The following is a 56097-nucleotide window of genomic DNA, read 5'->3' as shown; positions in this document are numbered from 1 at the left end:
CCTTGCCGTTCGCGCCGTTCTTGCCGCCCTTGGCGGCCTTGCCGTCCGCGCCCTCGGTGACCTTGGCGCCCTTGGGCGGGGTGAAGGCGAAGGAGTCGGCGGCCGGCTTGCCGAAGTCCACCTGGGTGAAGCCGGCTTCGACGATCGGCTTGCCGCCCTGGCTCGACAGCAGCTGGACCCGCAGCGGCACGCCGTTCTTGGCGTCGACCGCGATCTGGACGGACCCGACCGTCGAGCCGCTCTGCTTGGGCTTCAGCACCAGCTGGTAGGCGTCGCGCCCGGCGATCTGGGCGGTCTCGCCCACGCTGATGTCGGTGGTCGGGCCGGCGTTCTTCAGGATCTCCTGGGCGGCCTGCTGCGGTGAGGCCGCGAGCCGGTCGGCCGTCTTGTGGTCCTGGCCGGAGCGGTCGGCCTTGTCGTGGAAGGCCTCGTTGGACTTGCTGTCGTAGCCCCAGACGTCGGTGCCGTTGTGGACGAGGGTGTACTCGTCCTTGCCGTCCAGGAACGTGAGCTTCTGGCGGTCCGGGCCGTCGGCCGCGACGCGCAGGGTGTGCGTGCCGTTGGCCAGCTGCGCGATCTTGTCCTCCGGGTTGGCGGAGCCGCCCGTCACCCCGGCGCCGCCCAGCAGCCCGGAGGCCAGGGTGGGCAGGCCCAGGTCGGTGGTGATCCGCGCGCTGCCGGAGAGCTGCTGCACGTCGGAGGCCGCGACCTTCTCGATCAGCTGCTGCGCCGTCACCTTGGGAAGGTCCGGACCGCCGGCGTTGGCGAAGGCCGGGACCATGGCGGCGGTCGCCGCGGCGACCCCCGCCACCGCGACCGGTACGGCGTACCGCGCGGCCTTGCGCGAGGTCTTCGTGTTCGCTGCCATCTCTGAGCCCTGCCCTCTTGTCCAGGGCGGCGACCGTTGTCGCCGCACTCACCCGATCCGGTGGGGTTTCGATGGATCCATCTCACCAAAACGGCGGCCCGGGGGCGTCAGTCCCCGGGATCAACTCCGCGTACGACCGTGGGATGACACGGGAAGGGCCCCTCCGCCCCGACCCGTAGGGGTCGCGGGGGCAGAGGGGCCCGTTCCACACGGCGTGGCGCCGGAGGTCAGCCCGCGCGGTGGACCACCGCGTCGCACAGCTCCTCCAGGGCCGACTTCGCGAAGCAGTCGGGCAGCGGGGCCAGCATGGCGCGCGCGTCCTGGGCGTACTGGATCGTGTCGCGGCGGGCCTGCTCCAGCGCGGGGTGCACCCGCAGCCGGGCGAGCACCTCGGCGTGCCGGGCGTCGTCCGTGAGGTCCCCGTCCAGCAGGCGCACCAGCTCCAGGTCCTCCGCGCGGCCCTCGCGCTCGGCCGCCTCCCGCAGCCGCAGCACGGGCAGCGTCGGGATGCCCTCGCGCAGGTCGGTTCCCGGGGTCTTGCCCGACTCGTGCGAGTCGGAGGCGATGTCGAGGACGTCGTCGGCCAGCTGGAAGGCGGTGCCGAGGCGCTCGCCGTACTGGGTCAGGATGTCCACCACCGACTCGTCGGCCCCGGACATCAGCGCGCCGAAGCGGCCGGACACGGCGATCAGCGAGCCGGTCTTGCCGGCGATGACGTCCAGGTAGTGGGCGACGGGGTCGCGGCCGTCGCGCGGACCGGCCGTCTCCAGGATCTGGCCCGTCACCAGCCGCTCGAAGGCCTCCGCCTGGATGCGCACGGCCTCCGGCCCGAGGTCCGCGAGGATGTGCGACGCACGGGCGAACAGGAAGTCACCCGTCAGGACGGCCACGGAGTTGCCCCAGCGGGCGTTCGCGCTCTCGACCCCGCGGCGCACGTCCGCCTCGTCCATGACGTCGTCGTGGTAGAGCGTGGCCAGGTGCGTCAGCTCCACGACCACCGCGGAGGGCACGATGCCGGGCGCGTAGGGGTCACCGAACTGCGCCGCCAGCATCACCAGCAGCGGCCGGAACCGCTTGCCCCCGGCGCGCACCAGGTGCTGCGCGGCCTCGGTGATGAAGGGGACTTCGCTCTTGGTGGCCTCCAGCAGACCCGCTTCGACAGCGGCCAGTCCGGCCTGGACATCGGCCTCAAGAGCCTGGTCCCGCACGCTCAGTCCGAACGGCCCGACGACGGTCACGAGGGGTACTCCTGTCTGCTGACGATCCGATGACGATCACATGGATTGTCAATGTGTCGCTGCCATCACTCAAGCCAGCGTATCGGGTCTGTTTTCGATCACGCAGAGCACCTGCCCGGCAGCCGCCCGGAGGTCCTCCGGCGGACGCGCGCGCACCGCCCGATGCACACCGGTATGTTCGGTGAGAGCCGAAACAACCGGAGAATCTGTTTTGTCCAGAATGACGACCGCCATAGACCAGCCGAGGCAACCGGAGGCCGCCCCGTCCCCGCCGGCACCACCCGCGGGCGACCACGGCTTCCTCGGCCACCCCCGCGGCCTGGCCACGCTCTCCGGACTGGAGGTCTGGGAGCGGTTCTCCTTCCTGGGCATGCAGGCCATCCTGGTCCTCTATTTCGCGGACGCGGTGGCGCACGGCGGCCTGGGCATGGACCCGGGCACCGCCGCCTCCGTCGCGGCGGCCTACGGGACCATGGTCTACCTCGTCTCCGTGGCCGGCGGCTGGCTCGCCGACCGGATCCTCGGCTCCTACCGCGCCGTCCTGTGGGGCGGCGTCCTCATCGCCTGCGGCCACTACGCCATGGCCGTGCCGGCCACCGCCGCGACCTGGACGGGCCTCGGCCTGATCAGCGCCGGCACCGGCCTGCTCAAACCCAACGTGGCCAGCATGGTCGGCCGGCTGTACCGGGGCGACGACGAGCGGCGCGACGCCGGGTTCGCCCTCTACTACACGGCCATCAACATCGGCGCCTTCGCCGGCCCCCTGATCGCCGGCTGGCTCGGCGAGCACCAGGGCTGGCACCGGGGCTTCTCCGCCGCCGCCGTCGGCATGACCGCGGGCCTCGCCCAGTACGTCCTCGGACGCCGCCGGCTGCCCGGCCGCGGCCCCTCCGCCGCGTACGCCCTGGCGCCCGCCGCGCGCCGCACGGCCGTACGGCGGATCGCCGCCGCGGGTCTCGCCGCCGCCGCGCTCGCCACCCTTCTGGCGGCCATCGGCTGGTTGACGACGCCCCGTTTCGTGGACCTGCTCACCCTCGCCTCGGTGATCGCCCCCGTCGTCTACTTCACCGTCATGTTCCGCAGCCCGCGCGTGAGCGCCGCGGAGCGCGGGCGGCTGCGCCCGTACGCGGTGCTCTTCCTGGCCTCGGTCGCCTTCAACTTCATCCTCTTCCAGGCCTACTCGACGATGATGCTGCTGGCCTCGTCCCACGCCCGGACCGAGATCCTCGGCTTCCACTTCCCCGCGAGCTGGTACGCCTCGGCGCTCGGCGCCTTCGAAGTGGCGCTGGCGCCGCTCGTCGCCGGGCTGTGGGTGCGGATGGGCCGGCGCCAGCCGCACGCCTCCCACAAGATCGCCATCGGGGTGGTCCTCGGCGGCCTGTCCTTCCTCCTCATGGCCCTCCCGACGGCCGGGCACGGCGCCGACGACGGGTTCCGGACGGCCGCCTGGTGGATCATCGGCTCGTACCTGCTGCTCGGACTGGGCGACGTGCTGCTGGAGACCTCCGGCATGTCGGCCGCCACCCGGCTCGCCCCCTCGGCGTACGCCGGCCAGACCATGGCCCTCTGGTTCCTCTCCCTGGCCCTCGCCAACGGCATCCAGGCCCAGGTGGTCAAGGCCTACGGCCACGTCTCCACCCCCGTCTACTTCGGCGTGAACGGCGCCCTCGCGGTCGCGGCGGGCCTGGCCGTGTTCGCGGCGGCGCCCTGGCTGCGCCGCACGATGACCGCGCCCACCGAGGGCGTCCACTGAGGGAGCGTGACCGAACCCCCATGATCATCCGCACCGAGTTCCCCTACGCGACCGCCCACGAGGATGTCCGGATCCCGATGCCCGACGGGGTGGAGCTGTACGCCCGGATCTGGCGCCCGGTGACCGACGCGCCCGTCCCGGCCCTGCTGGAGTACCTCCCCTACCGCCTGACCGACTGGACCGCCCCGCGCGACCGGCAGCGCCACCCCTGGTACGCCGGGCACGGCTACGCCTCCGTACGGGTGGACGTGCGCGGCCACGGGTGCAGCGGGGGCCGCCCCGGCGACGAGTACGACGCGCGCGAGCTGGCCGACGGGGTCGCGGTGGTGGAATGGCTGGCGGCGCAGCCGTGGTGCACCGGCTCCGTCGGCATGTTCGGCATCTCCTGGGGCGGCTTCAACAGCCTCCAGATCGCCGCCCTCGCACCGGAGGCCCTCAAGGCCGTGGTCACCGTCTGCTCCACGGACGACCGCTTCGACAACGACGTGCACTACTCGGGCGGCTCGGTCCTGGCCGTGGACATGCACGCCTGGTCGGCGGCCATGCTCGCCTTCGCCGCCCGCCCGCCGGACCCCCTGTACGCCGGGGACGGCTGGCGGGCTCAGTGGCTGGACCGGCTGGAGGGCCTGGAACCGCTGGTCCACACCTGGCTCGCGCACCAGACCCGCGACGCCTACTGGCGCCACGGCAGCGTCTGCGAGGACTACGGGGCGGTCCGCGCGGCGGTCCTCGCCGTGGGCGGCTGGCACGACCCCTACCGGGACACCGTGCTGCGGCTGGCCTCCGCCCTGCCCGCGGGCCGGGTCCGGGGCCTGATCGGGCCCTGGTCGCACCAGTACCCGGACCGCGGCCTGCCGCCGGGCCCGGCGATCGGCTTCCTCCAGGAGACCCTGCGCTGGTGGGACCACTGGCTCAAGGGCGCGGACACCGGCGTCATGGACGAGCCCCTCCTGCGCGCCTGGATCAGCGACTCGCACCCCCCGGCCACCACGTACGAGGAGCTCCCGGGCCGCTGGGTCGGCGAGAGGACCTGGCCGTCGCCCTCGATCGTGCCCGTCTCGTACGGCCTCCAGGGCGCGCCGGTGACCGTCGCCTCCCCGCAGCACACCGGGCTGGACGCCGGGCGCTTCTTCCCCTTCGGCAACGACGCCGACCTGCCGCCGGACCAGCGGGAGGAGGACGCCAAGTCGGCCTGCTTCGAGTTCCCGGTGGCGTCCGAGCCGGTGGAGGTCCTGGGCCGCCCGTCGGTCACCCTGCGGCTGCGGATGGACGTCCCGTACGGCCAGGTCGCGGCCCGCCTGTGCGACGTGGCCCCGGACGGGGCCTCGACGCTGGTCACGCGGGGCACGCTGAACCTCTCCTCCCGCCGCGGACGGGCGCACGCGGTGCCGTGGCCCTCCGGCGCCTGGGAGGACGTCACCTTCGAGCTGAACGGCATCGGCCACCGCTTCCCGCCGGGACACCGGATCCGCCTCTCCCTCTCCTCGGCGTACTGGCCGTGGATCTGGCCGCGGGCCGGCTCGGAGGCCGGCTGGACCCTCGACCCGGCGGGCAGCACCCTGGAACTCCCGGTCCGCGCCTCCTCCCCCGCCCCGGAGGGGATCGTCTTCGAAGCCCCGGAACAGGCGGAGCCCCTGGGCGTCTCCTACCCCGCCACGCTGGACGACCCCCGCCCGGAGCGCCTCGTGGTCCGGGACGTCGCCCGCGGGACCTGGCGGCTGGAGGTGGACCCCCGCTACGGGGGCACGCGGGTGTACCCGGACGGGCTGGAGTACGAGGAGGACGCGCGGGAGGTCTACGAGATCCAGCAGTCGGACCCCCTCTCCGCCCGCACCCGCTCCGACTGGCGCATCCGGCTCCACCGCCCGGAACCGGGCTGGGACGTACGGATCGAGACCCGCTCCGAGATCTCGTGCGACGAGGGCGGCTTCGTCACGTCGAACGAGGTGGTGTGCCGGGAGGCCGACGACGTCCTCTACCACCGCACCTGGCAGCGCCGCCTCCCACGGGCGGCGGGCTGATCCCGGCGGGGCGGGGACGGGGCGAGGGGGCGGGGGACCGGTCCCCCCACCCCGCTCCCTCACCCGTACAGCCGCTCCAGCACCACCGCGATGCCGTCCGCCTCGTTCGACAGCGTCACCTCGTCCGCGACGGCGAACAGCTCGCGGTGCGCGTTCGCCATGGCCACCCCGTGCGCCGCCCACGCGAACATCGGCACGTCGTTCGGCATGTCGCCGAAGGCGATCGTCGACGCGGCCGCCACGCCCAGGGCCTCCGCGGCCCGGGCCAGGCCGCTCGCCTTGTCGATGCCCGGCGGCTGGAGCTCCACCGTGTGCTCGCCCGCCATCGTGACGTTGACCAGGTCCCCGACCACCGACCGCGCCACCCGCGTCAGCTCGTCGTCGTCCAGCCGCGGGTGCTGGAGCAGCACCTTCGTGATCGGGGCCGACCACAGGTCCTCCCGCTGGGGCACGCGGACCGTCGGCAGGTGCGGGTGCCACATCCGGTAGCCCGGCCCTATCAGCATCTCCGCGTCCAGGCCCTCCTGGTTGACCGCCGTGTACACCTCGCCGATCTCCGCCTCGATCTTGCCGAGGGCCATCTCGGCCAGGCCCCGGTCCATGGAGACGGAGTGCAAGAGGAGTCCGCGCGCCGCGTCGTACACCTGCGCGCCCTGCCCGCACACCGCGAGCCCCGTGTACCCAAGGTCGTCCAGGACGTGCCGGATCTGGGGGACCGGGCGTCCGGTGACGACGATGTGGCGGGCGCCGGCCGCGCGCGCCGTCGCGAGCGCCGCGCACGAGCGGGCGGAGACGGTGTCACCGGCGCGCAGCAGAGTCCCGTCCAGGTCGGTGGCGATCAAGGCATAGGGGAGGGCGGAAGTCACGGCGCCAAGGATACGGACCCCCTTGGACAAGTCCTACAAATAGCGCCCGAATCCGGCCTCCCACAGACCCCACGCGCCACGTAACGTGTCAGCCAGCCCCCGGGACACCCCCGGACCGCGTCGAAAGCGAGGCAGTACCCCATGCCCCAGCAGAGCCCCCTCGATGTCCCCGAGGGCGACCCGTTCGGGCCGCACAACCTCCCGTACGGCGTCTTCTCCACCCCGCAGGAGCCGCAGCGCCGCCGGGTCGGCGTGCGGATCGGCGGGTACGTGCTCGACGCGGGGGCCGTGGCCGTCGCGCTCGGGTCCCCGTACGCCGGGCTGCTCGCCCAGGGTTCCCTCAACCCGCTGCTCGCCGCCGGCCGCACCGCCTGGCGCGACGTGCGCCGCGCGCTGACCGCCTGGGTCACCGACCCCGGCCACCGCGGGACGGTCGAGCCGCACCTGCTGCCGCTGGACGGGGTCGAGCTGCACCTGCCGTACGAGGTCGCGGACTACGTCGACTTCTACGCCAGCGAGCACCACGCCACCAACGTCGGCCGCATCTTCCGGCCCGACGGCGACGCGCTCACCCCCAACTGGAAGCACCTGCCGATCGGTTACCACGGCCGCTCGGGCACGATCGTCGTCTCCGGCACCGACGTCGCGCGCCCCTCCGGCCAGCGGAAGGCGCCCACCGACCCGGCCCCCGTCTTCGGCCCGTCGGTGAAGCTGGACATCGAGGCCGAGGTCGGCTTCGTCGTCGGCGCCCCGTCGGAACTGGGCAGCCCGGTCGCCCTGGCCGACTTCGAGGAGCACGTCTTCGGCCTGTTCCTCCTCAACGACTGGTCGGCCCGCGACATCCAGGCCTGGGAGTACGTGCCGCTCGGCCCCTTCCTCGGCAAGTCCTTCGCCACCTCCGTCTCCGCCTGGGTGACCCCCCTGGAGGCCCTGGACGCGGCCCGCGTGGCCCCGCCCGCCCGGGACTTCCCGCTGCTGCCCTACCTCGACGACTCCGCCACCGACCGCCCCGGCGGCTTCGACCTGCACATCACCGTGTCCATCAACGGGCAGGAGGTGGCCCGGCCGCCGTTCGCCTCCATGTACTGGACCGCCGCCCAGCAGCTGGCCCACATGACCGTCAACGGCGCCTCCCTGCGCACCGGCGACGTGTTCGGCTCCGGCACCGTCAGCGGTCCGGAGGTCGACCAGCGCGGCTCGCTGCTGGAGCTCACCTGGAACGGCCGCGACGCCGTCGAGCTCGCCGACGGCAAGCGCACCTTCCTGGAGGACGGCGACACCGTCACCCTCACCGCCTGGGCCCCCGGCCCGGACGGCACCCGCGTCGGCCTCGGCGAGGTCACCGGCCGCATCGTCGCCGGACGCTAGCCGCCCCCGGCCGCCACGCGATCGGCGGGGTGGCGGGCCCTCCCGCCACCCCGCCGCACCACCCCGGCGGATCCGCAGGTCGCGGGCCTGCCGCCACCCCCGCGGACCACGCGGCGGCGCCCCCGCCCCGCGAGGGGCCGGCGTACGCCGCCCGCGCCGCCTGAGTGGCGGCCCCCCGGCGGTGAGGTGACGCTGCCTGCATGTCCCCTCGTACCGGCAGAATCGCCCCCCTCGCCCTCGCGGCGGCCGCGACCCTGGCGGCCGCGCCGTCGGCTCCCGCGGCCGCCGCGCCCGCCCCCCGACTGACACCCTCCGCCCAACTGGCCCTGGCCTACCGGGCGACCGCCAAGTACCACCGCCACAGCGCCGGCGTCGAGGCCGGCTACGTGCCCGACCAGTACTGCGTCGTGGACCCGAACGGCGGCCCCGGGGCGCTGGGTTACCCGCACTTCAACCACGCCTACGACGGCTCCGTGGACCCGAGGAAGCCCACCGCCCTGCTCTACGAGGGCGACGGCAAGGGCCACTGGAACCTGGTGGGACTCGAATGGATGGTCGTCGACAAGGACGGCCGGACGGACACCGACGACGACCGGCCCAGCCTCTTCGGCGAGCCGTTCCGCGGTCCCCTGCCCGCCCGCTACAAGGGGCAGAAGGTGCACTACTCGCTGCACCTGTGGCTGTGGAAGGACAACCCGGCCGGGCGCTTCGAGCCGTTCAACCCGCGCGTCGTCTGCCGCCCCGGCACCACCCGCCCCCGCCCGGTCGCCCCGGCCGCCACCCCCTCCCCCGCGGCCACCTCCCCGTAGCGGCCCCCGTTCGGCGGCCCCCGTTCGGCGGCCCGCCGCGTGCACGGCCCGCGCACCGCCGGGATGGTGGAACGACAGCCCCTCCGGGACCCCCGAGCACCAGGAGCTCCCATGCCCGTAGCCCGCGGCCTCAAGGCCCTGTCCGCATGTGCCGTCGCCGGGGCGTCCGTCGTCCTGGCCGCCCTCCCCCCGGCCCACGCCGTGGACGGTCCGGCGCCCGACCCGCACGACGTGAAGGCGATGCGCGACATGGCCACGGCCATGGCGGTGACGGCCAAGTACGTGGACGAGCGGGAGGCGATCAAGGACGGATACGTCCCGCACGGCCAGGAGTGCATGACCAACCCCTTCGGCGCGGGCTCCATGGGCTACCACTACGTCAAGGAGGCCAACTGGGGTTCGACGGACCCCGCCAGGCCGACCGCGCTCCTCTACAGCACCGAGAAGGACCGCAACGGCCGGCGCAGGCTCCAGACCGTGGAGTGGATGGTCCGCGACGGGGACCAGGACCTGACGACCAAGGACGACCGCCCGTCGATGTTCGGCCTGCCCTTCGACGGGCCGATGCCCGGTCACTGGGCGGGCATGCCCAAGCACTACGACCTGCACATGTGGGCGTACAAGGACAACCCGGCGGGCCGCTTCCACAACTGGAACACGGCCCTCAAATGTCCCGCGTCCACCGCCTCCACCCCCGTCGACCCGGCCCACGCCCACCACGGCTAGGCGGTCCGGACGCACACGGGCCCGGCTCCCCGAGGGGGAGCCGGGCCCGTGGTCCGCGCGGGGTCAGCGCACGAAGGTGCTCGCGTGTCCGGCCAGCTCCAGGAAGTACTGCGGCGCCAGGCCCAGCACCAGGGTGACGGCGACGCCGACCGCGATGGTGGTCATCGTCAGCGGCGAGGGCACCGCCACCGTCGGCCCGTCGGCCTTCGGCTCGCTGAAGAACATCAGGACGATCACCCGGATGTAGAAGAACGCGGCGATCGCCGACGAGATGACACCGACGACGACCAGCGCCCCGGCACCGCCCTCGGCGGCCGCCTTGAACACGGCGAACTTCCCGGCGAAGCCCGAGGTCAGCGGGATGCCGGCGAAGGCCAGCAGGAACACCGCGAAGACGGCCGCGGTGAGCGGCGAACGCCGTCCCAGCCCCGCCCACTTCGACAGGTGCGTGGCCTCGCCGCCCGCGTCGCGCACCAGCGTGACCACCGCGAACGCGCCGATCGTCACGAAGGAGTAGGCGCCCAGGTAGAAGAGGACGGACTGGACGCCCTGCGCCGACGTGGCGATCACACCGGCCAGGATGAACCCGGCGTGCGCGATCGAGGAGTACGCCAGGAGCCGCTTGACGTCGGTCTGGGTCACGGCGATCACCGCACCCGCGAGCATCGTGACGATCGCGACGCCCCACATCACCGGCCGCCAGTCCCAGCGCAGCCCGGGCAGGACCACGTAGAGCAGGCGCAGCAGGGCGCCGAAGGCGGCCACCTTGGTCGCGGCGGCCATGAAGCCGGTCACGGGGGTGGGGGCGCCCTGGTAGACGTCCGGGGTCCACATGTGGAAGGGAACCGCGCCGACCTTGAAGAGCAGGCCCATGAGGATCAGCGCGCCGCCGATCAGCAGCAGCGCGTCGTTGCCCATGGTGGAGGCCAGCGCCGGGTCGACGGTGGCGACGGTGCCGTCCACGACGTCGGCGATGACCGCGTACGAGACGGAGCCCGCGTAGCCGTAGAGCAGGGCGATCCCGAAGAGCAGGAACGCCGAGGAGAAGGCGCCGAGCAGGAAGTACTTGACGGCCGCCTCCTGCGACATCAGCCGCTGGCGGCGGGCGACGGCGCAGAGCAGGTACAGCGGGAGGGAGAAGACCTCCAGGGCGACGAACAGGGTCAGCAGGTCGTCGGCGGCCGGGAAGATGAGCATCCCGGCGATGGCGAACAGGGCGAGCGGGAACACCTCGGTGGTGGTGAACCCGGCCTTGACCGCGGCCTTCTCGCTGTCGCTGCCCGGTACGGACGCGGCCTGGGCGGCGAAGGAGTCCACCCGGTTGCCGTGCGCCTTCGGGTCGAGGCGGCGCTCGGCGAAGGTGAACACGGCCACGATCGAGGCCAGCAGGATGGTGCCCTGGAGGAACAGCGCCGGGCCGTCGACGGCGATGGCGCCCATGGCCGCGATGTGGGCCTTGGTGTTCCCGTACCCGCCGGCCGCGAGGCCGACGACCGCCGCGAAGGCCGCGGCCAGCGCGGCGACGGAGAGGAACACCTGGAGGTGGTAGCGGGACCTGCGCGGGACGAAGGCCTCGACGAGGACGCCGAGGACGGCCGCGCCCACCACGATCAGCGTGGGCGCGAGCTGCGCGTACTCGATGTGCGGGGCCGGGATCCTGTCGGCCGGGCCGTTGGCCGCCAGTGTCAGCAGGCCCTGGGCAGCAGTCGCGGTGCTCACTTCGCCGCCGCCTCCTTCTCGGTGTGCTGGGCTTCGACGGCGACCTCGGGCTTGGGGTCCGTCTTCTTCACGTCCGACAGCGAGTACCGCACCGCCGGGTTGACGATGTCCGTCAGCACCTTCGGGTAGACGCCCAGTCCGATCAGCAGCACGATCAGCGGGGCGACCACGAGGAGCTCCCGCGCACGCAGGTCGGGCAGGGTGCGGACCTCCGGCTTCACGGGGCCGGTCATGGTCCGCTGGTAGAGGACCAGGGTGTACAGCGCGGCCAGCACGATGCCGATGGTGGCGATGATGCCGACGGCCGGGTACCGGGCGAAGGTGCCGACCAGGACCAGGAACTCGCTGACGAAGGGGGCCAGCCCGGGCAGGGACAGGGTGGCGAGGCCGCCGACCAGGAAGGTCCCGGCGAGGACCGGGGCCACCTTCTGGACGCCGCCGTAGTCGGCGATGAGCCGCGAGCCGCGCCGGGAGATCAGGAAGCCGGCGACCAGCATCAGCGCCGCCGTCGAGAGGCCGTGGTTGACCATGTACAGCGTCGCGCCCGACTGGCCCTGGGAGGTCATCGCGAAGATGCCCAGGATGATGAAGCCGAAGTGCGAGATGGACGCGTACGCGACCAGCCGCTTGATGTCGCGCTGTCCGACCGCGAGCAGCGCGCCGTAGACGATGCTGATCAGGGCCAGGACCAGGATCACCGGGGTGGCCCACTCGCTGGCCTCCGGGAAGAGCCCGAGGCAGAAGCGGAGCATCGCGAAGGTGCCGACCTTGTCGACGACCGCGGTGATCAGCACGGCGACCGGGGCGGTGGCCTCGCCCATGGCGTTCGGCAGCCAGGTGTGCAGCGGCCACAGCGGGGCCTTCACCGCGAAGGCGAAGAAGAAGCCGAGGAAGAGCAGCCGCTCGGTGTTGGTCGCCATGTCCAGGGTGCCCGCGGCGCGGGCGGCGGTGATCTCCTGGAGCGAGAAGTTCCCGGCGACCACGTACAGCCCGATGACGGCGGCGAGCATGATCAGGCCGCCGACCAGGTTGTAGAGGAGGAACTTGACCGCGGCGTAGGAGCGCTGGGCGGCGGCGTTCTCGTCGGTGCCCGCGTGGGCCCGGTCCCCGAAGCCGCCGATGAGGAAGTACATCGGGATGAGCATGGCTTCGAAGAAGATGTAGAAGAGGAAGACGTCGGTGGCCTCGAAGGAGATCACCACCATCGCCTCGACCATGAGGATCAGGGCGAAGAAGCCCTGGGTGGGGCGCCAGCGGGACGAGTTCGTCTCCAGGGGGTCGGCGTCGTTCCAGCCGGCCCCGATCACGAACGGGATCAGCAGCGCGGTGAGCGCGATGAGCGCCACCCCGATGCCGTCCACGCCCAGTTCGTAGCGGACGCCGAAGTCGGGGATCCAGGCGTGGGACTCGGTGAGCTGGTAGCGCGCGCCGCCGGGTTCGAAGCGGACCGCGACGAGCACGGCCAGGGCCAGGGTCGCCAGTGAGAAGAGCAGCGCGAGCCACTTGGCGGCGGTCCGCTGCTTGGCCGGGACGGCGGCGGTGAGGACCGCGCCGACCGCGGGGACCGCGGCCGTCACCGTCAGAAGCGGGAAGGTCATGTCACACCGCCCTCATCAGCAGGGTCGCGGCGATCAGGATCGCCGTTCCCCCGAACATCGAGACCGCGTAGCTGCGGGCGTAGCCGTTCTGCAGCTTGCGCAGCCGGCCCGAGAGCCCGCCGACCGAGGCGGCCGTCCCGTTGACCACTCCGTCGACCAGGCTGTGGTCGACGTACACGAGGGAGCGGGTCAGGTGCTCCCCGCCGCGCACGAGCACGACGTGGTTGAAGTCGTCCTGGTACAGGTCCCGGCGGGCCGCCCTGGTGGCGAAGGAGCCGCGCGGGGCGGTCACGGGGACGGGCCGGCGGCCGTACATCGCCCAGGCGATGGCGACGCCGACGACGAGGGCCACCATCGTGGCCGCCGTCACCGTGAGGGCGCTGACGGGCGAGTTGCCGTGCGCGTACCCGGTGACGGGCTCCAGCCAGTCCACGAAGCGGTCGCCGATCACGAAGAAGGCGCCGGCGAAGACCGAGCCGAAGGCCAGCACGATCATCGGGAAGGTCATGGACTTCGGGGACTCGTGCGGGTGGGGCAGCTCGCCGGCGTGGTGCCCGGCGGCGGGCTCGGCACCCGTCTCCGGGTCCGTGGCGGGGGCGGGCTGCCAGCGCTTCTCACCGAAGAAGGTCATGATCATGACGCGGGTCATGTAGAAGGCGGTGATGGCCGCGCCCAGCAGGGCGGTGGCGCCGAGGATCCAGCCCTCGGTGCCTCCCTTCGCGAAGGCCGCCTCGATGATCTTGTCCTTGGAGAAGAAGCCCGACAGGCCCGGGAAGCCGATGATGGCGAGGTAGCCCAGGCCGAACGTGACGAAGGTGATCGGCATGTAGGTGCGCAGGCCGCCGTACTTGCGCATGTCCACCTCGTCGTTCATCCCGTGCATGACGGAACCCGCGCCGAGGAAGAGGCCGGCCTTGAAGAAGCCGTGCGTCACCAGGTGCATGATGGCGAAGGCGTAGCCGATCGGGCCCAGGCCCGCGGCGAGGACCATGTAGCCGATCTGCGACATCGTCGACCCGGCGAGGGCCTTCTTGATGTCGTCCTTCGCGCAACCGACGATCGCACCGAAGAGCAGCGTGACCGCGCCGACGACGGCGACCACCAGCTGGGCGTCGGGCGCCCCGTTGAAGACGGCGCCGGAGCGGACGATCAGGTACACGCCCGCCGTCACCATGGTCGCCGCGTGGATCAGGGCCGAGACCGGGGTCGGGCCCTCCATCGCGTCACCGAGCCAGGACTGCAGCGGCACCTGCGCCGACTTGCCGCAGGCCGCCAGAAGCAGCATCAGGCCGATCGCCGTCAACATGCCCTCGGAGGCCTTGCCGGTGTTGGCGAAGACCGGCCCGAAGGCGAAGGTCCCGAAGGTGGTGAACATCAGCATGATGGCGATCGACAGGCCCATGTCGCCGACCCGGTTGACCAGGAAGGCCTTCTTCGCGGCGGTGGCCGCGCTGGGCTTGTGCTGCCAGAACCCGATCAGGAGGTACGAGGCGAGGCCGACGCCCTCCCAGCCGAAGTACAGCAGCAGGTAGTTGTCGGCGAGGACGAGCAGGAGCATCGCCGCGAGGAACAGGTTGAGGTAGCCGAAGAAGCGCCGGCGGCGCTCGTCGTGCTCCATGTACCCGATCGAGTACACGTGGATGAGCGTGCCCACCCCGGAGATCAGCAGGACGAAGGTCATCGACAGCTGGTCGAGCCGGAAGGCCATGTCCGCCTGGAAGCCCTCCACCGGCACCCAGGTGTAAAGGAACTGGTGCAGCGTGCGGTCGTCGGCGCCGCGGCCCAGCATGTCGACGAAGAGGACCACGGCGATGACGAAGGCGGCCGCCGCGAACAGGGTCCCCAGCCAGTGGCCGGCCTTGTCCAGGCGCCGGCCGCCGCACAGCAGCACCGCCGCTCCGAACAGGGGCGCCGCCACCAGCAGCGCAATCAGATTCTCCACGGTGAAGGCCCCTTACAGCTTCATCAGGCTGGCGTCGTCGACCGAGGCCGAGTGGCGGGTACGGAACAGCGACACGATGATCGCGAGGCCCACCACGACCTCCGCGGCGGCGACGACCATCGTGAAGAAGGCGATGATCTGGCCGTCGAGGTTGCCGTGCATCCGGGAGAAGGCCACGAACGCGAGGTTGCAGGCGTTGAGCATGAGCTCGATGCACATGAACAGCACGATCGCGTTCCGCCGGATGAGCACGCCGACCGCGCCGATGGTGAACAGCAGGGCGGCCAGGTACAGGTAGTTGACCGGATTCACTTCGAGGCCTCCTCACGGGAGTCGCGGCCCAGTCGCTCCGCGGAGCGCTGCTCCAGCGCCTTGAGGTCGTCCAGGGCCTGGCTGGACACGTCGCGGATCTGGCCGCGGGCGCGCAGCGTCTTGCTGACGGTCAGCTCGGACGAGGAGCCGTCCGGGAGCAGGCCGGCGATGTCCACGGCGTTGTGCCGGGCGTAGACGCCGGGGGCCGGCAGCGGCGGGACCTGGACGCCCTCGCGCACGCGCTGCTCGGAGAGCTCGCGCTGGGTGGCGGCCCGCTCGGTGCGCTCGCGGTGGGTGAGGACCATCGCGCCGACGGCCGCCGTGATCAGCAGGGCGCCGGTGATCTCGAAGGCGAAGATGTAGCGGGTGAAGATCAGCTGGGCCAGGCCCTCGACGTGCCCCGCGGAGTTGACCCGTCCGAGGCCGTTGAAGTGGGTCAGCCCGGCGTTGGCGAGGCCGGCGATCAGCAGGGTGCCGAAGCCGAGCCCGCACAGGGCGGCCATCCAGCGCTGCCCCTTGATGGTCTCCTTCAGCGAGTCCGCCGCCGTGACGCCGACGAGCATGACCACGAAGAGGAACAGCATCATGATGGCGCCGGTGTAGACGATCACCTGGACCACGCCCAGGAAGTACGCCCCGTTGGCGAGGTAGAAGACCGCCAGGACGATCATCGTCCCCGCCAGGCACAGGGCGCTGTGCACGGCCTTCCTCATCAGGATGGTGCACAGCGCGCCCACGACGGCGACGGTGCCCAGCACCCAGAACTGGACGGCCTCGCCCGTCGACGTCGTGGTGGCGGAGGCCGCGGTGGTCAGGAGGGCGCTCATCGGCCGGCCGCCTTCTCGGAAGCGGGTCCGGAGGCGGCGGACTCCGGCGGGACCTCGCCCTTGGAGACCGCCACCTGCCGCTCGGTCCCGGGCGCCGCGCCCGTCACCAGACCCCGGTAGTAGTCCTGCTCGTCCATGCCCGGGAAGATCGAGTGAGGGCTGTCGACCATGCCCTCGGTCAGCCCGGCGAGGAGCTGCTCCTTGGTGTAGATCAGCGACTCACGGCTGGCGTCGGCCAGTTCGAACTCGTTCGTCATGGTCAGCGCCCGGGTCGGGCACGCCTCGATGCAGAGCCCGCACAGGATGCAGCGGGCGTAGTTGATCTGGTAGACCCGCCCGTACCGCTCGCCCGGGGAGTAGCGCTCCTCGTCGGTGTTGTCCGCGCCCTCCACGTAGATCGCGTCGGCGGGACAGGCCCAGGCGCACAGCTCGCACCCGATGCACTTCTCCAGACCGTCGGGGTGCCGGTTGAGCTGGTGCCGTCCGTGGAACCGCGGGGCAGTGGTCTTCTCCTGCTCCGGGTACTGCTCGGTGAGGCGCTTCTTGAACATGGCCTTGAAGGTCACGCCGAAGCCGGCCACCGGGTTCTGCCACTTCTCGGACTTCTCGTCAGACACGTCTCAACCCTCCTCTCGGTCACTGTCGGTCTGCGTCCCGCCGCTGGCGATCAGCTCCCGCTCTCCGCGGGGCCGCCTGCGCGGTACGGGTGCCAGGTGCTGGCCCGGCTTGGGCGGTACGGGGAACCCGCCCGCCATCGGGTCGAAGGGCTCGGCGGCCGCGGCCTTCCCGGCCCGCTCGGCCGCCGTCCTCTCCCTCTTGTCGCGGAAGTGGTCGGCGACCGAGGTCAGCAGCAGGATCGCCACCACGGCCCCGCCGACGTAGAGCACGATCTCCGAGAAGTCGTAGCGCTCGTTGCGCAGCGCCCGGACGGTGGCGACCAGCATCAGCCAGACCACGGAGACCGGGATCAGCACCTTCCAGCCGAGCTTCATCAGCTGGTCGTAGCGCACGCGCGGCAGCGTGCCGCGCAGCCAGATGAAGAAGAACAGCAGCAGCTGCACCTTGATGACGAACCAGAGCATCGGCCACCAGCCGTGGTTCGCGCCCTCCCAGTACGTGGAGATCGGCGCCGGGGCCCGCCAGCCGCCCAGGAAGAGGGTGACCGAGACCGCCGAGACGGTGACCATGTTGACGTACTCGGCCAGCATGAACAGCGCGAACTTGATGGAGGAGTACTCGGTGTTGAAGCCGCCGACCAGGTCGCCCTCGGACTCCGGCATGTCGAAGGGGGCGCGGTTGGTCTCGCCGACCATCGTGATCACGTAGATGATGAAGGACACCGGCAGCAGCAGGATGTACCAGCGGTCGGCCTGCGCCTCCACGATCGCCGAGGTCGACATCGACCCGGAGTAGAGGAAGACGGAGGCGAAGGCCGCGCCCATCGCGATCTCGTACGAGATCATCTGCGCGCAGGAGCGCAGGCCGCCGAGCAGCGGGTAGGTGGAGCCGGAGGACCAGCCCGCCAGGACGATGCCGTAGATGCCGACGGAGGCCACGGCCAGGACGTACAGCATCGCGATGGGCAGGTCGGTCAGCTGCATCGTGGTGCGCTGGCCGAAGATGGAGACCTCGTCGCCGGCCGGTCCGAACGGGATCACCGCGATGGCCATGAACGCCGGGATCGCCGCGATGATCGGCGCCAGGACGTAGACCACCTTGTCGGCCCGCTTGACGACCACGTCCTCCTTCAGCATCAGCTTCACGCCGTCGGCGAGCGACTGGAGCATGCCCCAGGGGCCGTGCCGGTTGGGGCCGATGCGCAGCTGCATCCAGGCGACGACCTTGCGCTCCCACACGATGGAGAAGAGCACGGTCACCATCAGGAAGGCGAAGCAGAACACCGCCTTCAGCAGGACGAGCCACCAGACGTCCTTGCCGAACAGGCTCAGGTCCTCGGCGGCGAGGACGTGCGGCCGGTGGGCCGCGATGTGGGCGAGGCCGGTCATGCTCGCACCTCCTTGGCGGGGGCGGCCGGGGCCGGCGCCGGTCCGATGCGGACGAGGGTGCCGGGCAGTGCGCCGGTGTCGGCGGGAACGCCGGCGCCGGTGGAGTTCAGGGGGAGCCACACGACCCGGTCGGGCATCTCGGTGATCCGCAGCGGCAGTTCCACCGAGCCGGCCGGGCCGGTGACGGAGAGGAGGTCGCCGTCCTTGACGCCGGTCTCCGCGGCGGTGGGGGCCGAGAGGCGGGCCGCGGCCTCGTGCCGGGTCCCGGCCAGCGCCTCGTCGCCCTCCTGGAGCCGGCCCAGGTCCAGCAGCAGGCGGTGCCCGGCGAGGACGGCCTCGCCCGCGCCGGGCCGGGGCACCGGCACCGGGTCCGTGGACCGCTCGGGGGCGAGCTCGCCCTCCCAGGGGCCGAGCCGCTCCAGCTCCCGCCGGACGGCGTGCACGTCGGGCAGCGCGATCGGCCGGTCGGCGGCGTCGGCCAGCATGTGCAGCACGCGGGCGTCGGCCGGGGCGAGCCGGCGGGTCATCTGGTCGGGCTTGAGGGCGGCCTCGAACGGCCGGACCCGGCCCTCCCAGTTGATGAACGTGCCCGCCTTCTCCGCGACGGCGGCGACCGGCAGGACCACGTCCGCGTGGTCGGTGACCTCGCCGGGCCGCAGCTCCAGGGAGACCACGAAGGCCTCCTCCAGCGCGGCGCGGGCCCGCCGCGGGTCGGGCAGGTCGCCGACCTCGACGCCCGCGACCAGCAGCGCCGACAGCTCGCGGGTCGCGGCGGCCTCGACGATCTGCCCGGTGTCGCGGCCGTAGCGGTGCGGCAGCGCCTCCAGCCCCCAGGCGGCGGCGACCTCGTCGCGGGCCCGCGGGTCGGTGGCCGGGCGGCCGCCGGGGAGCAGCGACGGCAGGGCGCCCGCCTCGACGGCGGCCCGCTCCCCGGCCCGGCGCGGGATCCACGCCAGCCGGGCCCCGGTCGCGGTGGCCGCCCGTACGGCGGCGGTCAGCGCGCCGGGGACCCCGGCGAGCCGCTCGCCGACGACGAGGACCGCCCCGGGCCGGCGCAGGGCCTCGGCGGCCTCGGCGCCGCCGGCCTCCAGGCCGGTGCGGGAGGCCAGGGCGTCCAGCCACTCGGGCTCGGTGCCGGGGGCGGCGGCCAGCAGGGTGCCGCCGGCCTTGGTGAGTCCCCGGGTGGCGAAGGGCGCCAGCGCGTACGTCTTCTGGCCGCGCTTGCGATGGGCCTTGCGCAGCCGCAGGAAGACCCCGGGGGCCTCCTCCTCGGCCTCGATGCCGACGAGCAGGACGGCCGGGGCCGCCTCCAGGGAGGCGTACGTGACGCCCGTGCCGTCGAGGTCCTTGCCGGTGCCGGCGACGGAGGCGGCCAGGAACTCGGTCTCCTCCGCGCTGTGCACGCGGGCCCGGAAGTCGATGTCGTTGGTGTCGAGCACCACCCGGGCGAACTTGGCGTACGCATAGGCGTCCTCGACGGTCAACCGGCCGCCGGTCAGGACCCCGGCGCGCCCGCGCGCGGCGGTGAGCCCGGCAGCCGCGGCCTCCAGGGCCTCGGGCCAGCTCGCGGGGGCGAGGACCCCGTCCGCCCCGCGGACGAGCGGGGTGGTCAGCCGGTCCGGGCGCTGCGCGTAACGGAACGCGAAGCGGCCCTTGTCGCAGATCCACTCCTCGTTGACCTCGGGGTCCTCGGCGGCGAGGCGGCGCATGACCTTCCCGCGCCGGTGGTCCGTACGGGTCGCGCAGCCGCCCGCGCAGTGCTCGCACACGCTCGGGGAGGAGACGAGGTCGAAGGGGCGGGAGCGGAACCGGTAGGCGGCCGAGGTGAGGGCGCCGACGGGGCAGATCTGGATGGTGTTGCCGGAGAAGTACGACTCGAACGGGTCGCCCTCGCCGGTGCCGACCTGCTGGAGCGCGCCGCGCTCCAGCAGCTCGATCATCGGGTCGCCGGCGACCTGGTTGGAGAAGCGGGTGCAGCGCGCGCACAGCACGCACCGCTCGCGGTCCAGCAGCACCTGGGTGGAGATCGCGACGGGCTTCTCGTACGTCCGCTTGTGCCCCTCGAACCGGGACTCGGCGTTGCCGTGCGACATCGCCTGGTTCTGGAGCGGGCACTCGCCGCCCTTGTCGCAGACGGGGCAGTCCAGCGGGTGGTTGATGAGCAGCAGCTCCATCACCCCGCGCTGGGCCTTGTCGGCGGCCTCGGAGGTCAGCTGGGTGCGGACGACCATGCCGTCGGTGCAGGTGATGGTGCAGGAGGCCATCGGCTTGCGCTGGCCCTCGACCTCGACGATGCACTGTCGGCAGGCGCCGGCCGGGTCGAGGAGGGGGTGGTCGCAGAACCGGGGGATCTCGATGCCGAGCTGTTCGGCGGCCCGGATGACCAGGGTCCCCTTGGGCACGGACAGTTCGGCGCCGTCGATGGTCAGGGTGACCAGGTCGTCCTGCGCCGGCTTCGCCGCCTCGCCGCCGCCCGCCGGGGCGTTCGTGCTGACGGTCATGCGTTCACCTCGGAGTTCAGAGAAGGACCGTCAGCCCAGAGGGTCGACTTCCTGGGGTCGAACGGGCAGCCCTTTGCGGTGATGTGCTGCTCGTACTCCGCGCGGAAGTACTTCAGCGAGGAGAAGATCGGGCTGGCGGCGCCGTCGCCGAGCGCGCAGAAGGACTTGCCGTTGATGTTGTCGGCGATGTCGGCCAGCTTGTCGAGGTCGGACATGGCGCCCTTGCCGGCCTCGATGTCCCGCAGCAGCTGGACCAGCCAGTACGTGCCCTCGCGGCAGGGGGTGCACTTGCCGCAGGACTCGTGGGCGTAGAACTCGGTCCAGCGGGTGACGGCGCGGACCACGCAGGTGGTCTCGTCGAAGCACTGGAGCGCCTTGGTGCCGAGCATCGAGCCGGCGGCGCCGACGCCCTCGTAGTCGAGCGGGACGTCGAGGTGCTCGTCGGTGAACATGGGGGTGGAGGAGCCGCCGGGGGTCCAGAACTTCAGCCGGTGCCCGGGGCGCATGCCGCCGCTCATGTCGAGGAGCTGGCGCAGGGTGATGCCGAGGGGGGCCTCGTACTGGCCGGGGCCGGCGACGTGCCCGGAGAGGGAGTAGAGGGTGAAGCCGGGGGACTTCTCCGTCCCCATCGCCTTGAACCAGTCCTTGCCCTTGTTCAGGATCGCGGGAACCGAGGCGATGGACTCGACGTTGTTCACGACGGTGGGGCACGCGTAGAGCCCCTCGACCGCGGGGAAGGGGGGACGCAGCCGGGGCTGACCGCGCCGGCCTTCGAGGGAGTCGAGCAGTGCCGTCTCCTCGCCGCAGATGTACGCGCCCGCTCCCGCGTGCACGGTGATGTCGAGGTTGCGCCCGCTGCCGTCGATGTCCTTGCCGAGGTATCCGGCCGCGTACGCCTCGCGCACGGCCTCGTGCAGCCGCCGCAGCACGGGCACGGTCTCACCGCGCAGGTAGATGAAGGCGTGCTCCGAGCGGATCGCGTAGCAGGCGATGATCATTCCCTCGACGAGGGAGTGCGGGTTGGCGAACAGGAGGGGGATGTCCTTGCACGTTCCCGGCTCCGACTCGTCCGCGTTCACCACGAGGTAGTGCGGCTTGCCGTCGCCCTGCGGGATGAACTGCCACTTCATCCCGGTGGGGAAGCCCGCGCCGCCGCGACCGCGCAGACCGGAGTCCTTGACGTAGGCGATCACCTCGTCCGGGGTCATCGCGAGTGCCTTGCGCAGGCCCTCGTAGCCCTCGTGGCGCCGGTAGGTCTCCAGCGTCCACGACTCGGGCTCGTCCCAGAACGCCGACAGGACGGGGGAGAGCAGCTTCTCCGGACTCGTTCCTCCCCCGGCCTCCGGCTGGGAGGTACCCCCATGGCTTTCCTTCGACGACACCGACATCACTCCCCTCCCTCGCCACCGGTCTCGGCCCGCGGGCGCACGATCGGCGCGTGCGGGGGTTCGCCTCGGGCGATGCGCAGGCCGATCAGGGACGCGGGGCCCGCTCCGCCGCTCGCCGCGACCGCGCCCTCGCGCGTGTCGGGGAAGCCCGCCAGGATCCGGGCGGTGTCCTTGTACGTGCACAGCGGCGCGCCCCGGGTCGGCTCGACGAGGCGGCCGGCGCGCAGGTCGTCCACGAGGGCCTTGGCGGACTCGGGGGTCTGGTTGTCGAAGAACTCCCAGTTGACCATCACCACGGGGGCGTAGTCGCAGGCCGCGTTGCACTCGATGTGCTCCAGCGTGACCTTGCCGTCGGGGGTGGTCTCGTTGTTGCCGACCCCGAGGTGCTGCTTGAGCTCGTCGAAGATGGCGTCGCCGCCCATCACCGCGCACAGGGTGTTCGTGCAGACGCCGACCTGGTAGTCGCCGCTCGGCCCGCGCCGGTACATCGTGTAGAAGGTGGCGACCGCGGTGACCTCGGCGGTGGTCAGCCCGAGGACCTCGGCGCAGAAGCGGATGCCGGTGCGGGAGACGTGGCCCTCCTCGGACTGCGTCAGGTGCAGCAGCGGCAGCAGCGCGGAGCGGCTGTCGGGGTAGCGGGCGATGACCTCCTGGGCGTCGGCTTCCAGCCGGGCGCGCACCTCGGCGGGGAAGTCGGGGGCGGGCAGCTGCGGCATCCCGAGGCTGACGCCCGTATTCACTGCATCGGCCGTCATCGGTCGACGCCTCCCATCACGGGGTCGATGGAGGCGACGGCGACGATGACGTCGGCGACCTGGCCGCCCTCGCACATCGCCGCCATGGCCTGAAGGTTGGTGAAGGACGGGTCGCGGAAGTGGACCCGGTAGGGGCGGGTGCCGCCGTCGGAGACCACGTGGACGCCGAGTTCGCCCTTGGGGGACTCGACGGCCGCGTACGCCTGCCCGGCGGGGACCCGGAAGCCCTCGGTCACCAGCTTGAAGTGGTGGATGAGGGCCTCCATGGAGGTGCCCATGATGTTCTTGATGTGATCGAGGGAGTTGCCGAGGCCGTCGGGGCCCATCGCGAGCTGCGCCGGCCAGGCGATCTTCTTGTCGGCGACCATCACCGGGCCCGGCTCCAGCCGGTCCAGGCACTGCTCGACGATCCGCAGCGACTGGCGCATCTCCTCCAGGCGGATCAGGAACCGCCCGTAGGAGTCGCAGCTCTCGGTGGTGGGGACGTCGAACTCGTAGGTGTCGTAGCCGCAGTAGGGGTCGGTCTTGCGCAGGTCGTGCGGCAGGCCGGCCGAGCGCAGGATCGGTCCTGTGGCGCCGAGGGCCATGCAGCCGGCGAGGTCGAGGTAGCCGACGTCCTGCATGCGGGCCTTGAAGATGGGGTTGCCGGTGGCGAGCTTGTCGTACTCCGGCAGGTTCTTCTTCATCGTCCGGACGAACTCGCGCAGCTGGTCGACCGCGCCCGGGGGCAGGTCCTGGGCGAGGCCGCCGGGGCGGACGAACGCGTGGTTCATCCGCAGGCCGGTGATCAGCTCGAAGACGTCGAGGATCAGCTCGCGGTCCCGGAAGCCGTAGATCATGATCGTGGTCGCGCCGAGCTCCATGCCGCCGGTGGCGATGCACACCAGGTGGGAGGAGAGCCGGTTGAGCTCCATCAGCAGGACGCGGATGACGGTGGCGCGGTCCGGGATCTGGTCGGTGATGCCGAGCAGCTTCTCGACGCCGAGGCAGTACGCCGTCTCGTTGAAGAAGGGCGTCAGGTAGTCCATGCGCGTCACGAAGGTGGTGCCCTGCGTCCAGTTCCGGAATTCGAGGTTCTTCTCGATGCCGGTGTGCAGGTAGCCGATGCCGCAGCGGGCCTCGGTGACCGTCTCGCCGTCGATCTCCAGGATCAGGCGGAGCACCCCGTGGGTGGAGGGGTGCTGCGGGCCCATGTTGACGACGATGCGCTCGTCGTCCGCCTTGGCGGCCGACTGGACGATCTCGTCCCAGTCTCCGCCGGTGACGGTGTAGACGGTGCCCTCGGTGGTCTCGCGGGAGGCGGCGTGGCCGGCGCTGTTGGGGGTGTTCGACATCAGCTGTACGACCTCCGCTGGTCGGGAGCCGGGATCTGGGCGCCCTTGTACTCGACGGGGATGCCGCCGAGCGGGTAGTCCTTGCGCTGCGGGAAGCCCTGCCAGTCGTCCGGCATCATGATCCGCGTGAGGGCCGGGTGGCCGTCGAAGACCAGGCCGAAGAAGTCGTAGGCCTCGCGCTCGTGCCAGTCGTTGGTCGGGTAGACCGTGACGAGCGAGGGGACGTGCGGGTCTGCGTCGGGCACCGACACCTCCAGCCGGACGATCCGGCCGTGGGTGAGGGAGCGCAGGTGGTAGACGGCGTGCAGCTCGCGCCCCTTGTCGTCGGGGAAGTGCACGCCCGAGACGCCGGTGCACAGCTCGAAGCGCAGCGCCGGGTCGTCGCGCAGGGTGGAGGCGACCCGCAGGAGGTGTTCGCGGGCGATGTGGAGGGTCATCTCGCCGCGGTCGACGACGACCTTCTCGATCGCGTTCTCCGGGAGCAGGTCCTGCTCCTCCAGGGCGCCTTCGAGTTCGTCGGCGACCTCGTCGAAGTAGGAGCCGTAGGGGCGGGAGCTCGCACCGGGCAGGGCCACGGTGCGGACGAGGCCGCCGTAGCCGCTGGTGTCTCCGCCGTTCGCGGCGCCGAACATGCCCTTGCGGACGCCGATCACCTCGGGCCCGGGGGCGGCCCCCCGGGGGGCCGGGACGTTGTTGCCGTTCTCCACGGCGGGTTCGTCGCTCACCGCAGGAGCCCCTTCATCTCGATGGTGGGGAGGGCCTTGAGGGCCGCCTCCTCCGCCTCGCGCGCCGCCTCTTCCCGGTTCACGCCGAGCTTGGAGCCCTGGATCTTCTGGTGGAGCTTGAGGATCGCGTCCATGAGCATCTCGGGGCGGGGCGGGCAGCCGGGGAGGTAGATGTCCACCGGGACGATGTGGTCGACGCCCTGGACGATCGCGTAGTTGTTGAACATGCCGCCCGAGGAGGCGCAGACCCCCATGGAGATGACCCACTTGGGAGCGGGCATCTGGTCGTACACCTGCCGCAGCACCGGCGCCATCTTCTGGCTGACCCGGCCGGCGACGATCATCAGGTCGGCCTGGCGCGGAGAGCCGCGGAAGACCTCCATGCCGAAGCGGGCGAGGTCGTAGCGGCCGGCGCCGGTGGTCATCATCTCGATGGCGCAGCACGCGAGGCCGAAGGTGGCGGGGAAGACGGATGCCTTGCGCACCCAGCCCGCGGCCTGTTCGACGGTGGTCAGCAGGAAGCCGCTCGGCAGCTTCTCTTCCAGTCCCATGGAAAATTCAGCCCCTCAGTCCCATTCCAGGCCGCCGCGGCGCCAGACGTATGCGTAGGCGACGAAGACGGTGAGCACGAAGAGCAGCATCTCGACGAGCCCGAAGATCCCCAGGGAGTCGAAGGTGACGGCCCAGGGGTAGAGGAAGACGATCTCGATGTCGAAGACGATGAAGAGCATCGCCGTGAGGTAGTACTTGATGGGGAAGCGTCCGCCGCCGGCGGGCATCGGGGTCGGCTCGATGCCGCACTCGTACGCCTCAAGCTTCGCCCGGTTGTACCGTTTTGGGCCGATCAGCGTGGCCATGACCACGGAGAAGATCGCAAACCCTGCGCCGATGGCGCCGAGCACGAGGATGGGTGCGTAGGCATTCACGCTCCTCGCTCCTTCCAGTCGTCCTTGACCGTTGGACCGCTGCGCCGGCATGAGGGGCCCTCCCAGCGGTGGCCGGGGGGAGCCGCCCCGGGAGACCGCGGCCGCCGGAGCGGGGGCGATCGCATGTGAGGCAGTTCACAAGCCGGACTGGTGCGCATCTTATGCCTGCCGGTCTGTGATCTGCGACACGGGTAACAACACCGAGTTTGTGATCTCCACCACCTGACGAACGATCATGAAGCCCAACGAGTGGCGATCTTCATACGCAAGGCATCCACATGATCACCAAAGGTGACATCCGACCCCGTCACCGCAGGTGGAGGCGGCCTTGCACTATCAAACAATGGGCGCTACAGGCAAATTGGCGACGAGGCCGCCGGGGTGGTAAGGGAATCCGCCTCCCCCGCCCGGGGGAGGTCGGCCGTACGGAAGTGGACGGCCCCTGCGGCGCCGGGGGGATGTGCACCGGTTCACGAACCCGCGCCGCTCCCGCCGCACCGGGAAACGCACGGACACCTCACGGTCGGATCACGGACCGGCCACGGCGCCCTCACGACGGCGGGCGACTGTGACCTGCGACACACCCGGGAGGGCCCGCAAAAAGGAGGCTTGGCCATCTGTACGGGTGGATGGTAGGCGGTGGATCAATTCGGACTTATTACTGAAACGCCATGATCACAGCCCTGTGAAGGGGTGTCCGATTAGTCCGTTACGGCGTCAATAAGAGGCGCGGCGCGCCCGGTTGCCCGCCGATTTCCGCAACTGTGGCGCAGACCACGTTTCTTGAAGGTGACCCTGCACCCCTGATAGCGGTTGTCCCATGTCCCACACCGCTCACATACCCAGCCACCGGAAGCCCCGCCGCAGCACCTCGAAGCTCGCGGTCCGCGCCGGAGTTGCCGGTGGCGTCCTCAGCACCCTGGCCATGGCCGGCACCGCGAGCGCGTCCCCGTCTACCGAGCCCGTGGCCGAGACGACGCTGGAGATGCCGGTCCTCAGCCTGGACCTCGGCACCGAGGTCTCCAACGCCGTCAACACGGCCGCCGAGAACACCCGCGTCGCCGCCGTCGAGGCCGCCGTCACCGGCGAGCTGAACGCCCAGGAGGAGAGCGCCCGTACGGGTGCCGCCGCCGAGGCGAAGCAGGCGAAGGAAGACGCCCAGAAGGTCGCCGAGCAGAAGGCCAAGCAGGAGGCCGACCGCAAGGCCGACGCCGAGCGCGCCACCCGCAACGGCGGCCGCTCCTCCCTGACCAGCGCCTCCGCCTCCGACGACGGCAGCGGTGCCGTGGTCAAGGGCGGCTCCAGCAGCGGCCGCTCCTCCGCCACCGGCTCCGCCGCGGCCATCGTCAACTTCGTCTACGCCCAGGTCGGCAAGGCGTACGTCATGGGCGCCACCGGCCCCTCCGCGTACGACTGCTCGGGCCTCGTGCAGGCCGCCTACCGCCAGGCGGGCATCACCCTGGACCGTGTCTCGCAGGACCAGTCCATGGCCGGCACCTCGGTCTCGCTCAGCAACCTCCAGCCGGGCGACATCCTGTACTGGGGCCCCAAGGGCAGCGCCTACCACGTCGCCATCTACGTCGGCGGCGGCAAGTTCGTCGGCGCGCAGAACCCCAGCGCGGGCATCGTCGAGCGCACGATGAGCTACGACATGCCGACGGGCGCGGTCCGCGTCCTCTGACCCACCCGGTCTCCGCGAGGTCCGGTACTCCCCCTCACCCAGCTACCGCTGGGAGGTGCCCCCAGGGGGCGGAGTACCGGACCTTCGGCATGCCCGGAATCCCGCCCCGCGGACGGCCCGTGCGGAACCCGCCGGGGCCCTGCGAAGATAGGCGGCGTACCCGTGCGCCCGTTGCGATTCCCTGAGGTGGTGATCCCGTGAGCGGAACCTCGTGCGAGGAGCCCGGCGACGCCACCGCCCTCCCCGCCGCCCTCGGCCTGTGCCTCCTGTCGGTCGGCGGCTGGCTGCTGACCACCGCCCGCCCCTGGCGCAAGCCCGGCACCCCCCTGGCCCTGGGCCTCGGCTGGACCGTCTCCTGCGCCCTCCTGCTGACCGGCCTGGTCCTCATGGCCCGCTGCGTGCGCGCCGTCCACGGGGCCCCGGAGGGCGTCGAGGAGCCCGCGGACGGCTGAGCCGCCCGCCGGGGACCCGGGGGCGGCTCAGGAGGCGTCTGGGGCCGGCTCAGGCCTTCGGGGCCACCTTCGAGAGGCCGTTGATGATGCGGTCCATCGCGTCGCCGCCCGTCGGGTCCGTCAGGTTCGCCAGCATCTTCAGCGTGAAGCGCATCAGCACCGGGTGCGTCAGGCCCCGCTGCGCGGCGATCTTCATGACCTTCGGGTTGCCGATCAGCTTCACGAAGGCGCGGCCCAGCGAGTAGTAGCCGCCGTAGGTCTCCTTCAGCACCTTCGGGTAGTTGTGCAGCGCCAGCTCCCGCTGCGCCGGGGTGGCGCGGGCGTGGGCCTGCACGACGACGTCCGCCGCGATCCGGCCCGACTCCATCGCGTAGGCGATGCCCTCGCCGTTGAACGGGTTGACGAGCCCGCCCGCGTCACCGACCAGCAGCAGGCCCTTGGTGTAGTGCGGCTGCCGGTTGAAGGCCATCGGCAGGGCCGCCCCGCGGATCGGCTGCGTCATGTTCTCGGGGGTGTAGCCCCAGTCCTCCGGCATGGACGCGCACCAGGCCTTGAGGACCTCGCGCCAGTCCAGCTCCTTGAACGCGGAGGAGGAGTTGAGGATGCCGAGGCCGACGTTGGACGTGCCGTCGCCCATGCCGAAGATCCAGCCGTAGCCGGGCAGCAGCCGGTCCTGCGGGCCGCGCCGGTCCCACAGCTCCAGCCAGGACTCCAGGTAGTCGTCGTCGTGCCGGGGCGAGGTGAAGTACGTGCGCACCGCCACGCCCATCGGGCGGTCCTCGCGCCGGTGCAGGCCCATCGCGAGGGACAGGCGCGAGGAGTTGCCGTCGGCCGCGATGACGAGCGGGGCGTGGAAGGTGGCCGGGGTCTTCTCCTCGCCGAGCTTCGCCTGCACGCCGGTGATGTGCCCGGTGCGCGGGTCGCGGACGGGCTCGCCGACGTTGCAGCGCTCGTACAGGCGGGCGCCGGCCTTCTGCGCCTGACGGGCCAGGATCTCGTCGAAGTCGTCGCGCTTGCGCACGAGTCCGTAGTCCGGGAACGAGGCGAGTTCCGGCCAGTCCAGCTGGAGCCGCTGCCCGCCGCCGATGATGCGCAGGCCCTTGTTGCGCAGCCAGCCGGCCTCTTCGGAGATGTCGATGCCCATCGCCACCAGCTGCTTGGTGGCGCGCGGGGTCAGACCGTCGCCGCAGACCTTCTCGCGCGGGAACGCCGTCTTCTCCAGGAGCAGGACGTCGAGCCCCGCCTTGGCGAGGTAGTAGGCGGTCGTCGAGCCGGCGGGCCCGGCCCCGACGACGATCACGTCCGCGGAGTGTTCGGAGAGGGGCTCGGTGCGCTCGGTCACTGCGGGGTCTCCCGAAGGCTCGATAAGGGGTGCCCAACGGCACAGGACATGACGCAGTCTATGCAGCGAGAGAGATCGCGATCCGAAGGGCTGCCCCGATGACGACCTCCCCGACGACCCTGCCGCCGCTGCCGCCGCTGCCGGCGGTCCGGCTCCGCGTACCGATCGACGAGGACGCGCGGGCCTGGCACCGCGTCTTCGACGACGCGGACGTGATGGAGTTCCTCGGCGGACCCGCGGAGCTGTCCGCGTACGAGGAGATCACCGCCCGGCAGCGGATGCACGACGCGCAGTTGGGGCACTGCCTGTGGACCCTGCTGGACGGGGCCGGCGAGGTCATCGGCTTCACCGGCGCGCAGCCGTGGCCGGCGCACAAGGAGTGGGGGCCGGTGGGGCGGATCGAGATCGGGTGGCGGCTGGGGCGGGCCGCGTGGGGCAAGGGGTACGCGTACGCCGCCGCGCTGGCCACGCTGGAGCGGCTGCGGGAGGTCGGGGTCGAGCGGGTCTGCGCGGTGATCGACGCCCGCAACGTGCGTTCGGTGGCGGTGGCGGAGCGGCTCGGCATGACGCTGGCCGAGGAGTTCCCGGCCCCGCCCGACCGCCGCGCCCTGCGCTACGAGCTCGCGCTCGGCCGGCCGTAGCCCCGCCGCCCGGTGGGACCCGGCCCGCGGGGTCCCACCGGCCGGGTCAGAAGACGCTGAGGCCCGTCAGGGTCGTGAACCGGTCCAGGGCGGCCACGCCCGCGACCGAGTTGCCCTGGGCGTCCAGTCCCGGGCTCCACACCGCGAGGGTGCACCGGCCGGGGACGACCGCGATGATGCCGCCGCCGACCCCGCTCTTGCCCGGCAGCCCCACCCGGTACGCGAACTCCCCCGCCGCGTCGTAGGTCCCGCAGGTCAGCATCACCGCGTTGACCTGCTTCGCCTCGCTGCGCGTCAGTAGCCGCGAGCCGTCCGCGCGCAGCCCGTGGCGGGCCAGGAAGCGGCCGGCCAGGGCCAGGTCCGCGCAGGTCATCTCGATCGAGCACTGCCAGAAGTAGTGGTCCAGCAGCGCCGGTACGGGGTTGTCGATGTTGCCGTACGAGGCCATGAAGTGCGCGACGGCCGCGTTCCGGTCCCCGTGTTCCTGCTCGGACGCGGCGACCTCCGGGTCGAAGCCGACGTCCGGGTTCCCGCTCTCCTGCCGCAGGAAGTCCAGGAGTTCGCTGCTCGCGTCGCCCGTCAGGGTCTGGAGCCGGTCGGTGACGACGAGCGCGCCCGCGTTGATGAAGGGGTTGCGCGGGATGCCGTTCTCGTACTCCAGCTGCACCAGGGAGTTGAACGGGTTGCCGGACGGCTCCCGCCCCACCCGCTCCCACAGGCTGTCCCCGCCCTCGGCGAGGGCGAGGGCCAGCGCGAAGACCTTGGTGATCGACTGGGTGGAGAAGGGGACCTGCCAGTCGCCGGTGCCGAAGACGTTGCCGTCGAGGTCGGCGACCGCCATCCCGAACCGCCGCGGGTCCACCCCCGCCAGCGCCGGGATGTACTCGGCCGGGGTGCCGCTGCCGATCAGCGGGGCGACGTCCGCCGCGATGCGTTCCAGGAGGTGCTGGTAGTCCACGGGAGCCAACGGACGCTACTGGGCCTTGACGCCGCGGTGCAGGGCCACGATGCCGCCGCTGAGGTTGCGCCAGGCGACCTCGCCCCAGCCGGCCTTCTGGAGCAGCCCGGCCAGCGCCGGCTGGTCCGGCCACGCGCGGATGGACTCGGCGAGGTACACGTACGCGTCGGGGTTCGAGGACACCGCGCGGGCCACCGGCGGCAGCGCGCGCATCAGGTACTCGGTGTAGACCGTCCGGAACGGCGCCCACGTCGGCTGCGAGAACTCGCTGATGACGACCTGCCCGCCGGGCTTGGTCACCCGGTACAGCTCGCGCAGCGCGGCGTCCGTGTCCTGGACGTTGCGCAGCCCGAAGGAGATCGTCACGGTGTCGAAGACGTCGTCCTTGAAGGGGAGCCGGGTCGCGTCGCCCGCCGTCAGCGGGAGCCACGGGTTGCGCTTCTTGCCCTCGCGGAGCATGCCCAGGGAGAAGTCGCAGGGGACGACGTACGCGCCGGTCGCGGCGTACGGGAGGGACGAGGTCGCGGTGCCGGCGGCCAGGTCGAGCACCTTGTGGCCCGGGCGGGCGGCGACCGCCTTCGCGGCCTCCTTGCGCCACAGGCGGGCCTGGCCGAGCGAGAGGACGTCGTTGGTGAGGTCGTACTTCTCCGCCACGCCGTCGAACATGGAGGCGACTTCGTGCGGCTGCTTGTCCAGGGAAGCCCTAGTCACTGGCGGTGGCCCCTCGCTGCTCGGTGTCTGCCGGTCGGTCGGCTCGTACGGGGCCATCCTCTCAGGCCCGCACCCGGACCGGAGCGGTGCCCTCACCCGGCCGGGGCCAAGGCGTTCCCGGGGCCGCGGGCGCCCGCCGCCGAGCCCCCCGCCCGGAGTCCCTACCGCCGCCGGTGCAGCAGCCGGCCGCCGATGACCGTCGCCACGCAGGTGGTCGCCCCGCGCTCCAGCAGCTCCGCCTCGTCCGCCACCGCGAACACCGCGAACCGGGCCGCGGCCCCCGCCTCCAGCACCCCGTGGAAGGCCTCTGCGGCGCTCTCCCGCCCGGTGAGCGGGTCCAGCGCGGGCGCGCCCCCAGAGGGGGCGGGAGGGACGACGGCCAGGCCCGAGCGGACCACCGCCGTGCGCACCGCCGGGACCGTGAACCGCCCGGCGACCGCCACCACCCCGCGCGCCAGCAGCTTCTGCGTGCCGCGCCGGGCGCTGTTGCCCCAGCGGGACTCGGTCAGCTTCAGGGCGTCGAGCGCCGCCGCCCCGGTGATCGGGTCGGGTCCGAGCTCGGTGACCTCGTACGGGTCGTCCGGGTAGTACGTCCCCTCCAGCAGCACGTCCGCCCCGCGCGCCAGCAGCCCCGGGGTCAGCACCCCGGGCCAGCGCCGCACGCGGGCGTGCGGGGCTGCCGCGCCGAGCTCCCCGTACGGGCCCGTGCGGACGATCCGGTCGCCCTCCACCAGGACGGCGCCGGCCCCCAGCGGTGCGGCGCCCGGGCCGGTGACGAGGAGGTCGGCGGTGTGCAGCGTCAGCATCGGGGACCGGTCCGCGTCAGTTCGCGGAGATGAGCTTCAGCTCGGGGTGGGCGGTGCCCCCCTCGATGGCGGTCGAGGAGATGTGCGAGACGACGCGGTCGTCGACGGGGTCGTTCGCCGGGTCCTCGTGGACGACGAGGTGCTCGTACGTCGTCGCGCGCTGCGCCGGGACGCGGCCCGCCTTGCGGATCAGGTCGATGATCTCCTGGCGGTTCGAGCGGTGCTTGGCGCCGGCGGAGGAGACGACGTTCTCCTCCAGCATGATCGAACCGAGGTCGTCGGCGCCGTAGTGCAGGGCGAGCTGGCCCGCCTCCTTGCCGACGGTCAGCCAGGAGCCCTGGATGTGCGCGACGTTGTCGAGGAAGAGCCGCGCGATCGCGATCATGCGCAGGTACTCGAACACCGTCGCCTGCGTCCGGCCCTTGAGGTGGTTGTTCTCGGGCTGGTACGTGTACGGGATGAACGCGCGGAAGCCGCCGGTGCGGTCCTGCGTGTCACGGATCATCGCGATGTGTTCGATGCGCTCGGCGTTGGTCTCGCCGGTGCCCATCAGCATGGTGGAGGTGGACTCCACGCCCAGCTTGTGGGCGATCTCCATGATCTCCAGCCAGCGCTCGCCGGACTCCTTCAGCGGGGCGATCGCCTTGCGCGGCCGCTCCGGCAGGAGTTCGGCGCCGGCGCCCGCGAAGGAGTCGAGGCCGGCGGCGTGGATGCGCTGGATGGCCTCCTCCGCGGAGACCCCCGAGATGCGGGCCATGTGCTCGACCTCGGACGCGCCGAGGGAGTGGATGACCAGCTGCGGAAAGGCCTTCTTGATGGCGGAGAAGTGCTCCTCGTAGTACTCCACGCCGAAGTCCGGGTGGTGCCCGCCCTGGAACATCACCTGCGTGCCGCCGAGCTCGACGGTCTCCGCGCAGCGGCGCAGGATGTCGTCGAGGCCGCGGGTCCAGCCCTTCTTCGTGTCCTTCGGGGCCGCGTAGAAGGCGCAGAACTTGCAGGCCGTGACGCACACGTTGGTGTAGTTGATGTTGCGCTCGATGATGTACGTCGCGATGTGCTCCGTACCCGCGTAGCGGCGCCGGCGCACCGCGTCGGCGGCCTGGCCGAGGGCGTGCAGGGGAGCGTGCCGGTAGAGGTCGAGCGCCTCTTCCTTGGTGATCCGGCCCCCCTCGGCGGCGCGGTCGAGGACGGACTGGAGTGCGGCCAGGTCGGTCACCGGTGGGTCACCTTTCGGCGGTGTGTCAAGGGTCCGGACCGATCCAGCCTACGCCAGCGCCCCCGACCGGCTCCGCCAGGGGGCGGGGACCCGCGTCAGGGGCTGCGCACGAGGTCGCCCTCGGGGTTGCCGGCCCCCCTGTCGCCCGACCTGTAGTGCAGCGTGCCGCCGGGGTTGAGGGTGAAGCGCTCGTCGGCGGAGCCGCCGGAGCAGATGCCCGGGGCCGGATTGGTGCCGACCGAGCTGTCCAGGACCAGGGAGCCGTCGGTGGCGGAGGAGAGCCGCCAGTCGCCACTGCAGTCGGTGCCGAGCACGGGCAGCACCGACTTGTCCCGGGCGACGACCTCGCCGATCCCGCCGGCCTTGATGGTGATCTCGAACTCGGTGGTGGCCTTGATGCTGGTGGTGACGCTGCCCTTCCAGGTGCCGATGAACGGCTCGGGCACGTCCTTGCGGGACCCCTTCGGCGCGGAGGCGGAGGACGAGGGGGCGGAGGCCGCGGGCTGCGGCGCCGAGGCGGCCGGGGGCTTGCCCACCGCCGCGTCCCGGGCGTCCCCCTGACCGGGCAGCAGCCCCATCCCGTACAGCCCGCCGGACAGCGCCACCAGGGCGGCCGCCGCGCCGAGCACCAGGGTGCAGCTGAAGCGGCGGCCGGCCGCGCTGACGGTGACCCCGCGCCGCTCGTCCGCCGGAACGGTCCGCGGCCCCGGCACCCCGCCGCGCCCCGCCGTCTCGGTGGGCGCCCCGTACACCCCGCCGCCCGTGGCTCCGCTTCCCGTGGAGCCGGGGCCCGCCCCGTACGCCCCGCCGCCGAACCCGGCCCCCGCGCCGGAGCCGTAGGGGCCGGCGGTCGCCGCGTACCCGGGCGGGGTCCCGTACGAAGGGTCCGGCGTCCCGAAGCCGACCCCGACGGGCCCGCCGTAGGACCCCTCGGTGAACGGCACCGGCCCGGACGCGGACACCGCCCCCGGGCCGAACCCGGTCCCGGCCCCGCCCCCGGAGGCATCCGCGTCCAGGTCCAGCAGCGCCACCGCAGCCCGGCTCGCCTCCTCCACCAGCGGGGCCGGCAGCCACCCCGGAGCGCCCAGCGCCCCGCCCAGCGCGGCCGCCAGCGCCTCGGGCGACGGCCGCTCGGACGCCGCCTTCGCCAGGCAGGCCGCGATCAGCCCGCGCAGCTCGCCCTCCGGGAGGGCGTCCAGCTCCGGCGGCTCGTGCACCACCTTGTAGAGGAGGGTGGCGGAGTTGTCCCCGCTGAACGGCGGCCGGCCGGTCGCCGCGAAGGCCAGCACCGCGCCCAGCGAGAACACGTCCGACGCCCCCGTGACCCCCTTGCCGAGGATCTGCTCGGGGGACATGTAGCCGGGCGAGCCGATCGACACCCCGGTGGAGGTCAGCGAGGCGGTGCCGTCCGTGGCCCGGGCGATCCCGAAGTCGATCAGCCGCGGCCCGTCGAGGGTCAGCATCACGTTGGAGGGCTTCACGTCCCGGTGGACGAGGCCCAGCGCGTGCACCGCCACCAGGGCCCGGGCCAGTCCCGCGCCCACCGCCCGCACCGAGGCCTGCGGCAGCGGCCCGTGCCCGGCGACCGCCCGGTCCAGCGCGGGCCCCGCCACGTACCCGGTCGCCACCCACGGCACGGCCGCCTCCGGGTCGGCGTCCAGCACGGGCGCGGTCCACTCCCCGCCCACCCGCCGGGCGGCCTCCACCTCGCGGCGGAAGCGGGTGCGGAACTCCGCGTCGGAGGCGAAGTGGGGGTGCACGACCTTCACGGCGACGGTCCGGCCGCCCGCGCTGCGCCCGAGGTAGACCCGGCCCATGCCGCCCGCGCCGAGCCGGCCGAGCAGCCGGTACGCGCCGATCGTCCGCGGTTCACCGTCTTCGAGCGCCTGCATCGGTCCCCCCGTCCCCCGGGCTCCGTGGTCACCCGGACAGCAGCACCTTAGGGCCTGCCCGGCGGATCGGGGCCGGACCGTCGGCGGGCGTCAGCGCCGGTCCGCGCCCCACACCCCGCTCTCCCGCAGGACCGCGAGGGCGAAGGCCAGCCGCCGATCCAGCCAGCCGTCCCGCTCGACCGTGTACCAGCGGGGGCCCTGGGAGGGCCGGAAGGAGAGCACGGTCTCCTCCCCGGCCCGCCAGAGCACCGGGTGGAGCGGGGTGTCGCCGGTGTCCTCGGCGCCCAGGCTCAGGACGTTGTCGACGACGCTGCCGAGGAGCTTGCCGACGCCCCGCCCGGCGATCCGCCCGGGTCCCCCCTCGGCCCAGCGGCGCGCGGCGGCCACCTCGGGACGACCGGGCTGCTCCAGCCACCAGCCGTGCCGGACCAGCCGCTGGGCCGCCGGGGTGCGGTGGACCGCGCCGGCCTCGCGCCCGGCCGCGTCGGTCACCCGGTGGCGGTCGCCGCCGGGGCCGTCCGGGGCGACCGCGCACAGCAGCCGGGTGCGGCCCTCGTCCTCGTACAGCCGGAAGCCCGCCTGCCGCAGCGGGGCGCCGTCCGGCCCGGCCGGCGCGATGTACACGGCCGGGACCATGTACTCCTCGCCGCCGCGCACGCGCGGGACGCGCAGGGCGTGCGGTCCCGCGCCCCGCTTGGACGCGCGCACCGCGTCGCGCAGCGACCTGCCGACCGTGAACCTGGTGATCTCCTCCCAGGACACCGGTCCAAAGGACTCGCCGGTCATGTTCCTGCCGAATGCCATCCGCTTCCCCGCCCTGCCCGCCCGTATTCCCCGCGGCACAACTTCTTCCGCTTCTTCGGACGCGTACGACGGAAATGCGAAAGGCGAACGAATTACCGGCAAACGGAACATTCCCGTGCCGTGAAGCGGAAGATCCCGGGGAAGATCCCCGGGGTATTGATGATCAACGCTCGGGAGCGCCCGCCTTCAGCAACTCCACGGTCACATCTGCCGCGTAGCCGGTGTCCGCTCCCGTACGCCGCGCGAATTCCCTGACCCCTGCGAGTTGTTCCGGGCCGAAGCGGAAGTCGAGGGTGGTGAAGTAGCGCTGGAGCAGCCCGGCGTCGAAGGCCTCCCAGCGGGCCGCCTGCTCGGCGACCTTCACGACCTCCTCCAGGGAGAGGTCCCGGGAGGCGAGGAAGGCCTCGTGGGCCTCGCGGACGATCTCGGGTTCGCGGGCCAGGTAGTCCTTGCGGGCGGCCCAGACGGCGAAGACGAACGGCAGCCCCGTCCACTCCTTCCACATCTGGCCGAGGTCGTGCACGGCCAGCCCCAGCCGGGGGGCGTCGTGCAGCGAGGCGCGCAGCGCGGCGTCCCCGATCAGCACCGCCGCGTCGGCCTCCTGCATCATCAGCCCCAGGTCAGGGGGGCAGGTGTAGTAGTCGGGCCGCACCCCGTACTGCTCGGCGAGCAGCAGCTGGGCGAGGCGCACGGAGGTCCGCGAGGTCGAGCCGAGGGCCACCCGGGCCCCGTCCAGCTGCTCCAGCGGGACCTGCGAGACGATCACGCAGGACATCACGGGGCCGTCGCAGCCGACCGCCAGGTCGGGGAAGGCGACGAGCCGGTCGGCGTTGCGGAGGAACTCCACGAGGGTGATCGGCGCGATGTCCAGGTCGCCCTGCACCAGGCGCTCGCTGAGCTTCTCGGGGGTGTCCTTGGTCAGCTCCATGTCCAGCAGCGTGCCGGTGCGCGCGAGCCCCCAGTAGAGGGGCATGCAGTTCAGGAACTGGATGTGGCCGACCCGGGGCCGGCTGCGATAGACGTCCACATCGCGAGACTAGCGGCGCTTCTCCGTCAGCGATCGAGCGGGTCTCAAACGTCCGGGTGACGTGATCTTTCCCTCTGGTCTCGCCCCGAGGGTGCGTGCTAGGCTCGACGCAAGTTGCAGTTTGGTTTCCCTTGCAGTACGAGGCCTGCGGAGCATGTAACCCGCAGGCTTTTGTAGTTTTCAGACTTCTTAGCAGGTTCTGGAGCAGGGCGACCCTTTGGCCCATAGGAGGGCTCATGGCTACCGGAACCGTGAAGTGGTTCAACGCTGAAAAGGGCTTCGGCTTCATCGCCCAGGACGGCGGCGGCCCGGATGTCTTCGTCCACTACTCCGCGATCAACGCCTCTGGCTTCCGCTCCCTCGAGGAGAACCAGCAGGTGAACTTCGACGTCACGCAGGGTCCGAAGGGCCCGCAGGCGGAGAACGTCACCCCGGCCTAGTCGCCAGGCCGACCGGATCGCGGTCGGATATCGCAGTACCCAAGGAGCCCTGCCCCTCCGTGCGAACGGAAGGGGCGGGGCTCCTGCCTTTCCCTCCGGAGCGGTGCCCCACCGCCGTTCGGGGCCGAGTCGTGGTTCCCCTGAGTGATCGCGCGGTCACGTTGCGTGCACTTCGGGAGCGGGTCGGGGATGTTCGAACGCGAACACCAGGCCCGAACTCACGGAGGATCAGATGACGAAGCTCGCTTGGGCCGCACGGGGGATTTCGGCGGTGACGGGGGCGGTGCTCCTCGGCGCGCTCATGGCACCGTCCGCGGCCGCCGGCGGGGGCGCGGACCACGACCCCCAGCACAAGAGGAAGTCCGCCCATTCCGGCAAGGCCGCGATGCAGCACAAGCAGGCCAAGCACGCCAAGCAGGCCAGGTCCGAGGACGACCGGGACGAGCACAAGAAGAAGTGCTCCACCTCGCGCGACGTCAGCGTCACCGCGCCGGACTACATCAACTTCCCCGCCGGCGTGACCTTCCACGTGGCGACCGACCGGCACGGCCACGCGTTCCTCAACGACAGCCGCAACCCGGGCGTCTGGATCAACCTGGGGAACCTCCCCAACGCGCCCCAGTGCGTCACGGACGCCGACGCCACGGTCACCGAGCGCAACCCCGGCTACCTCTACGTCGACCTGCTGGGCAAGGACGGGGTGATCCACGAGGCCCGGTGCACCACCTCGGACACGCCGTTCACCCCGGCGAACCTGGCGGCCGCCTGCGGCGCCGGCTTCTCCCCCCTCCAGGACACCCCCGTATAAGGGTCCCCTGCACGACGGCACGGCCGGTCGCCCCGGGGCGACCGGCCGTGCCGTCGTACGGGCGGGCGCGGGTCAGACGACCTTGACGTCCAGGACCAGCTCGGCCCCGTCCGCCGTGGTCAGCCGCAGGTGGTACGTGCCCGCCGGCACGCCCGCCGTCTGCAGCTCCGGCAGGGAGACCTTCCCGTCGGCCTTGGTCTTGGGCAGCTCCAGGGCGAACAGCTTCTGGTCGGCCGACGCGCCCTTGAAGAAGGGGCCCTTCGCCGTCTTCGGGTCCACCGGGACCCAGGCGCCGGGCTTGCCGGTGACCAGCGCCGCGGTGACCTGGACGCCGGTCTGCGCCGTGCCGCCGCGGGCCGCCAGGAACTCCAGGCCCTTGACCGGGGTGCCGGCCGCGACCTCGACGGCCTTGGTGCCGTCCGTCCGGGTCAGCGCCAGGGGCTGTTCGGCCGGCTTCGCGGTGACCTTGCCGTCCAGCGCCACGGTGAACTGGCCCTTGGCGTCGTAGGCCGTGGCCCGCAGGGTGAAGGTGCCCGCCTTCGGGCCCGCCTTGAGCCGCGGCGCGGTCGCGACGCCCTGGGCGTCGGTACGGACGACCACGCTCGACTCGTCGCCGAAGACGAAGCCCGTCCCGCCGGTGGTGTCCTGCTCCACGGCGACGACGACGGCCTGGCCGACGGCCGGCTTGCCGTCGCTGAGCACCGCCTTGAAGCGGGCGCCGTCCGCGAACGTGCTGCCGGCCTCCGCCTCCAGCGCGCCGTCGCCCACCCGCTCCAGCTTGGCCAGCGTCGCCGGCGCCGGGGTCGGCTTGGACGGCTCCGGCGTGGGCTTCGACGGCTCGGGGGTGGGCTTCGGGGTGGGCTTCGGGTCCGGCTTCGGCGCCTGCGGGTTCGGGGTCGGGACGTGCGGCGGGGTGGGCACGGTCGGCGTCGGCGGGGTCGGGTAGGTGCCGACGGGCGGGTTCGGGATCCCGGCGGTGCCGTCCTGCTGGTACTGGCGCATGTAGCCGAGCACGCTGTTCACGTACTCGCGCGACTGGTTGTAGCTGAGGATCGCCTTGTCGAGGTCGGCGGGGTTGGAGAGGTCCTTGCCGCCCGCGCAGAGGTAGAGGCCGGCGCCGAGGGCCGCGTCGTAGATGTTGTTCGCGTCGCGCTTGCCGTCCCCGTTGCCGTCGGCCTTCCAGGTGGCCCAGGTGGAGGGGATGAACTGGAGCGGGCCGAAGGCGCGGTCGTACTCGGTGTCGCCGTCGAACTCGCCCTTGTCGGTGTCGAGGATCTTCGCGAAGCCGTTGCCGTCGAGGCGCGGGCCGCGGATCGGCCGCTCGGTGGTGCCGTCCTCCTTGAGCCCGTAGCCGGAGGCGTGCACGGACTCGATGCGGCCTATGCCCGCGATCAACTGCCAGGGCAGCTTGCACTTGGGCAGCGCGGCGGCGACGGCGAGCTCGGCGCGCTTGTAGGCGTCGAGGGCCGTCGCGGGGATGCCGGCGGCGCCCTCGGCGGCCGTTCCCCCCGCGCCCGCGGCGGGCGGGACCACGGGGTCGGCGAGCTGGCCCGGCAGGTCGAGGCGGGCGTCACCGCGCTCGGCGGCCTGCGGGCTGTCCGGGGTGGGCTCGGCCTCGCCCGCGCCGGCGACCGGCGTGTTGGTCACGACGGCGGCCGTGGTGAGGCTGGCGGCGAGGGCAGCCGTGCACAGTACCTTGCGCGAGGTGTTGACTACATGACGGTGAAGCGGCTTCACGGTGCGGCGATCCCCCCAAGGCGGCCGGCGAAGTCAGGCGCACGGCCGGTCGGGCCGTGATTGTTCTGTCTATCAGGTATTCGGATCCGACTCGCCGTCGCCCCCGCAGATATGACGCACCATTCGTCTCGGCTTCACCCGTCTGTGGCCCAGGACGTCCAGCCCGCCTCCTGCGGCCCTCCGGCCCGGCCCGAACGGGACTTCCGACCCTGCCCGGAACACCCCAAAGGCCCGTCCCGGTACGCCTTGTTGGAATTTACCCTGTTTCCATGGCGAGTGGCGGCAAGAAGGACCGGCGGCGCGGGGCCCGTGAACGGCTCCTGGCGGAACGGGAGGAGGAGGCGCGGCGCGTCCGGCGGCGCGGGCGGCTGCTCGTCGGCGGGGCGCTGGTCGCCGTGCTCGCGCTCGCGGCCGGGGTGGGCCTGTACGCCTCGCGGTCGGCCGGTTCGGGCGCGGGCGAGGCGGGCGGGAAGCCGTTCGTCCGCCCGGCGCACACCGCCGGGGAGGACGGGGTGGTGGTCCCGTACGGCAGGCAGGACGCGAAGGACCTCGTGTCGGTCTGGCTGGATCCGCGCTGCCCGTTCTGCGCGGGCGTGGAGACCGGTCTCGGGGCGGCCTTCAAGGAGCGGGCGGACGCCGGGGACTACCGCGTCGAGTACCACTTCGCCACCTTCCTGGACGGGGCCCTCGGCGGGAAGGGCTCCAAGCGCGCCCTGAACGCGCTGGGCGCGGCGGTGAACGAGGACCCGGGCAAGTTCATGGACTACCTGCGGGTGCTCTACGAGAACCATCCGGAGCGGGAGTCGGACGACAGGTTCGGCTCGACGGCCACCCTGCTCGACCTCGCCGGCCGGGTGCCGGGGTTGCGCGGCCCCGGCTTCGACGCGGCCGTCGAGGAGCTGACGTACATGCCGTGGGTGGACCGGGTCGCGCGGGCCTTCCACCGCAGCGGCAAGAAGGGCGCGCCGGTGGTGGAGGCCAACGGCGAGGAGGTCGGCGTACTGACGGGCAGGGGCCTGGAGACGATCACCCCGGAGGCCTTCGGGCGACTGGTCGCGGCGCACCCGAGGACGTGACCCGGCGCGCGGCGGCGACCGGCGGCCGCCTCAACTCCTGATAGTTTCAAGCCAGACGAGAGCACTGGTGTACGACGCCTCCCCCTTCCGTGAAGGCATCCGGAAGGCGGAGCGGGCCGTGGCCCAGGCGTTCGCCGCCCCGCCTCACCCGTCGGCCGCCGCTCTCCTGCCCGCGCCGCCGATCCCGAAGGCCTGCCATGACCACCCCGCCGCCGCAGCAGCCCGCGCCGAACCCCTATTCCGGCGCCCCCGTCCCGCCGAACCCGTACGCGGGCGGCGCCCCGCAGCCGAACCCGTACGCCCAGCAGCCCGCCGGCGGGCCCCAGCCCGGCCAGCCGCCCGTCGGGCCGCCGGCCGGTCCGGGCGCCTGGCACGCGCCGCAGCCGGCCTCCGGCTTCCCGGCCCAGCAGGGCGCCCCCGGCCCGATGCCCCACGACCCCGCGTTCGCGCCCCCGTACGCCCACGCGCCCGCGCCCGGCTGCCGCAACTGCGGGGCCCCGGAGGCGGCGAACTTCGCGGTCCGCGCCCACGTCGGCGTGCTGATCATGATGCGCTTCCACACGCTCAACGGGCCCTTCTGCCGGCAGTGCGGCCGGGCGCTGGTGCGGATCATGACCACGAAGACCCTGTGCCAGGGCTGGTGGAGCCCCATCTCCCTGGTGATCTTCACGCCGTTCACGCTGCTCTGGAACCTGATCGCCTCGATCAAGTTCGGCAAGCTCCCGCACCCCACCCCCGCACCCGGCCGCCAGCCGCTGGAGGAGGGCCCGCCGGTGCACGCCCGGCCGCTCGCCTACGTGGCGATCATCCCGCTGCTGTGGTTCACCTGGGTCGCCGTGAACATCTACCTGGACGCCTCCGGGCGCCGCTGAGCCGTCCGCGCCCCGTCCCGGCCCCGCCCGGGCCCGGCGCCCCGTCCCCCCGCGCCCCTTCCCACCGCGGCCGCCCCCGCCTACCCTGACGCACCGTCAGAAATGATGCCGTCACACGGGAGCGCGCCATGCTGCTGCGAGGGAAGACCGTCGTCGTCTCCGGTGTGGGGGCCGGGCTCGGCCACCAGGTGGCCGCCGCCGTGGTGCGCGACGGCGGGAACGCCGTCCTCGGGGCGCGCACCGGGGCCAACCTGGCCAAGTCCGCCGCCGAGATCGACCCCGACGGCACCCACACCGCGCACCTGCCCACCGACATCACCGACGAGCGGCAGTGCGAGGCCCTCGCCGCCCTCGCCGCCGAGCGCTTCGGCGGCATCGACGCCGTCGTGCACGTCGCCGCCTGGGACTCCTACTTCGGCGGCCTGGAGGACGCCGACTTCGGCACCTGGCAGCAGATCCTGGACGTCAACCTGCTCGGCACCCTGCGCATGACCCGCGCCTGCCTGCCCGCCCTCAAGGCCGGGGGCGGCGGCTCCGTCGTCCTCATCGGCACCCAGTCCGCCGTCGCCGCCCCGAGCGAGGTCCGCCAGGCCGCCTACGCCGCCTCCAAGGGCGCGCTGACCTCCGCCATGTACTCCCTGGCCCGCGAGCTCGGCCCGCACCGGATCCGCGTCAACACCGTCCTGCCCGGCTGGATGTGGGGCCCGCCCGTCCAGGCCTTCGTGACCTTCACCGCCCACACCGAGAACGTCCCCGAGGCCGAGGTCCTCGCCCGCCTCACCGACCGCATGGCCCTGCCCGACCTCGCCACCGACGGGGACGTCGCGGACGCCGCCGCCTTCCTCGCCTCCGACCGGGCGAGGGCGATAACCGGCCAGTCCCTGCTGGTCAACGCCGGTGAGCTGATGCGGTGACCCGCCCCGGCCCCGGAAGCACGGATCGTATGCTCCCCGTATGACCACTCCGAGTGACGCTCCGACCGACAACGCGATGCGCCGCGCGCTCCGGCGGGCCCGGGACGGCGTCGCGCTCGACGCGACCGAGGCGGCCGTACTGCTCCAGGCCCGCGGCGAGGCCCTGGAGGACCTCGCCGCCTCCGCCGCCCGGGTCCGCGACGCGGGCCTGGCGGCCGCCGGCCGCACGGGCGTGATCACGTACTCGAAGAGCGTGTTCATCCCGCTCACCCGGCTGTGTCGCGACAAGTGCCACTACTGCACCTTCGCCACCGTCCCCGGCAGGCTGCGCCGCGCGGGCCACGGGATGTTCATGTCCCCGGACGAGGTCCTCGACATCGCCCGCCGGGGCACGGCCCTCGGCTGCAAGGAAGCCCTCATCACCCTCGGGGACAAGCCCGAGGACCGCTGGCCCGAGGCCCGCGAGTGGCTGGAGGCGGAGGGCTACGACGACACGATCTCCTACGTCCGCGCCATCTCCGTGCGGATCCTGGAGGAGACCGGGCTGCTGCCCCACCTCAACCCCGGGGTGATGTCCTGGGCGGACTTCCAGCGCCTCAAGCCGGTCGCCCCGTCCATGGGCATGATGCTGGAGACCACCGCCACCCGGCTGTGGTCCGAGCCCGGCGGCCCGCACCACGGCTCCCCCGACAAGGAGCCGGCCGTCCGCCTGCGCGTCCTGGAGGACGCCGGCCGCTCCTCCGTCCCCTTCACCTCCGGGCTGCTGATCGGCATCGGCGAGACGTACGAGGAGCGCGCCGAGTCGCTGTTCGCGCTGCGCCGGATCTCCCGCGCCTACCACGGCATCCAGGAACTGATCATCCAGAACTTCCGCGCCAAGCCGGACACGGCGATGCGCGGCATGCCGGACGCCGAACTGGACGACCTGGTCGCCACGATCGCCGTCGCCCGGCACATCATGGGCCCCTCCGCCTGCCTCCAGGCCCCGCCCAACCTGGTCGACGGCGAGTACGCCCGTCTGATCGGCGCCGGCATCGACGACTGGGGCGGGGTCTCCCCGCTCACCCCGGACCACGTCAACCCCGAGCGGCCCTGGCCCCAGATCGACCTGCTGGCCGAGCGGTCGGCGGAGGCCGGGTTCGAGCTGCGCGAACGGCTCTGCGTGTACCCGGAGTTCGTGCGCCGGGGCGAGCCCTGGCTGGATCCCCGCCTGCTGCCCCACGTCCGGGCGCTGGCCGACCCCGAGACCGGCCTGGCCCGCCCCGACGCGGTCGTCGAGGGGCACCCCTGGCAGGAGCCCGAGGAGGCCTTCACCGCCAGCGGGCGCACCGACCTGCACACCGCCGTCGACACCGAGGGCCGCACCGGCGACCGCCGCGAGGACTTCGACCACGTCTACGGCGACTGGGAGGCCCTGCGCGAGGCCGCCGCCCCCGGCATGGTCCCCGAACGCATCGACACCGACGTACGGGCCGCGCTGGCGCAGGCCGCCGACGACCCCGAGGGGCTCACCGACGAGCAGGCCCTGGCGCTGCTGCACGCGGACGGCCCGGCGCTGGACGCCCTGTGCCGGATCGCGGACGACCTGCGCCGCTCGGTGGTGGGCGAGGACGTCACGTACGTCGTCACGCGGAACATCAACTTCACGAACGTCTGCTACACCGGCTGCCGTTTCTGCGCCTTCGCTCAGCGCCGCACCGACGCCGACGCGTACACCCTCTCCCTGGAGCAGGTCGCCGACCGGGCCGCGCAAGCCTGGGACGTGGGCGCCGTCGAGGTGTGCATGCAGGGCGGCATCCACCCGGACCTGCCGGGGACGGCGTACTTCGACATCGCCCGGGCGGTCAAGCAGCGGGTGCCGGGGATGCACGTGCACGCCTTCTCCCCGATGGAGGTCGTCAACGGCGCCACCCGCACCGGGATGTCCGTACGGGACTGGCTGACGGCCGCCAAGGAGGCCGGGCTGGACTCGATCCCGGGCACGGCGGCGGAGATCCTGGACGACGAGGTCCGCTGGGTGCTCACCAAGGGCAAGCTGCCCACGAAGGACTGGACCGAGGTCATCACGACCGCGCACGAGCTGGGCATCCGCTCCTCGTCCACGATGATGTACGGGCACGTGGACCAGCCCCGGCACTGGCTCGGCCACTTCCGCACCCTGGCCCGCATCCAGCAGACCGCCCTCGCCAAGGGCGTGGAGGGGTTCACGGAGTTCGTGACGCTGCCCTTCATCCACACCAACGCCCCCGTCTACCTGGCGGGCATCGCCCGGCCCGGCCCGACGGTCCGCGACAACCGGGCGGTGACCGCGATGGCCCGGCTGCTGCTGCACCCGTACGTCCGCAACATCCAGACGAGCTGGGTGAAGCTGGGCACGGAGGGCGCGGCAGAGATGCTCCGCTCCGGCGCCAACGACCTGGGCGGCACCCTGATGGAGGAGACCATCTCCCGCATGGCGGGGTCGGGTTACGGCTCGTACAAGTCCGTACGGGACCTGGTCGCGGTCGCGGAGGCGGCGGGCCGGCCCGCGAAGGCCCGGACGACCCTGTACGGGGAGGTGCCGCAGGAGCGCCAGGACGCCGCCCGGGCCTCGGACGGGCACCTGCCGGAGCTGCTGCCGGTCCTGGACTGAGACGCGCGCGAGCGGGGCCCGTGGACGCCACGGGCCCCGCTCGCGCTCCTTCGTCCGCCGCGGGAGGGGTCAGCCGACGAGGAGGTCCCGCTTCAGGTCGCGCAGCTCACGGGCGTCCAGGCCGAGGCCGTCCTTGAGGTAGCGGTCGAAGGTGCCGTACGCGGCCTTGACCTCGTCGTAGCCCGCGTTCAGGTACTCGGGGCGGACGTCGAGCAGCGGCTTGTAGACGGCGGCCTGCGGGGCCGGCAGGTGGGAGAGGATCGCGTCGTTGGCGGCCTTGCGGTAGTCGTTGCTGGCCAGGTAGTCGGCCATCACCGTCTCCTGCGGGACGCCGAGGGCGGTCAGCAGCGTGGCGTCGGCCCAGCCGGTGCGGTCCTTGCCGGCGGTGCAGTGGAAGAGGACGGCGTGGGCGCGGTCGTCGCGGACCCCGTCGAGCACCTGGGTGTAGGCCTTCTTGCCGCCCTCGCCGCTGACCATGCTCCGCTCCGCGCCGATCATGGCCTGGACGGCCTCGTCGGGGGACTTGGGCAGGGTCTGGAACGAGCCGGATCCGGCGAAGACGTCGGCGACGACGTAGCGGGCGCCGGCCGGGACCTGGTCGGCGTCCTTGGTGCGCTCGTCCTGGGTGCGCAGGTCGAAGACGGTCTTCACGCGCAGCCGCTGGAGCTTGGCCTTGTCGTTCGCGGTGAGCTTGTCGAGGGCGTCGGACCGGTAGACCTCGCCCATCTTGACCCACTGGCCGGTGGCGGTGCGGTAGCCGCCGACGTCGCGGAAGTTGACGGCGCCCTCCAGCCGGATCTGGCGGTCGGCGAGGTGGAGGCCCTGGCCGTGGTCGGCCTTGAAGTCGAACCACTGGCGGTCGGCGGCGGGCAGGCCCTTGACCGTGGCCCGGCCCTGGGCTCCGCCCTCGGCGACGACCTTGCCGTTCGCCTTGATCTCGACGTGCCGGGCGCCCTTGGTGTTCCACTTCAGGGCGTACGAGCCGTCCGCGGCGGCGGTGACGGTGGCCTCGGTGAACGGGATGGAGGTGCGGTCGTGGTGCCGGCCGGGCCACTCCCAGCCGGAGGCGGCGGCGGCGGGGGCCACGACCAGGGAGGCGGTGAGGGCGGAGGCGACGGCGGCGGTCGCGGCGAGGAGAGCCTTCTTCATGGCGTCGAGGCTCCGGGCCGCCGGCGAACCGCGCATGAACGGGACATGGCGGGAACCAGCCACCGTGGAGACAAGTGGCAAAACGTGCCACTGATCATTTCCCTGGCCGGATCGCGTGCGTTCCGGCCGTTCTCCGGTCACTTACGGGCGACCTGACGGACTCCGCCCGAATCGGACCGAACCTGTCCACTACAGTGCCCGCCAGACTCTGGGGGGAACGGCATGGACACGACGACAACCACGTCAACAAGCACGTCGACAAGCACGCCCACGACTGCGGCGACGGCCGGGGGGACCGGGGGGACGGAGACGGCCGGGGCAGCCGGACAGGCCGGGGCAGCCGGACAGGCCGGGGCAGCCGGGGTGCCGGTGACGACTGGGCAGGCTGGGGCGACGGGAACGACCGGGGCAACGGTGACGGCTGGGACAGCCGGGGGGACAGTGACGGCCGGGGCAGCCGGGCAGACCGGGCAGACCGGGCAGGCCGGGCAGGCCGGGCAGGCCGGGGCGACGGAACCGCACACGCCCGAACCGGCCCGCCCCACCGCCCCGGCCGGCACCGCCCCGGCCGGCACCGCCGACGGCCAGGGCCCCGGCCCGACCAGCGGCCCCATCATCAGCCTGGCCACCGCGCTGTGGGGCCGCGCCGAACAGCAGGACTTCCGCAGCCGGGTGCGCGGCGCCCTCCTCGGCTCCGCCATCGGCGACGCCCTCGGCGCCCCGGTCGCCGGCCTCTCCCCGGAGGGCATCCGCGAGGCCCACGGCCCGGCCGGGCTCACCGAGCCCGCCCCCGCCCACGGCCGTCGCGGCACCGTCACGGCGTCCACCCAGCTCTCCCTGTTCACCGTCGACGGCCTGATCCGGGCCCACGTGCGCCGGGACACCGGCGCCTGGCACCCCCCGACCGACGTCCACCGCGCCTACCTCCGCTGGGCGGCCACCCAGCACGACTGGGGCCCCGACGAACGCCGCAAGGACGACGGCTGGCTCGCCCGCCAGGAGTGGCTCTACGCCCGGCGCGGCCCCGACCGGGCCTGCCTGACCGGCTTCGCCGACGACACCCTGGGCACCCTGGACCAGCCCAAGAACCCCACCGCCCGCGGCGCCGCCGCCACCGTGCGCTCGGCCCCCTTCGGCCTCCTCGTCGGCTGGGAGCCCTCCCTGGTGCTCCAGCTCGCCGTCGAGTGCGCCACCCAGAGCCACGGGCACCCCACCGCGTACCTGTCCGCCGGGGCCCTCGCCGTCATCGTCCACGGACTGACCCGGGGCGAGACCCTCGACGCCGCCGTCCGGCGCGCCCTCGCCCTCCTCGCCGCCCGCCCCGGCCACCAGCCCGTGACCGACGCCCTGCGGCGGGCCCTCGCCGCCGTCGCGGAGACCGCACCGGGCCCCGCCGCCGTCGAGTCCCTCTCCCCCGGCGACGGCCGCGACGCCGGGGACGCCCTCGCCGTCGCCGTCTACTGCGCCCTCGCCGCGGAGGACGTGCCGCAGGCGCTGCGCCTGGCCGTCAACCACGGCGGCGACTCCACGGCCACCGGCGCCCTCTGCGGGGCCCTGCTCGGCGCCCTCCACGGCGAGACGGCCCTCCCGGCGGCCTGGGTCGCCGACCTGGAGGGCCGGGCCACGATCCTGGAGCTGGCCGACGACTTCGCCCTGGAAATGACCCAGGGCCCCACCCTCCATGGCCCCTCGGCCTCGGCCCCGGGCTGGCTCACCCGCTACCCCCGAAGCTGACCCCGCCGTTCCCAGACGACCACCCACCCCGCACGGGCACCCGCCGGCCTGAGCTCCCCCGACTCGGGGCCCCACCCCGCCTGGCACCCCCGGCCTGGGCAACCCGCCCCGCGCAGGCACCCCCGGCCCGGGGCACCCGCCTCCCCCCTGCGAACACCCCTCCGCGCGTGGGCCCCCCCTGACCTGAGCACCCGCCCCCGTGACACCCCCGGCCCAGGCCACACACCCCGCCTGGGCACCCCCGGCCCAGGCCACCCACCCCGCCTGGGCACCCCCGGCCTGAGGCACCCCGCCCCGCGTAGCCACCCCCGGCCCGGGGCGCACGCCCCCTGCGGGCACCCCTCCGCGCGTGGGCACCCCCTGACCTGAGCCCCCCCCGGCTTGAGCACCCGCCCCCCGTAGGCACCCCCGGCCTGAGGCACCCGCCCCGCCTGGGCACCCCCGGCCCGGGCCACACACCCCGCGTAGGCACCCCCGGCCTGAGGCAGCCCGGGATGGGCCCCGACCCACATGGGCGCCCCCGGCGCGGGCACCCCCGGGTGGGGGGAGCCGTCCCGCAGCGCAGGGGCCCCTGTTCGAGGGTGCCGAGCGATCGGGGAGGGTGCGTACAGCGGAACGCGCCGTCGCGCCGGCCGGCCACTGCTCCGGCGGCCGGCTACGCATGCCCCCCGGACGCGTCCCGGGGCCGCACCCACAGCGCCTCGGCCACCGCGCACACCTCCCCCTCCACCGTGGCCAGGGCCGTACCCACCACGCACTTCCGTCCCTCGACCCCCACCAACCACGAGTACGACACCAGCCCCGCCCCGGCCCCCGGCACGCCCCCCGACACCCGCGCCGTCAGCGCAGCGGTGACGGCTCCGGCCGGACCGCCCGCCAGCAACCGCCCCGCCGCGTTCCCCGGACAGTCCAGCGCCCCCCACACCAGCTCCGCCGGCAGCGCCCCGTGCCGGTCCAGCAGCCCCGCGTCCGGCGTCCAGGCGGCCGCGACCAGCTCCCGCCCCGGCACCACCCCGCAGTGCAGCCGCAGCCCCGTCGCCGCGGTCCGCCCGAGCCCGCAGCCGAAGCAGTCGACCTGCCCGTCCGGCGGGTCCGCCCGATAGGCGTCGGCGGCCTTCACGGCCTCCGCCCAGGAGGGCGCCTCCGGCACCTCCCCGCCGGAAGCACCGGAAGCACCGGAAGCGCCAGGAGCGCCCGGCACTCCGGACACGCCCGCCGGCACCGCGGCGGCGAGCAGCACCCCGTCCGCGCCGAGCAGCACCGCCCCGGGACCGGTCCCGCCCTCCCCGGGCCCCAGCCGCACCTCGGTCCGGGTCGGCACCGGCCGGCGGAAGTCCACCCGCACGGCCCCGCCGCCCCCGCCCGGCACCCGGGCCGCCAACAGCCCGGCCACGTACCCGCCGAAGGCCACACCGGGGTAGCCCTGCAGGCCCTCCGGAACGGTGATCGTCTCCATTGACTCCATCGCGTCCATACGCACCACCCCACCACACGCGCCCCGCGCCCACCACACCCCACCGAGCGACGCCCGCCCCCGGGACACCCCGCCCCGAGCCCCTGCCACCCGCACCCCGGACCCCGTACCTTGGCCCTCCCGACGACTCGGAGGTGCCCCACCCATGCGGATCGCCACGACCATCTTCCTCACCGACCGCACCGTCTCCCCCACCCGCCTCGCCCACGCCCTGGAAGAGCGCGGCTTCGCCGGCCTCTACCTCCCCGAGCACACCCACATCCCGGTCAGCCGCACCACCCCCGCCCCCATGGGCGGCGAACTCCCCGAGCAGTACGGCCGCACCCTCGACCCCTTCGTCGCCCTCGCCCAGGCCGCCGCCGTCACCCGCCGCCTCCACCTCGGCACCGGCATCACCCTCGTCGCCCAGCACGACCCCATCGGCCTCGCCAAGCAGGCCGCCACCCTCGACCACCTCAGCGGCGGACGCCTCACCCTCGGCATCGGCTACGGCTGGAACGTCGAAGAGGCCGCCGACCACGGCGTCGACTGGCCCACGCGGCGCGAACGGGTCGGCGCGCACATGGCCCTCATGCGCGCCCTGTGGTCCCCGAAGCCCACGGCGCACGAGGGCCCGTACGGCTCCGTCCAGGCCAGCCTCGCCTACCCCAAGCCGGCCACGCCCCCGCGCGAACTCCCGGCCGGGGAACGGCTGTACGGCCCCCGCACCCTCATCGGCGGCGCGGCCGGCCCGAAGCTCTTCGCCGCCGTCGCCGACCACGCCGACGGCTGGCTCCCCATCGGGGGCGGCGGCCTGACCGAGAGCCTCCCGGTGCTGCGCCGGGTCTGGGAGGACGCCGGGCGCGATCCGAAGGCCCTCCGGGTGGTCCCGTACGCCGTCCTGCCCCACCCCGGCAAACTCGCCCACTACGCAGAACTGGGCATCGACGAGGTCGTCCTGCAACTCCCCTCAGCCCGGGAGGAGGAGGTCCTGCGCACCCTGGACGACTACGCCCAGTACCTCTGACCCGGACACCGCCCCGGGACGATTCCGAGACCCGTTCGGGACACGGTGGCCGGAACCGCACCGGCGCGGCGGGGCGTGTCTTCGGGTGCCTCGACCCGCCCGCACGGCTGGTACTTTGGCGCGTTCCGTCGATCGATCAACTCGCTTTCCTGGGGGACCTTCCCGTGCACAGCACCCTGCGCATCACCGCCTTCGCCGCCGCCGGCCTGGCCGCCGCCCTGACCCTGACCGCCTGCGGCAGCAGCGGTTCCCCGAAGGCGGACGCGAAGCCCAGCCCCGCCGCCTCGGCCCCGGCCGCCTCCACCCCGACCACCGCCCCGACGGCCGGTGCGGACACGGGCGCGGGCGCGGGCGCGGGCGCCGGCACCCTGGACGGCGGCTGGCTCTCGATGCAGAACCCGGGCAAGGGCGTGGTGCTCACGGTCAAGGGCCAGAAGGCGCTGGTGGTCGAGGCCGCCACCGGCCTGACCTGCGAGGGCAGCGCGACGGGCAGCACCCTCGACCTGAAGTGCCCTCCGGGTGCGACCCGTTCCAAGGGCAAGGTCGACTCCGTCGACGCCACCACCCTGAAGGTCACCTGGGAGGGCGCGGGCCAGGACACCTTCCAGCGGAGCGAGGCGGGCAAGCTCCCGTCGCTGCCGGCGCTGCCGACGAAGAAGTAGTAGCCGCGGACCGGGTGGCCGCCCGGCCGACCGCCTGCACGGCATGACGAACCGGGCCCGGAGCGCAGCAGCGGCTCCGGGCCCGGTTCGGCGTCACGCTCCCGCGTGCTGGATCGGAACCTGCGGTTCCGATCCCCCCGTTGACGGCACCGATCTCAGAGCGCCGCTGAGGGGAAAACTAGAGCCCGGGTGGACCCGCCGCCACCTCACGGATGCACGGTCGCGGGGCAGGAGGGTGTCACGGGTGCACGGTGCACCGGCTCCGACCGGCCCGGATACCCCCCGGCCGACTCCCCGCCACATTCACCACCCACCCCGGCTTCCACCTCGGCCCCGGCCTCCGCTTCCGCCCCGGCCTCCGCTTCCACCCCGGCCTCCGCCTCCGCCTCCGCTTCCGCCGCGAGCGCGAGGACCACCTCGTAGAGCCCGCCCCCGCCCGCGACGAGCTGCCGCCGCAACAGGCCCTCCGCCCCGCGCAGGTGCTCGCGCACGGTCTGCGGATGCACACCCCGGCGCCGGGCCGCCGGCCCCACCGCGCAGTTCTCGCCGACCCAGTCCCGCAGGGTCCGCCCCAGGTCCCGCTCGTCGGCGCCCAGCGGCGCGAGCAACTCGCGGGCCCACGCCCGGACGGGGGCGGCGGCCAGGAGCCCGCCCAGGCCGACGGCCCCCCGGCCCGGGTCCGGGACCTCGTCCTGGAACCTCAGGGCCAGATCGAGCGCCGCACGGTCCCGTACGTCACCCAGATCGACGCCGAGCAGCCCGGCCGCCCGGTCCATCCGCGCCCGCACGGTGTTGCGGCTGATCCCGAGCAGCCGGGCCGCGTTCACCGCGGTGAACTCCAGCCCGAGCCGTACGGTGGCCGTCAACTGGCCGCGGTCCTGCGGCGGCACGGCCGCCAGCGGCCGCAGGAACCCGTCCGCCCAGCCGGCCGCCGCGCCCGCGTCCAGCACCTCCGACAGTCGGATCCGGGCGGAGTGCCCGGCCACCCGCCCGGGCACCAGCCGCGCGGCCGCCAGGCTCCGGACTGCGTCGTCGTAGCCCGCCGCGACACGGGAGAGGGGATGCCGGTCGCCGACCCCCAGGAACACCCCGTCCCGCCCGGCGACGTACGCCCGCAGGTCCGCCTCGGCGCCGCCGTCGCCGGTGACGGGCACGACCACGATGACGTGCCCGTCGTCCGCGGGACACCGCACGACCAGCGCCCGCCCGGCGAGCAGCCCCTCACAGGCCCGCGCCACCTCCCGCCGCTCACCGCGGGGGGTCTCCAGTACGCACACCACCGCACGGTCCGCGTCCAGCAGCCCGGGCCTCAGCCCGGCCATCGTCCGCTGGGCGAGGGCCACCTCCCCGCCCATCAGCAGCTGGAGCACCGACAGCCGCACCCCGGCCCCCGCCTCGGCCAGCCGACGCCGCTCCCCCTCGGCCTCACCGGCCCGCAGGAGCAGCTCCAGGACGGTCGCGGCGTGGGCGACGAGGGCGGCGGCCGTCTCGTCGTAGGGGGACGGGCGGGTGACGACGAGCACCGGATGGGGCCGCTCCTGCCCGAGCGCCAGCACCCGCAGGTGCCGCCCGGGCTCCGCGACCCCGGCGGAACGGGGGCTCCCGGCCGCGACGTCCCGGACCAGCCCGGCCTCCCGGCCCCCGCCGCCCGCCCCGCCCCCGATCCGCGCGGACCCCCCGACGGCCCCGCCCAGCCAGCCCAGCACCCTGCGCACGGCGGCCCGGCTCCCGTCGGACCCGACACGGGCGGCCCGGAGCAGCCCCGCGACCGTCTCGACCTCCCGGCCCGCACCGGCTCCCCGCCCGACCCCGCCCGTCACCGCCACCCCGCCTTCCCGTCCCACAGGACTCCGGCGCGCATGCTAGCCCCCCGACCTGGGGCGGTTGTGGAGGCGGCTGTGGAGGCGGCCGCGGGGACTCGGGCATCCCGTCCAGCTGCCCGATACTTACCGCCACGGTGGCGACCGCCACCGACAGCGGTAGCCGAGGAGCCGACGGGGGATCCGATGCCGGGCCAGCGCAAGCGCAAGGCACAACGCCGCCGGGAGGCCGACGCCTGGAACCGGCGGCTGGCCGGGGCGCAGTGGGAGCGCCGGTTCTCCACACAGGACCGGGACGAGCTGCGCACGTACCTGGACGGGCTCACGCGGTCCGGGGTGCGGGCGGACGAGGTCCGGATCGACATGCCGTGCGGACGCCTGGAGCACCCGACGTGGTACACCGTCAGCGTCCTTGTACCGACGCCGGACCGGCCGTCCGCCTAAGGCGGGGGAATCGGTCCCGGCGCCGCCACACCAGGGGCCGGACGCCAGAAGCGCCCGTCAGGCAGGGCCTGACGGGCGCCGAGGAAGTAGTCGGCATCGCGCTGGAACCGGACACCCGGCACGGCGCGGCGGACGTGCGCCCAGATGCTCGGCGCCACACGGTACTCGCCCGCCACCATCCAGGGATCGTCCCCCAGCACGAAGAGGTGCCTGATCTTCAGGAACTGGTCTCGGGACAGCGAAACGGACTCGACCATCTCCTCGTCCGCGTCACCGAAGCCGGTCAGATCCCAGACGAGGTTGTAGCCGTCGGCGAATGGATAGTCGCTGCTCACCGACTCAAGCTAGGCCGCGGCCGCGTGCACCCGCACCTTCTTTTACAGCCGGGCGGGGGCTTCGGCCGGGGGTGGGGCGGTGCACCCCGGGCCGGGGTGCGTGGAGGGCCGGGGGTGCACTGGGGGGGTCAGTTGCTGCGGGCGGTGATGTCGCCGTAGGCGGTGGTCGCCTGGATGGTCAGGGCGGTGGTGCCTTCGGCGTTCTGGAGGGAGTTGCTGATCCGGCCGTAGCCGGTGCCGGCGTCCAGGGAGGCGGTGACGCCACGGGCGGCGCCGACCGTGATGTTGCCGTGCTGGGTGGTCAGGGTGACCACCCCGCCGGTGGCCTCGGCGATGGCGATCTCGCCCTTCTGTGTGCTGAGTTCCGCCGGGCCGCCCAGGCGGCCGAGGGAGATGTCGCCGGACTGGACGGTGACGCGGGCGGAGGCGGTCTCCTCCAGCTGGACCTGGGACTGGGCGGCCTCGACGACGACGTCTCCCAGCCGGCCCGCGCCCTGCAGCTCTGCGGCGGCCACCTTGGCCTCGACGTGCGAGCCGGCCGGCAGCTGGACGGTCACGTTCACGAAGCCGGAGTTGCCCGTGATCCGGTTCTTCGCGGGGGCGGCCACGACGCGCAGGACACCGTCGGTGAACGCGACCTGGATCAGCTCGGCCGCCTCCACGTCGCGGCTCTTCGAGGGGTCCGCAGGACGGACCTCGACGGTGGCGTCGGCGCGGTCGGCGCCGGTGATCTGCACGCGACCTGCGGGGATGTCGAGGACGGCGGAGACCGGAGTGGCCGTGGCGAACGTCTGCATCATGCTCTCCTTCATCGGTGTCGCGCGCCCTTCCGGCCCGCTGCTTTCTGACATGAGAAACGCTACGTTGCATTCCAAGATCCGACAACACCACCGTTGCGCGGGGTCTAAATAATCGCAGCTCAGGACCCCGCAATCGTTGCAACGGTCCTGAATTCAACGCAACGAACCCATGCCGCACATTGCAATGGAGTGCAGGTAAACGCTATGCCGGAGAGCATGAGGACGGCTAGTGTGCGTCCATGGCTTCTCTCATACGACACATCACCCTCGACTGCCACGACGCCTACGTCCTGGGCCAGTTCTGGGCGGAGGTCCTCGACGGGACCCTCGACAAGGACGACAAGCCCGGCGACCCGATGGCACTGCTCACCACGGAGGGCGGGACGCTCCTGTTCATCCAGGGGCCCGACAGCAAGTCCGTGAAGAACCGGGTGCACTTGGACATCCAGCCGCAGGACCGTTCACGCGACGAGGAAGTGGAACGCCTCCTGGCCCTCGGCGCCACGCTCGTCGGCGACCACCGCAAGCCCGACGGAACCGGCTGGGCGACGCTCGCCGACCCCGAGGGCAACGAGTTCTGCGTGGAACGCAGCGCGGCCGAGCGGAACTAGCGCACGCAAAAGCCCCGACCTCCCTGAGGAGGCCGGGGCCTTGATCGAGCGCTGGGCAGGCCTTGCACCTGCATCCCCCCACAGGAAGTGGGGTGCCTTTCCTTGGACCACCAACGCCAGTCTCACCGCCGGTTTCCCGGCTGCAAGCTCGAGATCGACTTTACACGAGAACCAGCCCCGAAACCATCGCAGCCGATCAAGAAGCGGAATCCATCCGCCATCTGACGACCCCACCACCTCCAGAGCGGCCCCCTCCACCCTTTTGTGCAGGTATCAGCCCCGGGCGGCCGCCGGACGCTGAGACGGGAGGAGCGCGTAGCGATCTGGGGCGGTCGTCTGCCCGGGTGGCCGGGTGTCTCGGAGCCGGGCCG

Annotated in this window: 51 protein-coding genes (1 of these 51 only partly in view); 20 read left to right on the top strand and 31 right to left on the bottom strand. The window is 73.0% G+C overall.

Annotation, left to right across the window (positions count from 1 at the left end):
- Both ACIRBY_RS36695 and ACIRBY_RS36690 read right to left on the bottom strand, forming a co-directional pair.
- Positions 1 to 868 carry the 5' portion of an outer membrane lipoprotein carrier protein LolA gene (locus ACIRBY_RS36695; protein WP_403909095.1) on the bottom strand. It extends 347 nt beyond the left edge of the window, so 868 of the gene's 1215 nt are visible here — the first part of the coding sequence; its start codon is at positions 866 to 868; the stop codon falls past the left edge of the window.
- A gap of 227 nt (positions 869 to 1095) precedes the next feature.
- Entirely contained in the window at positions 1096 to 2106 is a 1011-nt protein-coding gene (locus ACIRBY_RS36690; RefSeq protein WP_403909092.1) for a polyprenyl synthetase family protein, read from the bottom strand.
- A gap of 220 nt (positions 2107 to 2326) precedes the next feature.
- Between ACIRBY_RS36690 and ACIRBY_RS36685 the strand changes: the two genes are divergently transcribed.
- Together ACIRBY_RS36685 and ACIRBY_RS36680 are read left to right on the top strand one after the other, a co-directional pair.
- On the top strand, positions 2327 to 3859 hold the full coding sequence (locus tag ACIRBY_RS36685) for a peptide MFS transporter (RefSeq protein ID WP_403909089.1): 1533 nt from the start codon (positions 2327 to 2329) through the stop codon (positions 3857 to 3859).
- Positions 3860 to 3879: 20 nt separating this feature from the next.
- A complete protein-coding gene (locus tag ACIRBY_RS36680) occupies positions 3880 to 5880 on the top strand; it encodes a CocE/NonD family hydrolase (protein ID WP_403909086.1) in 2001 nt (666 codons plus the stop codon).
- A 59-nt stretch (positions 5881 to 5939) separates the two neighbouring features.
- Here ACIRBY_RS36680 and ACIRBY_RS36675 read toward each other — a convergent pair whose 3' ends face one another.
- Entirely contained in the window at positions 5940 to 6746 is an 807-nt protein-coding gene (locus tag ACIRBY_RS36675; protein ID WP_403909083.1) for a Cof-type HAD-IIB family hydrolase, read from the bottom strand.
- Positions 6747 to 6887: 141 nt separating this feature from the next.
- On the opposite strand from ACIRBY_RS36675, the gene fahA reads away from it, so the two are divergent.
- From fahA to ACIRBY_RS36660, 3 genes are all read left to right on the top strand, one after another.
- Positions 6888 to 8114: a fumarylacetoacetase gene (gene fahA, locus ACIRBY_RS36670; RefSeq protein WP_403909080.1), complete on the top strand. Its 1227-nt coding sequence runs from the start codon at positions 6888 to 6890 to the stop codon at positions 8112 to 8114.
- A gap of 200 nt (positions 8115 to 8314) precedes the next feature.
- The gene (locus tag ACIRBY_RS36665; protein WP_403909077.1) at positions 8315 to 8923 is read left to right on the top strand and encodes a hypothetical protein; all 609 of its coding nucleotides are present in this window, start codon (positions 8315 to 8317) and stop codon (positions 8921 to 8923) included.
- Positions 8924 to 9034: 111 nt separating this feature from the next.
- Complete coding sequence (locus ACIRBY_RS36660) at positions 9035 to 9649, top strand: hypothetical protein (RefSeq protein ID WP_403909074.1); 615 nt, start codon at positions 9035 to 9037, stop codon at positions 9647 to 9649.
- Between the two features lie 63 nt (positions 9650 to 9712).
- Here ACIRBY_RS36660 and nuoN read toward each other — a convergent pair whose 3' ends face one another.
- The 14 genes from nuoN to ACIRBY_RS36590 are packed head-to-tail and all read right to left on the bottom strand — an operon-like array spanning position 9713 to position 25682.
- Positions 9713 to 11341, bottom strand: a complete 1629-nt coding sequence (gene nuoN / locus ACIRBY_RS36655) for an NADH-quinone oxidoreductase subunit NuoN (RefSeq protein ID WP_403909111.1) — start codon at positions 11339 to 11341, stop codon at positions 9713 to 9715.
- A 23-nt stretch (positions 11342 to 11364) separates the two neighbouring features.
- Positions 11365 to 12966, bottom strand: coding sequence for an NADH-quinone oxidoreductase subunit M (locus ACIRBY_RS36650; protein WP_403909072.1), 1602 nt, complete (start codon positions 12964 to 12966; stop codon positions 11365 to 11367).
- A 1-nt stretch (position 12967) separates the two neighbouring features.
- Positions 12968 to 14908, bottom strand: a complete 1941-nt coding sequence (gene nuoL, locus ACIRBY_RS36645) for an NADH-quinone oxidoreductase subunit L (RefSeq protein ID WP_403909069.1) — start codon at positions 14906 to 14908, stop codon at positions 12968 to 12970.
- Between the two features lie 12 nt (positions 14909 to 14920).
- Complete coding sequence (nuoK, locus tag ACIRBY_RS36640) at positions 14921 to 15220, bottom strand: NADH-quinone oxidoreductase subunit NuoK (RefSeq protein WP_042815878.1); 300 nt, start codon at positions 15218 to 15220, stop codon at positions 14921 to 14923.
- Positions 15217 to 16047 carry an NADH-quinone oxidoreductase subunit J gene (locus ACIRBY_RS36635; protein WP_403909066.1) on the bottom strand — a complete coding sequence of 277 codons (831 nt, stop codon included), beginning with the start codon at positions 16045 to 16047 and terminating at the stop codon, positions 15217 to 15219. Before ACIRBY_RS36635 ends, nuoK begins: the two co-directional genes overlap by 4 nt.
- Positions 16044 to 16664, bottom strand: a complete 621-nt coding sequence (gene nuoI, locus ACIRBY_RS36630; RefSeq protein WP_403909064.1) for an NADH-quinone oxidoreductase subunit NuoI — start codon at positions 16662 to 16664, stop codon at positions 16044 to 16046. The genes ACIRBY_RS36635 and nuoI overlap by 4 nt, the downstream gene beginning before the upstream one ends.
- A 3-nt stretch (positions 16665 to 16667) precedes the next feature.
- A complete protein-coding gene (nuoH, locus tag ACIRBY_RS36625; protein WP_403909061.1) occupies positions 16668 to 18053 on the bottom strand; it encodes an NADH-quinone oxidoreductase subunit NuoH in 1386 nt (461 codons plus the stop codon).
- Positions 18050 to 20554 carry an NADH-quinone oxidoreductase subunit G gene (locus tag ACIRBY_RS36620; RefSeq protein ID WP_403909058.1) on the bottom strand — a complete coding sequence of 835 codons (2505 nt, stop codon included), beginning with the start codon at positions 20552 to 20554 and terminating at the stop codon, positions 18050 to 18052. Before ACIRBY_RS36620 ends, nuoH begins: the two co-directional genes overlap by 4 nt.
- Positions 20551 to 21942, bottom strand: a complete 1392-nt coding sequence (nuoF, locus tag ACIRBY_RS36615) for an NADH-quinone oxidoreductase subunit NuoF (protein WP_403909055.1) — start codon at positions 21940 to 21942, stop codon at positions 20551 to 20553. Before nuoF ends, ACIRBY_RS36620 begins: the two co-directional genes overlap by 4 nt.
- The gene (nuoE, locus tag ACIRBY_RS36610) at positions 21942 to 22697 is read right to left on the bottom strand and encodes an NADH-quinone oxidoreductase subunit NuoE (protein ID WP_403909052.1); all 756 of its coding nucleotides are present in this window, start codon (positions 22695 to 22697) and stop codon (positions 21942 to 21944) included. Before nuoE ends, nuoF begins: the two co-directional genes overlap by 1 nt.
- Positions 22694 to 24031, bottom strand: coding sequence for an NADH-quinone oxidoreductase subunit D (locus ACIRBY_RS36605; RefSeq protein ID WP_403909049.1), 1338 nt, complete (start codon positions 24029 to 24031; stop codon positions 22694 to 22696). The genes nuoE and ACIRBY_RS36605 overlap by 4 nt, the downstream gene beginning before the upstream one ends.
- Positions 24031 to 24756 (bottom strand): NADH-quinone oxidoreductase subunit C, encoded by a 726-nt coding sequence (locus ACIRBY_RS36600; RefSeq protein WP_403909046.1) that lies wholly within the window; start codon positions 24754 to 24756, stop codon positions 24031 to 24033. The genes ACIRBY_RS36605 and ACIRBY_RS36600 overlap by 1 nt, the downstream gene beginning before the upstream one ends.
- Positions 24753 to 25307, bottom strand: a complete 555-nt coding sequence (locus ACIRBY_RS36595) for an NADH-quinone oxidoreductase subunit B family protein (RefSeq protein ID WP_045946776.1) — start codon at positions 25305 to 25307, stop codon at positions 24753 to 24755. The genes ACIRBY_RS36600 and ACIRBY_RS36595 overlap by 4 nt, the downstream gene beginning before the upstream one ends.
- Positions 25308 to 25322: 15 nt before the next feature.
- Positions 25323 to 25682: an NADH-quinone oxidoreductase subunit A gene (locus tag ACIRBY_RS36590; RefSeq protein ID WP_045946775.1), complete on the bottom strand. Its 360-nt coding sequence runs from the start codon at positions 25680 to 25682 to the stop codon at positions 25323 to 25325.
- 820 nt (positions 25683 to 26502) lie between these two features.
- Between ACIRBY_RS36590 and ACIRBY_RS36585 the strand changes: the two genes are divergently transcribed.
- Together ACIRBY_RS36585 and ACIRBY_RS36580 are read left to right on the top strand one after the other, a co-directional pair.
- Positions 26503 to 27363 carry an NlpC/P60 family protein gene (locus ACIRBY_RS36585; RefSeq protein WP_366455680.1) on the top strand — a complete coding sequence of 287 codons (861 nt, stop codon included), beginning with the start codon at positions 26503 to 26505 and terminating at the stop codon, positions 27361 to 27363.
- A gap of 197 nt (positions 27364 to 27560) precedes the next feature.
- Positions 27561 to 27815 (top strand): hypothetical protein, encoded by a 255-nt coding sequence (locus tag ACIRBY_RS36580; RefSeq protein WP_403909042.1) that lies wholly within the window; start codon positions 27561 to 27563, stop codon positions 27813 to 27815.
- Between the two features lie 49 nt (positions 27816 to 27864).
- On the opposite strand, the gene ACIRBY_RS36575 is transcribed toward ACIRBY_RS36580, so the two are convergent.
- Positions 27865 to 29157, bottom strand: a complete 1293-nt coding sequence (locus tag ACIRBY_RS36575; protein WP_042814020.1) for a geranylgeranyl reductase family protein — start codon at positions 29155 to 29157, stop codon at positions 27865 to 27867.
- Between the two features lie 98 nt (positions 29158 to 29255).
- Here ACIRBY_RS36575 and ACIRBY_RS36570 point away from each other — a divergent pair, with 98 nt between their 5' ends.
- Complete coding sequence (locus tag ACIRBY_RS36570; RefSeq protein ID WP_403909039.1) at positions 29256 to 29798, top strand: GNAT family N-acetyltransferase; 543 nt, start codon at positions 29256 to 29258, stop codon at positions 29796 to 29798.
- 46 nt (positions 29799 to 29844) lie between these two features.
- Here the strand turns inward: ACIRBY_RS36570 and ACIRBY_RS36565 are convergent, their stop codons facing one another.
- The 6 genes from ACIRBY_RS36565 to ACIRBY_RS36540 form a co-directional block, all read right to left on the bottom strand.
- The gene (locus tag ACIRBY_RS36565) at positions 29845 to 30756 is read right to left on the bottom strand and encodes a glutaminase (RefSeq protein ID WP_366455677.1); all 912 of its coding nucleotides are present in this window, start codon (positions 30754 to 30756) and stop codon (positions 29845 to 29847) included.
- 15 nt (positions 30757 to 30771) lie between these two features.
- Positions 30772 to 31467 (bottom strand): demethylmenaquinone methyltransferase, encoded by a 696-nt coding sequence (locus tag ACIRBY_RS36560; protein WP_403909036.1) that lies wholly within the window; start codon positions 31465 to 31467, stop codon positions 30772 to 30774.
- A gap of 161 nt (positions 31468 to 31628) precedes the next feature.
- On the bottom strand, positions 31629 to 32273 hold the full coding sequence (locus ACIRBY_RS36555) for an imidazolonepropionase-like domain-containing protein (RefSeq protein WP_403909033.1): 645 nt from the start codon (positions 32271 to 32273) through the stop codon (positions 31629 to 31631).
- A gap of 16 nt (positions 32274 to 32289) precedes the next feature.
- A complete protein-coding gene (gene mqnC, locus ACIRBY_RS36550; RefSeq protein ID WP_403909031.1) occupies positions 32290 to 33489 on the bottom strand; it encodes a cyclic dehypoxanthinyl futalosine synthase in 1200 nt (399 codons plus the stop codon).
- A 95-nt stretch (positions 33490 to 33584) separates the two neighbouring features.
- On the bottom strand, positions 33585 to 35381 hold the full coding sequence (locus tag ACIRBY_RS36545) for a serine/threonine-protein kinase (RefSeq protein WP_403909028.1): 1797 nt from the start codon (positions 35379 to 35381) through the stop codon (positions 33585 to 33587).
- A 90-nt stretch (positions 35382 to 35471) separates the two neighbouring features.
- Positions 35472 to 36167, bottom strand: coding sequence for a hypothetical protein (locus tag ACIRBY_RS36540; protein WP_403909025.1), 696 nt, complete (start codon positions 36165 to 36167; stop codon positions 35472 to 35474).
- Here ACIRBY_RS36540 and ACIRBY_RS36535 point away from each other — a divergent pair.
- A complete protein-coding gene (locus ACIRBY_RS36535; RefSeq protein WP_403909024.1) occupies positions 36166 to 36309 on the top strand; it encodes a hypothetical protein in 144 nt (47 codons plus the stop codon). The two genes, ACIRBY_RS36540 and ACIRBY_RS36535, sit on opposite strands and share 2 nt — an antisense overlap.
- Positions 36310 to 36348: 39 nt before the next feature.
- On the opposite strand, the gene ACIRBY_RS36530 is transcribed toward ACIRBY_RS36535, so the two are convergent.
- Complete coding sequence (locus ACIRBY_RS36530; RefSeq protein ID WP_403909021.1) at positions 36349 to 37212, bottom strand: menaquinone biosynthetic enzyme MqnA/MqnD family protein; 864 nt, start codon at positions 37210 to 37212, stop codon at positions 36349 to 36351.
- A gap of 236 nt (positions 37213 to 37448) precedes the next feature.
- On the opposite strand from ACIRBY_RS36530, the gene ACIRBY_RS36525 reads away from it, so the two are divergent.
- Positions 37449 to 37652: a cold-shock protein gene (locus tag ACIRBY_RS36525; protein WP_007265804.1), complete on the top strand. Its 204-nt coding sequence runs from the start codon at positions 37449 to 37451 to the stop codon at positions 37650 to 37652.
- Positions 37653 to 37884: 232 nt separating this feature from the next.
- The gene (locus ACIRBY_RS36520; RefSeq protein WP_403909018.1) at positions 37885 to 38460 is read left to right on the top strand and encodes a hypothetical protein; all 576 of its coding nucleotides are present in this window, start codon (positions 37885 to 37887) and stop codon (positions 38458 to 38460) included.
- A 72-nt stretch (positions 38461 to 38532) separates the two neighbouring features.
- Here the strand turns inward: ACIRBY_RS36520 and ACIRBY_RS36515 are convergent, their stop codons facing one another.
- Positions 38533 to 40197: a lytic transglycosylase domain-containing protein gene (locus tag ACIRBY_RS36515; protein ID WP_403909015.1), complete on the bottom strand. Its 1665-nt coding sequence runs from the start codon at positions 40195 to 40197 to the stop codon at positions 38533 to 38535.
- A 269-nt stretch (positions 40198 to 40466) separates the two neighbouring features.
- Between ACIRBY_RS36515 and ACIRBY_RS36510 the strand changes: the two genes are divergently transcribed.
- The 4 genes from ACIRBY_RS36510 to ACIRBY_RS36495 all read left to right on the top strand — a co-directional run bounded on the left by ACIRBY_RS36510 (position 40467) and on the right by ACIRBY_RS36495 (position 45691).
- Positions 40467 to 41273, top strand: a complete 807-nt coding sequence (locus ACIRBY_RS36510) for a thioredoxin domain-containing protein (RefSeq protein WP_403909013.1) — start codon at positions 40467 to 40469, stop codon at positions 41271 to 41273.
- A gap of 197 nt (positions 41274 to 41470) precedes the next feature.
- Positions 41471 to 42145: a hypothetical protein gene (locus ACIRBY_RS36505; RefSeq protein ID WP_403909010.1), complete on the top strand. Its 675-nt coding sequence runs from the start codon at positions 41471 to 41473 to the stop codon at positions 42143 to 42145.
- A gap of 128 nt (positions 42146 to 42273) precedes the next feature.
- A complete protein-coding gene (locus ACIRBY_RS36500) occupies positions 42274 to 43059 on the top strand; it encodes an SDR family oxidoreductase (protein WP_403909007.1) in 786 nt (261 codons plus the stop codon).
- 40 nt (positions 43060 to 43099) lie between these two features.
- Positions 43100 to 45691: a bifunctional FO biosynthesis protein CofGH gene (locus ACIRBY_RS36495; protein ID WP_403909004.1), complete on the top strand. Its 2592-nt coding sequence runs from the start codon at positions 43100 to 43102 to the stop codon at positions 45689 to 45691.
- A 69-nt stretch (positions 45692 to 45760) separates the two neighbouring features.
- On the opposite strand, the gene ACIRBY_RS36490 is transcribed toward ACIRBY_RS36495, so the two are convergent.
- Positions 45761 to 46840 (bottom strand): tyrosine-protein phosphatase, encoded by a 1080-nt coding sequence (locus ACIRBY_RS36490; protein ID WP_403909001.1) that lies wholly within the window; start codon positions 46838 to 46840, stop codon positions 45761 to 45763.
- A 612-nt stretch (positions 46841 to 47452) separates the two neighbouring features.
- Between ACIRBY_RS36490 and ACIRBY_RS36485 the strand changes: the two genes are divergently transcribed.
- On the top strand, positions 47453 to 48574 hold the full coding sequence (locus ACIRBY_RS36485; protein ID WP_403909108.1) for an ADP-ribosylglycohydrolase family protein: 1122 nt from the start codon (positions 47453 to 47455) through the stop codon (positions 48572 to 48574).
- Positions 48575 to 49229: 655 nt separating this feature from the next.
- Here ACIRBY_RS36485 and ACIRBY_RS36480 read toward each other — a convergent pair.
- Positions 49230 to 50048, bottom strand: coding sequence for a hypothetical protein (locus ACIRBY_RS36480; RefSeq protein ID WP_403908998.1), 819 nt, complete (start codon positions 50046 to 50048; stop codon positions 49230 to 49232).
- A gap of 145 nt (positions 50049 to 50193) precedes the next feature.
- Between ACIRBY_RS36480 and ACIRBY_RS36475 the strand changes: the two genes are divergently transcribed.
- Both ACIRBY_RS36475 and ACIRBY_RS36470 read left to right on the top strand, forming a co-directional pair.
- A complete protein-coding gene (locus ACIRBY_RS36475; RefSeq protein ID WP_403908996.1) occupies positions 50194 to 51054 on the top strand; it encodes a TIGR03619 family F420-dependent LLM class oxidoreductase in 861 nt (286 codons plus the stop codon).
- A 164-nt stretch (positions 51055 to 51218) separates the two neighbouring features.
- Positions 51219 to 51716: a hypothetical protein gene (locus tag ACIRBY_RS36470; protein WP_403908993.1), complete on the top strand. Its 498-nt coding sequence runs from the start codon at positions 51219 to 51221 to the stop codon at positions 51714 to 51716.
- 206 nt (positions 51717 to 51922) lie between these two features.
- Here the strand turns inward: ACIRBY_RS36470 and ACIRBY_RS36465 are convergent, their stop codons facing one another.
- Entirely contained in the window at positions 51923 to 53542 is a 1620-nt protein-coding gene (locus ACIRBY_RS36465; RefSeq protein ID WP_403908990.1) for a helix-turn-helix domain-containing protein, read from the bottom strand.
- A gap of 180 nt (positions 53543 to 53722) precedes the next feature.
- On the opposite strand from ACIRBY_RS36465, the gene ACIRBY_RS36460 reads away from it, so the two are divergent.
- Entirely contained in the window at positions 53723 to 53980 is a 258-nt protein-coding gene (locus tag ACIRBY_RS36460) for a hypothetical protein (protein WP_403908987.1), read from the top strand.
- Here ACIRBY_RS36460 and ACIRBY_RS36455 read toward each other — a convergent pair.
- Positions 53977 to 54315 (bottom strand): hypothetical protein, encoded by a 339-nt coding sequence (locus ACIRBY_RS36455; RefSeq protein WP_403908984.1) that lies wholly within the window; start codon positions 54313 to 54315, stop codon positions 53977 to 53979. The two genes, ACIRBY_RS36460 and ACIRBY_RS36455, sit on opposite strands and share 4 nt — an antisense overlap.
- Positions 54316 to 54443: 128 nt before the next feature.
- The gene (locus tag ACIRBY_RS36450) at positions 54444 to 55112 is read right to left on the bottom strand and encodes a DUF4097 family beta strand repeat-containing protein (RefSeq protein WP_403908982.1); all 669 of its coding nucleotides are present in this window, start codon (positions 55110 to 55112) and stop codon (positions 54444 to 54446) included.
- 242 nt (positions 55113 to 55354) lie between these two features.
- Here ACIRBY_RS36450 and ACIRBY_RS36445 point away from each other — a divergent pair, with 242 nt between their 5' ends.
- Complete coding sequence (locus tag ACIRBY_RS36445) at positions 55355 to 55726, top strand: VOC family protein (RefSeq protein WP_403908980.1); 372 nt, start codon at positions 55355 to 55357, stop codon at positions 55724 to 55726.
- Positions 55727 to 56097: the final 371 nt, after the last annotated feature.

Source organism: Streptomyces sp. NPDC096136 (assembly GCF_044763325.1).
GTDB lineage: Bacteria > Actinomycetota > Actinomycetes > Streptomycetales > Streptomycetaceae > Streptomyces.
The sequence above is the reverse complement of the archived record's forward strand: the minus strand, read 5'-3'. Positions and strand labels throughout refer to the sequence as shown.

What these genes read in the sequence shown, in the direction of transcription:
- ACIRBY_RS36685 (WP_403909089.1), top strand. Translation starts at nt 2,327, where the DNA reads ATGACGACCGCCATAGACCAGCCGAGGCAACCGGAGGCCGCCCCGTCC.
- ACIRBY_RS36680 (WP_403909086.1), top strand. Translation starts at nt 3,880, where the DNA reads ATGATCATCCGCACCGAGTTCCCCTACGCGACCGCCCACGAGGATGTC.
- fahA (WP_403909080.1), top strand. Translation starts at nt 6,888, where the DNA reads ATGCCCCAGCAGAGCCCCCTCGATGTCCCCGAGGGCGACCCGTTCGGG.
- ACIRBY_RS36665 (WP_403909077.1), top strand. Translation starts at nt 8,315, where the DNA reads ATGTCCCCTCGTACCGGCAGAATCGCCCCCCTCGCCCTCGCGGCGGCC.
- ACIRBY_RS36660 (WP_403909074.1), top strand. Translation starts at nt 9,035, where the DNA reads ATGCCCGTAGCCCGCGGCCTCAAGGCCCTGTCCGCATGTGCCGTCGCC.
- ACIRBY_RS36650 (WP_403909072.1), bottom strand. Translation starts at nt 12,966, where the DNA reads ATGACCTTCCCGCTTCTGACGGTGACGGCCGCGGTCCCCGCGGTCGGC.
- ACIRBY_RS36635 (WP_403909066.1), bottom strand. Translation starts at nt 16,047, where the DNA reads ATGAGCGCCCTCCTGACCACCGCGGCCTCCGCCACCACGACGTCGACG.
- nuoH (WP_403909061.1), bottom strand. Translation starts at nt 18,053, where the DNA reads ATGACCGGCCTCGCCCACATCGCGGCCCACCGGCCGCACGTCCTCGCC.
- ACIRBY_RS36620 (WP_403909058.1), bottom strand. Translation starts at nt 20,554, where the DNA reads ATGACCGTCAGCACGAACGCCCCGGCGGGCGGCGGCGAGGCGGCGAAG.
- nuoF (WP_403909055.1), bottom strand. Translation starts at nt 21,942, where the DNA reads ATGTCGGTGTCGTCGAAGGAAAGCCATGGGGGTACCTCCCAGCCGGAG.
- nuoE (WP_403909052.1), bottom strand. Translation starts at nt 22,697, where the DNA reads ATGACGGCCGATGCAGTGAATACGGGCGTCAGCCTCGGGATGCCGCAG.
- ACIRBY_RS36605 (WP_403909049.1), bottom strand. Translation starts at nt 24,031, where the DNA reads ATGTCGAACACCCCCAACAGCGCCGGCCACGCCGCCTCCCGCGAGACC.
- ACIRBY_RS36595 (WP_045946776.1), bottom strand. Translation starts at nt 25,307, where the DNA reads ATGGGACTGGAAGAGAAGCTGCCGAGCGGCTTCCTGCTGACCACCGTC.
- ACIRBY_RS36585 (WP_366455680.1), top strand. Translation starts at nt 26,503, where the DNA reads ATGTCCCACACCGCTCACATACCCAGCCACCGGAAGCCCCGCCGCAGC.
- ACIRBY_RS36570 (WP_403909039.1), top strand. Translation starts at nt 29,256, where the DNA reads ATGACGACCTCCCCGACGACCCTGCCGCCGCTGCCGCCGCTGCCGGCG.
- ACIRBY_RS36555 (WP_403909033.1), bottom strand. Translation starts at nt 32,273, where the DNA reads ATGCTGACGCTGCACACCGCCGACCTCCTCGTCACCGGCCCGGGCGCC.
- ACIRBY_RS36545 (WP_403909028.1), bottom strand. Translation starts at nt 35,381, where the DNA reads ATGCAGGCGCTCGAAGACGGTGAACCGCGGACGATCGGCGCGTACCGG.
- ACIRBY_RS36535 (WP_403909024.1), top strand. Translation starts at nt 36,166, where the DNA reads ATGTTCCTGCCGAATGCCATCCGCTTCCCCGCCCTGCCCGCCCGTATT.
- ACIRBY_RS36540 (WP_403909025.1), bottom strand. Translation starts at nt 36,167, where the DNA reads ATGACCGGCGAGTCCTTTGGACCGGTGTCCTGGGAGGAGATCACCAGG.
- ACIRBY_RS36525 (WP_007265804.1), top strand. Translation starts at nt 37,449, where the DNA reads ATGGCTACCGGAACCGTGAAGTGGTTCAACGCTGAAAAGGGCTTCGGC.
- ACIRBY_RS36520 (WP_403909018.1), top strand. Translation starts at nt 37,885, where the DNA reads ATGACGAAGCTCGCTTGGGCCGCACGGGGGATTTCGGCGGTGACGGGG.
- ACIRBY_RS36510 (WP_403909013.1), top strand. Translation starts at nt 40,467, where the DNA reads ATGGCGAGTGGCGGCAAGAAGGACCGGCGGCGCGGGGCCCGTGAACGG.
- ACIRBY_RS36505 (WP_403909010.1), top strand. Translation starts at nt 41,471, where the DNA reads ATGACCACCCCGCCGCCGCAGCAGCCCGCGCCGAACCCCTATTCCGGC.
- ACIRBY_RS36500 (WP_403909007.1), top strand. Translation starts at nt 42,274, where the DNA reads ATGCTGCTGCGAGGGAAGACCGTCGTCGTCTCCGGTGTGGGGGCCGGG.
- ACIRBY_RS36495 (WP_403909004.1), top strand. Translation starts at nt 43,100, where the DNA reads ATGACCACTCCGAGTGACGCTCCGACCGACAACGCGATGCGCCGCGCG.
- ACIRBY_RS36490 (WP_403909001.1), bottom strand. Translation starts at nt 46,840, where the DNA reads ATGAAGAAGGCTCTCCTCGCCGCGACCGCCGCCGTCGCCTCCGCCCTC.
- ACIRBY_RS36480 (WP_403908998.1), bottom strand. Translation starts at nt 50,048, where the DNA reads ATGGACGCGATGGAGTCAATGGAGACGATCACCGTTCCGGAGGGCCTG.
- ACIRBY_RS36475 (WP_403908996.1), top strand. Translation starts at nt 50,194, where the DNA reads ATGCGGATCGCCACGACCATCTTCCTCACCGACCGCACCGTCTCCCCC.
- ACIRBY_RS36460 (WP_403908987.1), top strand. Translation starts at nt 53,723, where the DNA reads ATGCCGGGCCAGCGCAAGCGCAAGGCACAACGCCGCCGGGAGGCCGAC.
- ACIRBY_RS36450 (WP_403908982.1), bottom strand. Translation starts at nt 55,112, where the DNA reads ATGCAGACGTTCGCCACGGCCACTCCGGTCTCCGCCGTCCTCGACATC.
- ACIRBY_RS36445 (WP_403908980.1), top strand. Translation starts at nt 55,355, where the DNA reads ATGGCTTCTCTCATACGACACATCACCCTCGACTGCCACGACGCCTAC.